The sequence below is a fragment of the Xanthomonas sp. 3058 genome (assembly GCF_014199765.1).
GTDB classification, from domain to species: domain Bacteria; phylum Pseudomonadota; class Gammaproteobacteria; order Xanthomonadales; family Xanthomonadaceae; genus Xanthomonas; species Xanthomonas campestris_B.
Map to the genome: position 1 here is coordinate 1 of NZ_JACHOF010000021.1, position 57671 is coordinate 57671.

40 protein-coding genes (1 of these 40 running past the window's edge) are annotated in these 57671 nt (G+C 65.2%); 27 read left to right on the forward strand and 13 right to left on the reverse strand.

From position 1 onward, the window contains the following. The coding region (locus tag GGR61_RS18030) for a hemagglutinin repeat-containing protein (protein WP_184623072.1) at positions 1-9257 on the reverse strand (9257 nt) is incomplete at its 3' end. Between the two features lie 21 nt (positions 9258-9278). Further along, on the reverse strand, positions 9279-11021 hold the full coding sequence (locus GGR61_RS18035; protein WP_184623074.1) for a ShlB/FhaC/HecB family hemolysin secretion/activation protein: 1743 nt from the start codon (positions 11019-11021) through the stop codon (positions 9279-9281). Between the two features lie 550 nt (positions 11022-11571). Here GGR61_RS18035 and GGR61_RS18040 point away from each other — a divergent pair. From GGR61_RS18040 to GGR61_RS18075, 8 genes are all read left to right on the forward strand, one after another. Beyond that, on the forward strand, positions 11572-11916 hold the full coding sequence (locus GGR61_RS18040) for a GNA1162 family protein (protein ID WP_184623133.1): 345 nt from the start codon (positions 11572-11574) through the stop codon (positions 11914-11916). 550 nt (positions 11917-12466) lie between these two features. Continuing rightward, positions 12467-15583: a maltotransferase domain-containing protein gene (locus GGR61_RS18045; protein WP_184623076.1), complete on the forward strand. Its 3117-nt coding sequence runs from the start codon at positions 12467-12469 to the stop codon at positions 15581-15583. Beyond that, the gene (gene treS, locus GGR61_RS18050) at positions 15580-18930 is read left to right on the forward strand and encodes a maltose alpha-D-glucosyltransferase (protein WP_184623077.1); all 3351 of its coding nucleotides are present in this window, start codon (positions 15580-15582) and stop codon (positions 18928-18930) included. Before GGR61_RS18045 ends, treS begins: the two co-directional genes overlap by 4 nt. 11 nt (positions 18931-18941) lie before the next feature. Then, complete coding sequence (gene glgB / locus GGR61_RS18055) at positions 18942-21125, forward strand: 1,4-alpha-glucan branching protein GlgB (RefSeq protein WP_221237448.1); 2184 nt, start codon at positions 18942-18944, stop codon at positions 21123-21125. Between the two features lie 178 nt (positions 21126-21303). After that, the gene (locus GGR61_RS18060; protein ID WP_184623080.1) at positions 21304-21798 is read left to right on the forward strand and encodes a metallophosphoesterase family protein; all 495 of its coding nucleotides are present in this window, start codon (positions 21304-21306) and stop codon (positions 21796-21798) included. A gap of 230 nt (positions 21799-22028) precedes the next feature. Beyond that, the gene (locus GGR61_RS18065) at positions 22029-22571 is read left to right on the forward strand and encodes a hypothetical protein (RefSeq protein WP_184409368.1); all 543 of its coding nucleotides are present in this window, start codon (positions 22029-22031) and stop codon (positions 22569-22571) included. A 346-nt stretch (positions 22572-22917) separates the two neighbouring features. Further along, positions 22918-23157 (forward strand): hypothetical protein, encoded by a 240-nt coding sequence (locus GGR61_RS18070; RefSeq protein WP_184623082.1) that lies wholly within the window; start codon positions 22918-22920, stop codon positions 23155-23157. Next, positions 23121-23435, forward strand: coding sequence for a hypothetical protein (locus GGR61_RS18075; protein ID WP_184623084.1), 315 nt, complete (start codon positions 23121-23123; stop codon positions 23433-23435). Before GGR61_RS18070 ends, GGR61_RS18075 begins: the two co-directional genes overlap by 37 nt. Before the next feature lie 31 nt (positions 23436-23466). Here GGR61_RS18075 and GGR61_RS18080 read toward each other — a convergent pair whose 3' ends face one another. Both GGR61_RS18080 and GGR61_RS18085 read right to left on the reverse strand, forming a co-directional pair. Then, complete coding sequence (locus tag GGR61_RS18080; protein WP_184623086.1) at positions 23467-25089, reverse strand: carboxylesterase family protein; 1623 nt, start codon at positions 25087-25089, stop codon at positions 23467-23469. Beyond that, positions 25086-26156 carry an alpha/beta hydrolase gene (locus GGR61_RS18085; protein WP_184623088.1) on the reverse strand — a complete coding sequence of 357 codons (1071 nt, stop codon included), beginning with the start codon at positions 26154-26156 and terminating at the stop codon, positions 25086-25088. Before GGR61_RS18085 ends, GGR61_RS18080 begins: the two co-directional genes overlap by 4 nt. Positions 26157-26296: 140 nt before the next feature. Here GGR61_RS18085 and GGR61_RS18090 point away from each other — a divergent pair, with 140 nt between their 5' ends. The 11 genes from GGR61_RS18090 (at position 26297) to GGR61_RS18140 (ending at position 38549) form a co-directional block, all read left to right on the forward strand. Beyond that, positions 26297-27118 carry a 2-keto-4-pentenoate hydratase gene (locus GGR61_RS18090; protein ID WP_184623090.1) on the forward strand — a complete coding sequence of 274 codons (822 nt, stop codon included), beginning with the start codon at positions 26297-26299 and terminating at the stop codon, positions 27116-27118. Positions 27119-27155: 37 nt separating this feature from the next. Continuing rightward, positions 27156-28154 (forward strand): TRAP transporter substrate-binding protein, encoded by a 999-nt coding sequence (locus tag GGR61_RS18095; protein ID WP_184623092.1) that lies wholly within the window; start codon positions 27156-27158, stop codon positions 28152-28154. Between the two features lie 10 nt (positions 28155-28164). Further along, positions 28165-28686, forward strand: coding sequence for a TRAP transporter small permease (locus GGR61_RS18100; RefSeq protein ID WP_184409374.1), 522 nt, complete (start codon positions 28165-28167; stop codon positions 28684-28686). Beyond that, positions 28686-29969, forward strand: a complete 1284-nt coding sequence (locus GGR61_RS18105) for a TRAP transporter large permease (protein ID WP_047695038.1) — start codon at positions 28686-28688, stop codon at positions 29967-29969. The genes GGR61_RS18100 and GGR61_RS18105 overlap by 1 nt, the downstream gene beginning before the upstream one ends. A gap of 234 nt (positions 29970-30203) precedes the next feature. Next, positions 30204-31787 carry a family 43 glycosylhydrolase gene (locus GGR61_RS18110; RefSeq protein WP_184623094.1) on the forward strand — a complete coding sequence of 528 codons (1584 nt, stop codon included), beginning with the start codon at positions 30204-30206 and terminating at the stop codon, positions 31785-31787. A gap of 141 nt (positions 31788-31928) precedes the next feature. Continuing rightward, positions 31929-32987: a LacI family DNA-binding transcriptional regulator gene (locus GGR61_RS18115; protein ID WP_184409376.1), complete on the forward strand. Its 1059-nt coding sequence runs from the start codon at positions 31929-31931 to the stop codon at positions 32985-32987. A gap of 405 nt (positions 32988-33392) precedes the next feature. Continuing rightward, the gene (kduI, locus tag GGR61_RS18120; protein WP_184623095.1) at positions 33393-34247 is read left to right on the forward strand and encodes a 5-dehydro-4-deoxy-D-glucuronate isomerase; all 855 of its coding nucleotides are present in this window, start codon (positions 33393-33395) and stop codon (positions 34245-34247) included. A 182-nt stretch (positions 34248-34429) separates the two neighbouring features. Then, a complete protein-coding gene (gene kduD / locus GGR61_RS18125; protein ID WP_184409378.1) occupies positions 34430-35185 on the forward strand; it encodes a 2-dehydro-3-deoxy-D-gluconate 5-dehydrogenase KduD in 756 nt (251 codons plus the stop codon). Positions 35186-35493: 308 nt separating this feature from the next. Beyond that, positions 35494-36150, forward strand: a complete 657-nt coding sequence (locus tag GGR61_RS18130; protein WP_184409379.1) for an RpiB/LacA/LacB family sugar-phosphate isomerase — start codon at positions 35494-35496, stop codon at positions 36148-36150. A gap of 794 nt (positions 36151-36944) precedes the next feature. Further along, the gene (locus GGR61_RS18135) at positions 36945-38063 is read left to right on the forward strand and encodes a GDSL-type esterase/lipase family protein (RefSeq protein ID WP_184623097.1); all 1119 of its coding nucleotides are present in this window, start codon (positions 36945-36947) and stop codon (positions 38061-38063) included. Positions 38064-38069: 6 nt separating this feature from the next. Next, positions 38070-38549: a hypothetical protein gene (locus GGR61_RS18140; protein WP_184623099.1), complete on the forward strand. Its 480-nt coding sequence runs from the start codon at positions 38070-38072 to the stop codon at positions 38547-38549. Here the strand turns inward: GGR61_RS18140 and GGR61_RS18145 are convergent. Further along, positions 38528-39172, reverse strand: coding sequence for a DUF4375 domain-containing protein (locus GGR61_RS18145; protein WP_184623101.1), 645 nt, complete (start codon positions 39170-39172; stop codon positions 38528-38530). The genes GGR61_RS18140 and GGR61_RS18145 overlap by 22 nt on opposite strands. Before the next feature lie 220 nt (positions 39173-39392). Further along, entirely contained in the window at positions 39393-40283 is an 891-nt protein-coding gene (phhA, locus tag GGR61_RS18150; RefSeq protein ID WP_184623103.1) for a phenylalanine 4-monooxygenase, read from the reverse strand. A gap of 127 nt (positions 40284-40410) precedes the next feature. On the opposite strand from phhA, the gene GGR61_RS18155 reads away from it, so the two are divergent. Then, entirely contained in the window at positions 40411-40893 is a 483-nt protein-coding gene (locus tag GGR61_RS18155; RefSeq protein WP_184409383.1) for an Lrp/AsnC family transcriptional regulator, read from the forward strand. A 224-nt stretch (positions 40894-41117) separates the two neighbouring features. Further along, positions 41118-43331, forward strand: a complete 2214-nt coding sequence (locus GGR61_RS18160) for a TonB-dependent siderophore receptor (RefSeq protein WP_184623105.1) — start codon at positions 41118-41120, stop codon at positions 43329-43331. A 309-nt stretch (positions 43332-43640) separates the two neighbouring features. On the opposite strand, the gene GGR61_RS18165 is transcribed toward GGR61_RS18160, so the two are convergent. The 3 genes from GGR61_RS18165 to GGR61_RS18175 all read right to left on the reverse strand — a co-directional run bounded on the left by GGR61_RS18165 (position 43641) and on the right by GGR61_RS18175 (position 47514). Further along, positions 43641-44678 carry a patatin-like phospholipase family protein gene (locus GGR61_RS18165; protein ID WP_184623107.1) on the reverse strand — a complete coding sequence of 346 codons (1038 nt, stop codon included), beginning with the start codon at positions 44676-44678 and terminating at the stop codon, positions 43641-43643. A 609-nt stretch (positions 44679-45287) separates the two neighbouring features. Next, positions 45288-46298, reverse strand: coding sequence for a TIGR00266 family protein (locus tag GGR61_RS18170; protein WP_184409386.1), 1011 nt, complete (start codon positions 46296-46298; stop codon positions 45288-45290). 370 nt (positions 46299-46668) lie between these two features. Beyond that, on the reverse strand, positions 46669-47514 hold the full coding sequence (locus GGR61_RS18175; protein WP_184623109.1) for an ATP-binding cassette domain-containing protein: 846 nt from the start codon (positions 47512-47514) through the stop codon (positions 46669-46671). 156 nt (positions 47515-47670) lie between these two features. Between GGR61_RS18175 and GGR61_RS18180 the strand changes: the two genes are divergently transcribed. Genes GGR61_RS18180 through GGR61_RS18195 form a run of 4 tightly spaced genes read left to right on the forward strand, consistent with a single transcriptional unit; the run spans position 47671 to position 51516 of the window. Continuing rightward, positions 47671-48876: a fatty acid desaturase gene (locus GGR61_RS18180; protein WP_184409388.1), complete on the forward strand. Its 1206-nt coding sequence runs from the start codon at positions 47671-47673 to the stop codon at positions 48874-48876. Between the two features lie 49 nt (positions 48877-48925). Continuing rightward, complete coding sequence (locus GGR61_RS18185) at positions 48926-49261, forward strand: calcium-dependent protein kinase 21 (protein WP_184623135.1); 336 nt, start codon at positions 48926-48928, stop codon at positions 49259-49261. Between the two features lie 48 nt (positions 49262-49309). After that, entirely contained in the window at positions 49310-50047 is a 738-nt protein-coding gene (locus GGR61_RS18190; RefSeq protein ID WP_184623111.1) for an ATP-binding cassette domain-containing protein, read from the forward strand. Further along, complete coding sequence (locus tag GGR61_RS18195; RefSeq protein ID WP_184623113.1) at positions 50044-51516, forward strand: glycine betaine ABC transporter substrate-binding protein; 1473 nt, start codon at positions 50044-50046, stop codon at positions 51514-51516. Before GGR61_RS18190 ends, GGR61_RS18195 begins: the two co-directional genes overlap by 4 nt. Before the next feature lie 206 nt (positions 51517-51722). Here the strand turns inward: GGR61_RS18195 and GGR61_RS18200 are convergent, their stop codons facing one another. Beyond that, on the reverse strand, positions 51723-52904 hold the full coding sequence (locus GGR61_RS18200; RefSeq protein ID WP_184623115.1) for an aminotransferase class V-fold PLP-dependent enzyme: 1182 nt from the start codon (positions 52902-52904) through the stop codon (positions 51723-51725). A gap of 65 nt (positions 52905-52969) precedes the next feature. Here GGR61_RS18200 and egtB point away from each other — a divergent pair, with 65 nt between their 5' ends. Both egtB and egtD read left to right on the forward strand, forming a co-directional pair. Further along, the gene (gene egtB / locus GGR61_RS18205; protein ID WP_184623117.1) at positions 52970-54259 is read left to right on the forward strand and encodes an ergothioneine biosynthesis protein EgtB; all 1290 of its coding nucleotides are present in this window, start codon (positions 52970-52972) and stop codon (positions 54257-54259) included. Beyond that, a complete protein-coding gene (gene egtD, locus GGR61_RS18210) occupies positions 54256-55242 on the forward strand; it encodes an L-histidine N(alpha)-methyltransferase (RefSeq protein ID WP_184623119.1) in 987 nt (328 codons plus the stop codon). The genes egtB and egtD overlap by 4 nt, the downstream gene beginning before the upstream one ends. Positions 55243-55289: 47 nt before the next feature. On the opposite strand, the gene GGR61_RS18215 is transcribed toward egtD, so the two are convergent. The 3 genes from GGR61_RS18215 to GGR61_RS18225 all read right to left on the reverse strand — a co-directional run. Beyond that, positions 55290-56609 (reverse strand): type II toxin-antitoxin system HipA family toxin, encoded by a 1320-nt coding sequence (locus GGR61_RS18215; RefSeq protein WP_326520642.1) that lies wholly within the window; start codon positions 56607-56609, stop codon positions 55290-55292. Between the two features lie 3 nt (positions 56610-56612). Next, positions 56613-56873: a helix-turn-helix transcriptional regulator gene (locus GGR61_RS18220; protein ID WP_184409394.1), complete on the reverse strand. Its 261-nt coding sequence runs from the start codon at positions 56871-56873 to the stop codon at positions 56613-56615. 136 nt (positions 56874-57009) lie between these two features. Further along, positions 57010-57671, reverse strand: the 3' end of a protein-coding gene (locus tag GGR61_RS18225) for an indolepyruvate ferredoxin oxidoreductase family protein (RefSeq protein ID WP_184623121.1). Its footprint extends 3046 nt past the window's final position; the window shows 662 of its 3708 coding nt (coding positions 3047-3708); the start codon falls outside the window, past its right edge — the gene reads right to left on this strand; it ends in the stop codon at positions 57010-57012.

A 57671-nucleotide genomic window follows, 5' to 3' on the forward strand; every position in this document is an offset into this window, starting at 1 on the left:
CTTTGGATGGTCAGGTCGCCTGCCGCGCGCATGCTGACATTGCCCTGCGCGGCGATATTGCTGGCCGTCAGGGTGATATCGCCTTGCGTGGTGGTCAGGCTGGCATTGCCACCCACCGACAGCTGGGTACCGGTGATGGTGTCGGTCTGGCCGTTGCCGGTGCCTTGCTGGTTGTAGTTGCCATACGGCAAACCGGCCGCGTTATTGAAACCCCAGCCCTTGCCGGCGCTGGCGTTGCCGCTGGACTGGGTGTTATGCGCAACGTCGAACACGATGTCCTTGCTGGCGAGCAGTAGCGCATTGCCCTCTGCGGACATTTGCGCGCCCTGGCTGGTGATCGAGCCATCGCTGGCCAGCAAGGTCAGGTTGCCGCCGGCGGCCAGTTGGCTGACACGTGCGTCGCTGGTGCTTTCGTTCTGCGCTGCATTGGAGCGGTGGCTGCTGGCCTGGATCACCACCGGGGTGATGGCGGCCATGGTGCCGGCCGCTGCGCCCTCGGCATCGCGGCTCATCTTGCTCATGGTCGAGCCGGTATCGACCATGTTCTTGGTGGTCGAATCGCGTGCGCTGCGGTACGACGCGCCCGGGTCGTAGGTCACGCCAATCGAGAACCCGCTCGACTTGCTGGACTGGCTCGATTGCGACTCGACCGTGTCTTGGCGTGCCACCAATGCGATGTCCTTGGCCACCAGCGTCACGTCCTTGCCGGCACCGATGTCCGAGGCTGCGATGGTCAGCTGGTTGCCTGCACTGATGACCAGGTTGCCATCGGTCGAGCCGACCGAGGAGGCGACCTGGGTGACTGAGCGCGTGGACTCCTGGCTGTCACTACTGGACTTCGCATAGCCCACGCTCGCCACACCGCCACCAGAACTGCCGGTCAAACCGGACTTCTTCTGGCGAATGCTGTGCGCTTCGCTGCTGGTGTCCTGCGCGGATTCGATGGTGACGTTGTTACCGGCTGCCAGGCGCACATTGCCGTCTGCGAGGACCGTCGAGCCCACCACGGCAAGGTCGTTGCCGGCCACCATGTTGACGGACTTGCCGCTGAGCGATGAACCCACCGCAAGACTGTCGTGCCACTCGTCGTGCGTGGTGGTCTTCTCATTGGAGAAGGTGCTCTTCTTCCGGGTTTCCTTGTCTATCACTGCATCATGCTGCTCCTGCGTAGCCAGCAACTTGATGTCGTTGCCGGCGGCCAAGGCGATGCCGCCCTTTTCGCTGGCGACCGCAGTCGAGGCCAGGGTGAGGTCGCGGCCGGCCTGCATGACGATGTTGTCGCCAGCACCGAGCTGGGTGCCGCGTACGGTTTCGTCGTAGCTTGACGTTGCCAGCGAGTTGCTCTTGGTGACGGTGCTGCGGTCGCTGGAGTTGCTGTCCACTGCAGCCTGGCTGTTGATGTCGCGGCCGGCCTTCAAGGCCATGGCCTTGCCTGCGCCCACCTGCGCCGCCGTTAGATTGATGTCGTTGACCGCTGCCAGCACCACGTTGCCAGCGCCCTGGATGGTCGTGCCGGCGTGGGTGGTCTCGCTGTTGCGCTGGAAGTTGCGCTCGTTGGCGGTGGTGTCGGTGCTGTGCGAGAGCGTCTGCGTGCCGAGGTTGAGGTTGTTGCCTGCCACCAGTTGGGTCACGCCATCGGTGCCGGCGTTACGAATCTGCGCGGCCTGCAAGTTAACGTCGCGGCCAGCCACCACCGACAACACGCCATTGCCATTGGTGCCGGTGACATACAAGCCGGCGACGCGCTCGAGCTGGGTGGTGCTGTATTGGTGGTAGCCGCCGCCTTGCAGGGTTTCCACGGTGGAGGCAACGGTGATGTTGCCGACCGCCTGCACGCTCAGCGCATCGACGGCGGTGACGCTGGCGCCTTCGATACGAATGTCGCTGGCCGAGCGCAGCCCGACCTGATCGCCGCTGATGCTGCCGCCCAGATGCTCGATGCGGCCGGCGTCGATGGACACCAGCTGGCGACCGGCGATGGTGCCGGTGTTCTTCAGGCCGCCGGCCAGGGCGATGTCGACATTGGCACCGGCGAGTAGCGCACCGTTGCTGTCCAGGTCGCCGGGACGCAGACGCAGATACACCTGCGGCACCAGCGCGGTGGTGGTGCTGCCGTCGGGCAAGGTGACGGTCTGCTCCACCAACCACACGATGTCGCTGGTGAGCTGGGCCATCTGCGCGTCGGTCAGCGCTACGCCCGGACGCAGGTTCCAGGCTTTGCCGATGGTGGCGCCGGCATCGAGCAGCGCCTGGTACTGCGCCTCGTCGCTCCCGTAGCCGTCGAGGAAGCGCCGGCCGGTGAGCTGGCCGATCTGCTCGCGCACCAGCTTCTGCTCGTAATAGCCATCGCCCAGGCGCTTTTGCAGCGCGTCGGCCGAGTAACCCATCTGACTGAGCAGATAGTCCGAGCCCAGCCAGCTGCGGTAGTCGGTGAACTGCGGGTCGGTCTCCACCAGGTAATTGCCGGCAGACCGCCGCACCGTGAACAGGCTGCCGGTCGGCGCGCGCGTATCGGGCGTGCCCATGGCGATGCGGTCCGGCGAGCCGCCGGCGGCAGTGACCACGCGCGCGCCGCTGACCGGGCCGCTGTTGCCGACGCCGCCGACAGTGCCGGTATTGCCACCGCTGGCTGCTTGCGTGCCCGCTGCAATCGCGCGACCGGCGGCAGTTGCCGATGTGCTTCCCGGGCCACGCACGCTGCCTGTGCCGGAGCCTGCCGGTGTGGTCTGTGGCCCATGCAGGTTGAGGTTGGCGACCGCTGCGCCATCGCGCACGTTGGGTGCGTCGCGGCCCTGATTGAGGTTGCTCAGGTCGCCGACGTCGATACTCAGGGTGCCGCCACTGGTGATGGCGCCGCCCACCTGGCCGATCTGCTCGGAGATCGGCGCATTGCTCCAGCTGCGCGTGGTGCCGTTGTAGGCGGTGGTCACGTTGCTGAAACTGTGGGTCCTGAACAGCGTATAGGCGAGGTTGGTGACGCTGGCGGTGCGGGTGAGGCCGCTGATGGCCAGGTCGCCACCGGCGGCAATGCGCGCGTATTCGTTGCGCAGGGTGTCGGTGCCGATGCGCATCGCGCCGCCCGCACGGATGACCGCGTCCGGCCCGGCCCCCGGCTGCAGCACGTCTTCGACCACCGTGCGCGTGGCCATGCGATAACGCTCGTTGTCGCCCAGTTTGCCGCCGCCGGTGCCCTGCGGATTCAACAGGATGTGATCGGGATCGGTATAGGCGAACTGCGCCCACAGCTGCACGCAGTCGGTGCTGCAGGTGCCGTAGGCGTTGGAGTATTTCAGCGTGTCGCTGGTGTAGCGGAAGGCGGGCGAGCCGGGCTGGTTCTGCGCCAGCTCGCGGAACGGATCGTCCGCGCCCGCCGAGACCTGGTCCGGATTGACCTGGTTGTCCTGACGGCCGGTGTAGTAAATGGTCAGCGTGCCCGATTGAGGATCCATGCGCGATCGCTCGCCCGTGGCCTGATACATGCCGCCGCGCGCGAAGAAGTAGGCGCTGGTTTGCGGGGTCACGCGGATGACCGCGCGTCGCACCATGTAGCCATCGGGGGTGATGTACGGAGTGTCTTCCAGAATGTCCTGCGGGCTGAGGTAATACACCTCGGAGGCGCCGTAGTTGCTGGTCGAGCGGATATTGGACGTATCGTTCTCGCCGTTGTTGCGCCAGGTCGGTTGATCCAGACGCACGGGCGCCAAGGTGGTGGTGGTCTGGGTGACCACCACGTTCTGGCGGATGTTGTTGATCGTGGTGGCTTGCAGGTCGAGATCGCCGGCAACGTCGATGGTGGAGCCGAGATTGTCGATCTGGCGTGCGACGCCGGTGGCCAGGCGATTGCCATCCAGCGTGCCGCCGATGGCGGCATCGCCATCGCTGTAGATCAAGCCGCGATCGGTGTTGGTCAGCTGACCCACGCCCAGGTCCAGACGCTCGCGCGCCGCCACGGTGCCGACACGGGTGGCGCCGGCGATGGTCTCGGCACGGTTTTGCAACGTGCCGGCAGCGATGGCGACATGGTCGCCGTAGATGCGCCCGGTGCCCACGTTGTCCAGCGTTGCCGCTTGCAGATGGGTGACCGCGCCATCGATCAGGCCGCGGTTGACCAACTGGCCGCCGGTGCTGATGTGGGTCACGCCCTGACTGGTGATCTGCCCGCTGGCGGCGTTGTCGACATTGCGTGCACTGAGGTCGATATTGCCCGCACGCAGGATGCCCTGGTTGCCAAGGTCGCCGTCGGTGTGGATGGCCAGGGTGCCGTTGGCGATCATCTCGCCGGTATTGGTCAGGCCATCGCGCAGGGTCAGGGTGAGGTTGCTCTGCGAGTGCACCTGGCCGTCGCCACTCAGATTGCGTGCGGTGAGGCTCTGGCTACCGTCCGAGCGCAGCAGGCCGGCGCTGTTGGCGACCGCGTCGGCGCGCATGTCCAGGCTGCCGCCCGAGGAGACCTGGCCGCCGGCATTGTCGAACCCCGAAACCAGCTGCAAGTTGCTCGCGCCGTCGGTGACGACCTGTCCCTGGCGGTTGTCCAGCGACTGGGCCTGCAGTTGTAGTTGCCCTGCCTGCAGGCCGAGCGCGTTGCCGCTGCGCGTGTTGCGGTTATCCACGCTGGACGCGTTCAAGGTCAGCAGGCCGCCTGCGGCGACCAGGCCGGACTGGTTGTCGAGCGCGCCACTGAGAGCGAGGTCGAGTTTCTGTCCGCCCTGCAGCCGGCCACCGGCGTTGTTCATCGTCGTCGCCGTCAAGGCAAGGTTGCCCGCCGCGCTCAACGCACCCGATGCGCTGTTGTCGACACCGGCCACCGTCACGCGCGCATCGCCTTGGGCGAACAGTGCGCCGCCGCGGTTATCCAGCGCGCCACCGTCCACCTGCAGGCGGCCGCCTGCCAGGATGCCGCCGTTGGCGCCCGAGCCGGTGTTGGTGATGGATTGACCATTGGTCTGCAGCAGCAGCTCGGCCTGCGACTGCAGACGACCGCCTGCGTTGTTGAGCGCACCGCTGCGAATGTCGAGCGTGCCGACCTGGCTGCCGATGGTGCCGCCGGTATTGTCTAGCGACTGGGCGCGGGTATCGACCACGACGTTGCCAGCGACGACCGTGCCGGCGCGGTTGGAAAGGCCTGCGCCTTCCAGCCGCAATGCGTTGGTGGACTGGATGGTGCCGCCGTCGTTGCCGATCGCGTGATCGGTGACGACGCTGAGGTCGGTGCTGGCAACCACGGTACCCATTCCGTTGTCGAGCGTGCCGGCGTCCAGCGTGAGCCGGCCTGCGCTGGACACCACACCTTTTGCGCGGTTGTCGAGCAAGCCGGTGACGTCCAACTGCAAGGCACTGCCGGCCGCGTGCAAGGTGCCGGCCTGGTTGTCGATGCTGGCGGCATCGATGCGGCCGTCACCGCCGAGCAGGATCTTGCCTTGCCGGTTTTGCAGCGCCTGCGTGATGGTGAGCGCCGAATGCCCGTTACCGGCGGCTTGCATGGTGCCCTGGGTGTTGATCAGGTTTTGCGCACGCAACGCCAGCAGGCCGTTGCCGCCGATGGTGCCGCTGCTGTTGTCCAGCGTTCCGGTGGCAGTGAGTGTCAACAGTTGATTGCCACTGGCTGCCAACGTGCCGCCAGCGGTGGTGAGATTGCCGGTGTCGACCGTGATGGTGTGTGCCGAGGTGGTGGCATTGCGCAGATCGGTGTTCTGACCGGTCACACGCAGCGTGCCGTTGCTGATCAACTTGCCGCCGTTGCCGGCGAGCGTCTGTGCGTCGATCTGCAGTTGCCCGTTTCCGGCGTGCTGGATCGTGCCTTGGGTGTTGTCCAGAAGGGTACTGTCCAGCGACAGATCGCCATTGCCGGCCAGGGTGCCACCGGCGTTGTTCACCACGTTGGCGTGGATGGTGCTGGCGCCGGTGCCGCTGGCGACGATACGCCCGCCGCGGTTGTCCAGGGTCTGCAGCTGCAGGTCCACGCTGTCGGCGCCGATGGTCGCCTCGCGGTGGTCGACACTGGTTGCTGTCAACGACAACGCACCGGTGGTGGCGATGGTGCCATTGTTGCCGTCCACACGGCCGGCCACGATCTCCAGCCCCTGCACGCCGGAGTGACTGAGCGTTCCGTGCTCGTTGACGAGGTGGTCTGCGCCGATATGCAGCGTGTTGCCGTTGCTGGCGATACGGCCAATGGAATTGTCCAGTTTTCCGGCGATATCCAGGCGACTATCGGCGCTGCCGGCGGCGGTGAGCGTGCCGCCGCGGTTGAAGAGTGCGCCTGCCTGCAGCGTGAGCGCGCCATTGCCGGCGATGCTGCCACCGTCGTTGTTGAGCTCATCGCTCAAGCGCAAGTTCAGTGCATCGTTGCCGGTCGCGCTCAGGCTGCCGCCTGCAGTGCGCAAGCTGCCAGCGATCACGTTGATGCGCTGTGCCTGTGTCATGCCGCCCGTGCCAAGATCGAGGGCACCGCCACTCAACTGCAACGTACCGAGGCTGAGCAGTTTGCCGCCTGCCCCCTGCAGGGCATCGACGGCAATGGTCAACGTTCCGCTGCCGGCGTGCTCGATCGCTCCGGCACGGTTATTCAATGTGGACGCACGCAAGGTGATCTCGCCGCTGGTCGCCAGACGACCGCCTTGGCTGTTATCGAGCAGCGACGCTGCGCCGAGCTGCAACGCCGCGCCATTGGCCGCGAGGACATTGCCGCCGCGATTGATGATGCTGCCGGCTTGCAGCGACACTGCACCGTTGCCGGAGATCGTACCGGCGCTGTTATCCAGGCTGCCGGCAACTGTAACGGTAGTCTCTTCGGTGCCTGACGCCAGGATCGCGCCGCGTTGGTTGTCGAGTTCGCCCGCCTCGACACGCACGCCGGCATTGCTGGCGATGCTGCCGTCGCGGTTGTCCAGACGATCGCGCACCGTCAGCTGCACCGCCTGATTTCCCAGCGAGACGAGGTTGCCGCCAGCGGTGCTGAGTGTGTCGGCTTGAATCTGGATCCGCTGCGCGGAGGTGGTGCCCTCGGCAAGATCGATGCGCCCGCCGCTCACGGTCAAACCACCATTGCTGAGCAGACGACCACCGCGCCCTTCAAGCGCGTCGGCAGTGATGGTCAGCAGGCCGGTACCTGCTTGCTGGATCTGACCGCCGGCATTGCCGAGCGTGCCGGCGCGCAGACTCAGATCGCCATTGCTGGCAATGGTGCCGTTATCGCCGTTGTCGAGACGCCCCCCGACCTGCAGTGTGGCCGCCTGCGGTCCGGTCGACAGCAACGCGCCGCCACGGTTGTCGAAAGTATCGGCCTGCAAGGTCAAGTGTGTGGTACTCAACGCGGCGTTGCGATGATCGACCGTACCTGCGCGCCAGGCCAGTGCACCCAGGGTAGCAATGCTTCCGCCGGCACCGGACCAGTCCTGCGCGGACAGCACCAGCCCCTGCGCACCTGCGTGTTCGATACGGCCATCTGCATTGACGACAGACTGCGCATCCAGCTGCAGTGCCGCCGCATTGCTGGAGAGGACGCCGCGCGTGTTGTCCAGCAGCCCACGTACCTGCCAGGACGCCGCACCAATACCGCCATGGCGCAATTCGCCGCCGCGATTGCTCAGCGATTGCGTGTCCAGGCGCAGCGTGTTCGACACCTCGAGGCGGCCTGCATCGTTCGCCAGCGCCGCCAGCTGCAAGTCCGCATCGCCATAGACATTGAGTGTGCCGGCACGGTTGAGCAGATCGCCACGTGCGCTCAGCGCAGCCACGCCAAGCCGTCCGTCGCTGTTGTCCAGGCCATTGGTCACCGACAAGGACACATCGCCACCGCCGCCGATGCGACCGCCATCGTTGTCCAGCAGGCCTGCGATGTTCAGTACGCCAGCCGCCAGCGGAGCAACGGCTGGAGCTTGGCCGCTTCCAGGAGGCGTCACGGTGCCGCCACCTCCATTGCTGCCGCTATCACCCGGAGTCGCGTTGCCGTTATTGCCGCCGGTTCCGGGCGTCGTCCCCACACTGGTCGAACCAGTGCTTACCGCGCCGATGCTGCCAGCTGCGCGATTACGCGCGCTGCCTGCGGTCAGCCCAAGCGCCTGTACGCCGGTCTGCTCGATGCTGCCGCGCTGGTTGCGCAGCGCTGCCGCATCGATCTGCAGCCGCTGGGCATTCAAGCTGCCGCCACGGTTGTCCAGATCGGCCGCTGTGGCGACGTGCAGCTCGCGCGTGGCGCTGAGCGTGCCAGCATTGGCGATGCCACCACCGGCGGTGATGCGGGTGTCCTGCCGCGACTGCAACGTGCCGGTATTCTCAAGCCGGCCGTCGACAGTGACGACGAGTTCGCCAGCCTGTGCGCCGATATTGCCCGCGTTACGTACGCCGACGCCATTTTCGTTGCCGACCAGCCAGATCTTGTTGGCGAACATGCCGCCCAGCGCGCCGACATCCAGTGCAAAGGTCGGCGCGGGGCCGCTAGCCGCCTGCGGTGTGACCTGCGCGTGATCGGCGCTGACCACGTTGTTACCCAGGCTGGCCTGCAACTGATTGGCCCAGAGACCGGCATTGACCTGCAGCGAGCGGGTAATCAGGTCCGTGTAGTCCGCACCGCTGGTATCCAGGCCGGCACCGCCAATCTGGATGGCGCCACCGCTCACCCGATAACCTTCCAGGGCGCCGTTGGACAGGATCGGCGTACCAGTGGTCAGCGTCACCCGGCTGGCATTGAGAAAGCCGCCGCCGTCCACCTGGATGCCGGCAGGATTGGCGATGACCACTTCGGCACGCTGCCCGGCGACCTCCACATACCCGTTGAGTCGGCTGGCCGGTCCATTGACCTCGTTGAGGATCACCTTGGCGCTGCCGGTGGCCAGCCATGGATTGCCTTGCACCCAACCACCCAATTGGGTCTGGGTCTGAGCGCGGGCATTGTTGAGGATCGCGCCTTCGCGGCCGACATCGAACTGCGAGTAGCGGTTGCGCGACACGCCGGCCGCAGACGGTGTGGTGATGTTGACCAGCGGCACGCCGTTGGGTGCGGTCAAGACTGTCGGACGCTCGCCACCGGGCGCGGCGGGATCGCCGACGATGCGGCCAGCCGACTGTGCCTGCACGGTATCGACCAGGCTGACACAGCCAAGCGCACATAACAGCGCAAACCGCAGTGGAGCAACGGTAACGTGGCGCGCACCTACGGCGCTGACACCTGTACGACCACCCGGTGCACGCACCAGTTCCGAAGCCACTTGCCAGACGCGCAAAGCGCGATTGAATACCAGGCGATAGACGCGATTCATCTCACTGATCCTTGTGTAGGTTTAATAGCGCCAGGACAGGCTGAAGCCGAAGGTGGTGTAGTCGGTCGGAAAATTGGCCGGCTTTTCCAGTGCGGAACCTACGAAGGTGTCCAGCGAAAAATGCTGCCAGCCACCGCGCACGCCCAGGCTCATGCCGGCCAGGTGGTCGCCGGCCTGAAAGCGTGTGGACTGGCCACCGATGTGACCGTAATCGGCACCGAGATAGGCCTCCAGTCCACCGCCCACTGCCAGGCCGATATCGTTGCGTAGCGACCAGCCGCGATCGCCGCTGAGGGTGAGCTCGCCATCGAAACCGCGCACCGTGAAACGCCCACCGATCGCGAAGCGGTCCTGCGGCGCCAACGGCGTGCGGTTCCATTGCGCGCGCCAGGATGCGGTGTAGCGCACGCGTTGCGCACCCAGCTGGAACGGCACGACCAACTGCGCATCGGCAATGATGACCTTCATGCGCGATGTCCCTTCCAGTGGAATCGATGGATCGAAGGCGTTTGCGAGTTCTTCCGGCGCGCGCAGGGCATCGAACGCCCCGGTGCCGCGTCGGTACGCAACGCTGGCATCCAGCGTGACCTTGCCGAGGAAGTGGCGATGGTTAAGGCCGAACTCCCACCCGGCGGTACGGCGCCGTTGCACTTCGATTTCGGTGTCATCGATCGCGCTGGTCGATTGCCGCCACCAACCGCGGCCGTAGGCGCCGAACTTGATCGCCGCATTGCGAAACAGCAGATGATCGATGCGCGCTTCGGCGTTGCGGCTACGCCCACTGTAGTCGTAGGTCTCGACGGCACCGGCAACCGCCTGGCTGTAGTCATAAGAACTTGCAGTCGCGCCGAACAGCCAATAGCCGTAGGGAATGTCGTAGTGCACGGTCCAGCTGTCGGTGTCCTTGCCGGCACCGTTGAATACGCCCTTGCCCAGGCTGACGTAGAACAATTCGTTGAGGCCGAGCGGATTGTCCAGCGACAGCGTGCCGTTGGCCTGCAGCTTGCCGGTGGCGTCGCTGCCGGCATCGTCCAGGCTCAGGCTGGCGCGCACAGGCGAGCGCTGCTGCCAGGCGATTGCCAGGTCGCTTTCGCCCGGCCCGGCACCCTGGCCATCTGCCGGTGCAATCTGGATATCTGCAGTCACCGTCGGCACGCGCTGGAAGTTCTCCAGGCCTTGCTCGATGTCGCGCAGGTTGAGCAGCTCACCGCTACGTACAGGGACTGCATTGGCAATCGCCGCACGTGCCGATGCCGGCTCGCTGAAGCGTGCCGCGTGCACACGACCGGGCACCAGAGATAGCGTCAAGGTGCCGCTGGTGAGGTCCTGCGGTGCCGCCAGCACGCGCGTGGTTACGTAGCCGCGTGCGATCACCGCGTTCTGCGTACGCTTCATCACCAGGTTGACGCCATCGGTACCGAGACAACGGCCGGTCGCAGGATCCTGCTTCGGATCGGCCGATTTCAAGGCCCAGCGAAAGTCATCCGCTCCAGGGCCGTCGAGCACGATGCGCTGGATCTGGAAACACGGCGATTCGTTCTTGGGCAGGCGCTCGACGCCATCGGCAGGCGCGCGCTCCAGGCGCACATCCGGCCGCGCCTCCTGCTGTTCGCGTAACACGCGCTCACGCTCTTGCTGCCGCAATAACTCCTGTGCCGCCGGATCGACCACTTGCTGCGCGGAAACCTGACTTGCCGTTCCCGCCAAAAACGCAATGCACCACGTGGCGCGCATGCGCACCGTCCCTCTCGTGCCACTATCCATATGCAGATGACCGCCCGGCCCAATTACGATTTCAATCGACGCATCGCGCCGCCCCTAACAATATTTTAAGGGATGAGGTCGCTCCTGCCTGTAGGAAAAATCCTGATGCGCTATCGGGGGCCGCACTACGCGCCGGATGCGTATGCAGTAAAAAAGATCCGAAGGGATACGGTGGAAAGTGGCGCGGCGCTTGACTGATCGTGCGTTCCGATGCGGTGACTTGGCTAAGTTTTCCCGGTATATATTTTTCTCAGCGGAGGTATGAATAATTTAGATATTTTAGTATAAATTTCATTTTTGGCGTTGCGCTATTGCTTGCGTTTCGATTCGCTGCAGATAAATCGGGTCGGGACCTTTGGAAGGCAAAGTCGGTGAGCAGTAGTAAACATGATGGTAGTTGAAATTTCGTTTAAAGTTTTTTGATCTGATGCCGATAACCGCGCGTCAAAATGAATTCCTAGCCGGTGGTGCCGGTGTACGAAACGTTAAAGCAGAACGGCATCGCCGTGGCCGACGACACGCAGAAGGCATCGGTCGAGAATTGCGTTAGATCCTCGGTGCCGATGTTGCGCTCTATATCGCCTTCGATAAGTATGGTTTGGTGTATCAGGTGATCAACAGCATAGTGATCGTGTCCGCAAAGGTGACGCTGCTCGATCTGCGCACCGGAACCACTGTGTGGCAAGGTCAGGCGCAGGCATCGAGTAGTGAGAAGCAGAACAACGTTGGCGGTCTGGTCAGCATGCTGGTCACTACGGCCGTCAACCAGGTGATCAATCAGATCACTGGCCGAAGCCATCAGATCGGCAACGTGGCAAGTCAGCACCTGCTCTCGACCGGGCAGGCCGGTGGACGGGTGTACGGCCCGTATCACCCAAAGTACGGCACGGATTGATATCGACAAAGGCGCTGGCGTGTGAATGCGGCGTCGTCAACTGGTAAGAACGTGAGGTGAGCCGCGTTCACCTGACGATCGATATTCCGGTCATGTGCATGCACCCGAGTGCGCCGTCACGTGTAAGCAACACACGTCCGCCGCTGCCCGATGTGGGTGCGACCAATCCAGCGGATGCGATCGTCGAGTGACATCTGGCTGCTGTGCACGCAGTGGCGGGGCTTGTCACACATCAGCTGATCTTATGGCGCGCATCGTCGCGCGGCCGCTTCACACAGCCGCGCTTGTTTGATTTTCGTCAATTCCACCGACACATGAAATTCGCAGTGGGGGTGCTTGACTGCATCGGTCAAGAATCGTTGCGGAGTTGCGCATGAGTGCAGTCACGGTAGGAAAGGTCGGCCAGGCATCGGGTAGGCATGGGTCGGTCTGGACGGAAGTTGGACTGGTGTGTCGTGACCGAGCGCCCGCAGGTCTGCGGGATGGTTCGGCCCGGGTTGCTTCCATTGTCACGGCGCATGTTCGCGCCGTCGTCTGCTGAGGAGGCGCCATGCGGATCTGTGTGTTGAATGAAGCAACGCCTGCGCCCATAGGGCTTGACCAGCGTTGTAGCGCTGCGCGTGAGGCGGGTTGCGATTACGTGGTGATGGCTGCGCCGTTCGAGCGCGATGCCCAGGGGCGGTTGCTCGAACCGTCTGCCGAGGCACACGCGCAGGATGCAGGCCTGCGGGATGCCGTTCAGGCCGCCCACCGGGCCGGCGTGAAGTTGCTGATCGATCTGCGCCTGGATGAAGTGGGTGGCGCGAGCGCGGTGGTGCGCGAGAACCCGCAGTGGTTTCGCGCGCGCAGCACGGCGGTGCCGGACCCGCGTCAGCCGCGCGCTACCCCGGAAGTGGCCGAAGCCCGCTTCAGCTACGCGCAGGAAGGTGCGGCGCTGGTGGAGTGGTGGAGCGCGCGCTTGCTGGCATGGGTGGAGCAGGGTGTTGGCGGCTTTCGCCTGTTGCAGCCGCAGCACGTGCCGGTGCAGCGCTGGCGCGAGTTGATTGCACGCGTGCATGCGCAGGCGCCGGAGGCGGTATTTGCGGCGTGGACGCCGGGCCTGGGGCTGGAGGCGTTGCAACAGTTGAGCGGTGCCGGTTTCGATGCGGCGTTTTCTTCGCTTGCGTGGTGGGATGGCCGTGGGAGCTGGTTCTTCGACGAAGACACTGCGCTGCGGGCGATGGCATCGCAGATCGTGGCGGTGCTGGATGCGCCCGATGGCAAGCGCGCGGCAGCCCCGGAGCAGCACTGGCAGTTGGCCTTGGCATTGGGCGGCGCCTGGTTGCTGGACGAGGCGCATCTGCACGCGTTGCCGTTGTCGATCCGCGCACCCGCTGGGGTGCCGGCCAGTAACGCCGGTCTGCGGTTGCGTCCGCTACTGCGTGAAGCCACCGGCCTGACGGCAGTGGCAGTGGAACCGCTGGGCGGGTTGCCGTCGTTGCTGCTGCTTAATGGCGATGCCAACCACGTGGTGCCGGTGCCTGCGTCGGATTTGTTGCGCTTGCTTGGCGATGCCGAAGCGCTGGTGGGCGGAGATGGCAGCACGCTCTCCGGCACGACGCTGGAAGCATTGGAGCCGGGCGAGGTGCGGGTGTATCGCAGTGTGCCGGCCCGGCATGTGCTGGCAGTGCCGCGCATGCGCCCGCGTGCGCAGACCGCCGCGGCCTGGCCGCGGGTGTGCATCGAGTCGGTGACGCCGTCGGTCGATAACGGCCGTTTCCCCGTCAAGCGCACGGTGGGCGACCGCATCTGCGTGGAAGCCGATGCGTTCTGCGATGGGCACGATCGCATCGCAGTCGCAGTGCTGTGGCGCCCGGCCGATGCCAAGAGTTGGGCCAGCGCGCCGATGCGTGCGCTCGGCAACGACCGCTGGCGTGCAGAGTTCCCGCTCGAGCGCATCGGCACCTATGAGTTCCGTGTGGAAGGCTGGCGCGATGTCTTCGCCACCTTGCATGCGGATCTTGAAAAGAAGCGCGCCGCCGACACGGTGTTGCCGGTGGACGTGCAGGAAGCAGTGGCCGTGGTGCAAGCCGCACATGCGCGCAGCGACGGGGCGTTGGCCGAGCGGCTGCAGGCCATCCTGACCCGCATCGGCGCGCAGAGCGAGCCGTTGCAGCAGTTGGCGATCGTGCTGGAGCCGGACACCGCGCAGGCAATGGCATTGGCCGACGACAAGCCGTTCCGCTCCGAAACTCCGGTGACGTTCCGGGTGGAGTCGGAGCGGCGCGCGGCACATTTCGCCAGCTGGTACGAGTTGTTCCCGCGCTCGCAAAGCGGCGATGTGCAGCGCCACGGTACCTTCGACGATGTGATCGGGCGGCTGGCGCATATCCGCGCGATGCACTTCGACGTGCTGTACATGCCGCCGATCCACCCGATCGGCGCGAAGAACCGCAAGGGCCGCAACAACTCGGTCACTGCGGTCGATGGCGAGCCAGGCAGCCCGTATGCGATCGGTGCGGACGATGGCGGGCACACCGATGTGCATGCCGAGCTCGGTGGACTCGACGGTTTCCGCCGGCTGATCCAGGCCGCGCGCGCGCACGGGTTGGAAGTGGCGCTGGATTTCGCCATCCAGTGCGCGCCGGATCACCCGTGGTTGCGCGAGCACAAGGACTGGTTCACCTGGCGCGCGGATGGCTCGATCCCGTATGCGGAGAATCCGCCGAAGAAATACCAGGACATCGTCAATGTCGACTTCTACGCCAGCGGCGCGGTGCCGGAGTTGTGGAACACGCTGCGCGACGCGGTGCTGTTCTGGGTCAACGAGGGCGTCACGCTGTTCCGCGTGGACAACCCGCATACCAAGCCGTTCCCGTTCTGGGAATGGTTGATTGCCGATATCCGTGGGCGTCGGCCGGACGTGGTGTTCCTGTCCGAGGCGTTTACCCGGCCGAAGATGATGTATCGCCTGGCCAAGTGCGGCTTTTCGCAGTCGTACACCTACTTCACCTGGCGCAACCACAAGCACGAGCTGCGGGAGTACCTGGAAGAGTTGAACCAGGGCGTGCCGCGCGACTGTTTCCGCCCGCATTTCTTCGTCAATACGCCGGACATCAACCCATTGTTCCTGCAGACCGGTGGGCGGAACGGGCATCTGATCCGTGCTGCGTTGGCGACGACGCTGTCGGGCCTATGGGGCATGTACCAGGGCTTCGAGCTGTGCGAAGCCACGCCGCTGGCGCCGGGCAAGGAAGAGTATCTGGACTCGGAGAAATTCCAGCTGCGTGCCTGGCCCGAGCGCGCGCCCGGCGACATCGTCGATGAGATCACCCGCTTCAACCAGCTGCGCCGCATGCATCCGGAATTGCAGTCGCATCTGGGTACGCGCTTCTATCAGGCGCACAACGATCAGGTGCTGTACTTCGGCAAGTTCCTGGATGCCGGATATCTGTCGCGCAGCCGCAGCATGGTATTGGTGGCCATCAATCTGGACCCCCACGCGGCGCAGGATGCCGCCATCGAAATTCCGCTGTGGGAGTTGGGCCTGCCCGATCACGCCAGTGTCGCGGTGGACGACCTGTGGGACGGCCATCGCTTCACATGGCATGGAAAACAGCAACACATCCGCTTAGAGGCGACGCGGCCGTTCGCGTTATGGCGCATCCGCGCAGGAGAGGTCGCATGAATGCAGTCCCATCGTTACAAGCCGACGCGGAACAGTCCGCGGTGGTCGCAGATCAGCTCTGGTACAAGGACGCGATCATTTATCAGGTGCACGTCAAGTCGTTCTTCGACTCCAACGACGATGGCATCGGTGATTTTCCGGGGCTGATCTCCAAGCTGGATTACATTGCCGAACTCGGCGTGGACACCATCTGGCTGCTGCCGTTCTACCCCAGCCCGCGCCGCGACGACGGCTACGACATCGCCGAGTACATGGCGGTGCACCCGGACTACGGCACCATCGCCGACTTCGAGCAGTTGGTCGCGCAAGCGCATGCGCGCGGCATCCGCGTGGTCACCGAGCTGGTGATCAACCACACCTCCGATCAGCATGCATGGTTCCAGCGTGCGCGCAATGCGCCGGCCGGTTCGCCGGAGCGCGACTTCTACGTGTGGTCGGACACCGACCAGGAATACGAAGGCACGCGGATCATCTTCTGCGATACCGAAAAGTCCAACTGGACGTGGGATCCGGTGGCCGGGCAGTACTTCTGGCACCGCTTCTATTCGCATCAGCCGGACCTCAACTTCGACAACCCCGCCGTGCTGGAAGCGGTGCTGGAAGTGATGCGCTTCTGGCTGGATCGCGGCGTGGACGGCCTGCGTCTGGATGCGGTGCCGTACCTGATCGAGCGCTCCGGCACCTCCAACGAAAACCTGCCCGAGACCCACGCGATCCTGCGCAAGATCCGCGCCACGCTGGATGCCGAATACCCTGACCGCATGCTGCTGGCCGAAGCCAACATGTGGCCGGAAGACACCCAGCAGTACTTCGGCCAGAATGCCGACGAATGCCATATGGCGTTCCACTTCCCGCTGATGCCGCGCATGTACATGGCGATCGCGCGCGAAGACCGCTTCCCCATCACCGACATCATGCGCCAGACCCCGGAGATTCCGGAAAGCTGCCAGTGGGCGATTTTCCTGCGTAACCACGATGAATTGACGCTGGAAATGGTCACCGATTCGGAACGCGATTATCTGTGGCAGACCTATGCCTCCGATCGCCGTGCGCGCATCAACCTGGGCATCCGTCGCCGTCTGGCGCCGCTGCTGGAGCGCGACCGCCGCCGGATCGAATTGATGACCTCCTTGTTGCTGACCATGCCCGGCACACCGGTGCTGTATTACGGCGATGAGATCGGCATGGGCGACAACATCCATCTGGGTGACCGCGATGGCGTGCGCACCCCGATGCAGTGGTCGATCGACCGCAATGGCGGCTTCTCGCGTGCCGATCCCGCGCAGTTGGTGCTGCCGCCAGTGATGGACCCGCTGTACGGCTTTCAGGCGGTGAATGTGGAAGCGCAGATCCGCGACCAGCATTCGCTGCTGACCTGGACCCGCCGCGTGCTCAGCGTGCGCAAGCGCTACCAGGCGTTCGGCCGCGGCACGCTGCGCTTCTTGTACCCGGGCAATCGCCGCATGCTGGCGTACCTGCGCTGCTATCAGGACGAAACCGTGCTGTGCGTGGCGAACCTGTCGCACACGCTGCAGGCGGTGGAGCTGGATCTGTCCGAGTTCGATGGCCGCGTGCCGGTGGACATCATCGGCGGCGGCAGCTTCCCGCCGATCGGCCGGCTGACCTATCTGCTCACGGTGCCGCCGTTCGGGTTCTACGCGTTCCAGCTGGTCAGCGAAGGCACCTTGCCGGACTGGCACGTGCCCAGCCCGGTGCCATTGCCGGATTACCGCACGCTGGTATTGCGCAGCGATACCGACGAGGCCAACGCGCTGCTGCCGCATCTGCCCACGCTGGAAGCGGAAATCCTGCCGGCCTGGTTGTCGGCACGGCGCTGGTTCTCGGCCAAGGATCAGGCGCTGAAGCACGTGCGTATCTCGCGTCGCACCCCGTTGCCGGGCGATGAGCCGATGAGCCTGCTGGAGCTGGAAGTGGAGCTGGAAGATGGCCGCCACGAGAGCTACATGCTGCCGATCGGCATCGTGTGGGAGCGCGACCAGCCCAGCACCCTGGCCGAGCAGTTGGCACTGGCGCGGGTGCGTCAGGGCCGCGAGGTGGGCTATCTCACCGATGCGTTCGCGCTCAAGCCGATGGTGTGCGGGGTGATCGATGCGTTGCGCAACAACGCATCGCTGGAATTCCGCGATGGCGACGATGCCTCGCAACAGGGCCAGGTGCGCTTCGAAGCGACCCCGGCGCTGGCCACGCTGGAGATTCCGCAAGACCCGGAGATCCGCTGGTTGTCGGCCGAACAAAGCAATAGCTCGCTGGTGGTCGCCGACAAGGCGGTGTTCAAGCTGCTGCGGCATGTGGCCAACGGCGCCAACCCGGAGATCGAGATCGGGCGTCGCTTGACCGAGATGGGCTACGCCAACGCCGCGCCGTTGCTGGGCAGCGTCAGCCGCATCGACGCGCAGGGCACCATCACCACCATTGCGCTGCTGCAGGGCTTCATCCGCAATCAGGGTGATGCGTGGCGCTGGACGCTGGACCATCTGGCACGCAGTTTCGACGAGTACGCCACCGCGCAGACCGACGAATCGCGCGCCGAAGTCATTGCCGGTTACGACCCATTCGCTGCGGTGGTCGGCAAGCGCCTGGCCGAGCTGCATGACGCCTTGTCGCGCGAGACCGACGAGGCCGACTTCGCCCCGCAGCGCATCGACCCGACCGCCGCCAACGATGTGGTGGCCGGTGTCGCGCGTCAGGTCGAACAGATGTGGGAGACGGTCAATGCGCGTCTGGCCAGCAGCGACGATCCGGTCGAACGCGAAGCGCTGGACGCGTTACTGGCGCAACGCCCGCAGCTGGAGGCCTTGCTCGCCCAGGCACCGGGCGTGCTGGCCGATTCGTTGCTGACGCGGGTGCACGGCGACTTCCACCTGGGCCAGATCCTGGTGGCCTTCGACGATGTGGTGTTGATCGACTTCGAAGGCGAGCCGGCCAGACCCTTGTCCGAACGCCGCGCCAAGGCCAGCCCGTTGCGCGATGTGGCCGGTTTCCTGCGTTCGCTCGACTACGCCAGCGAAGTGTCGGCACGCGGCGAAGAGGGGACGGCCGCGCGCGCGGGTGTGGGTGTGGATACGCATCTGGACGAATTTCTGGCCCAGTTCCGCCGTCGCTCCACGCAAGCCTTCCTGGACGCCTACCATGCCGTGCTCGATGCCAGTGCGCATCCATGGATTGCGCCGGCCGCGTTCAATGCCGCCACCTTGTTGTTCCTGGTGGAGAAGGCCTGTTACGAAGTGCGCTACGAAGCCGCCAACCGCCCTGGCTGGTTGATGGTGCCGGTGGAAGGGTTGCGCCGTATCCTGCACCGCGCGCGCGCTGGTGCGGGAGACACATGATGAGTGGAGTGATGACAGCAGTGAGCAATCGATGGGATCCCGGCGCGACCCGCGCCCTGGCCGAGGCACGCCATGGCGATGCATTCGCCCTCCTGGGCGCGCACCCGACCGACAGCGGTCGGGTGTTGCGGACCTATCAACCAGGCGCCGACTACGTCAACGCAGTGCTCGACGATGGCCAGGTCATCGCACTGGACGCCGGCCCGGAACCGGGCCTGTTTGCCGGCGACTTGCCGGCCCAGGGCGGGTATCGGCTGCGTATCGGCTGGCCCGGTGGCGAGCAGGACACCGCAGATGCCTACGCTTTCGGACCGCAGCTGAGCGATTTCGATCTGCACCTGATCAGTGAAGGCCATCACCTGCAATTGGCCGATGCCCTCGGCGCCAATGTGATCGACATCGATGGCGTGCGCGGCACGCGTTTTGCGGTGTGGGCGCCCAATGCCACACGCGTGGCGGTGGTCGGCGACTTCAATAGCTGGGACGCGCGCCGCCACCCGATGCGGCTGCGGCATCAGTCCGGCGTATGGGAACTGTTCGTGCCCGATGTCGGTCCCGGAGCGCATTACAAGTATCAGCTGCGCGGCCCGCACGGACAGGAGCTGCCGGCCAAGGCCGACCCGGTGGCGCGCCGCGCAGAGCTGGCGCCGGGTACCGCCTCGATCGTGGCCGACCCTACGCCGCATCAATGGAGCGATGACGGCTGGATGGCCACGCGTGCGCGACGCCAGGCGCACGACGCACCAATGAGCATCTACGAAATCCACGCCGGCTCCTGGCTACGCGAGGAAGGGGTGGACCTGGATTGGGATGGCCTGGCCGATCGCCTGATTCCGTACGTGGCCGATATGGGCTTCACCCATGTCGAGCTGATGCCGGTGACCGAGCATCCGTTCGGTGGCTCATGGGGCTATCAGCCGCTGGGCCTGTTCGCACCGACCGCGCGCTTCGGCTCGCCGGATGGCTTCGCCCGCTTCGTCGATCGTTGCCACCGCGAAGGTATCGGCGTGATCGTCGATTGGGTGCCGGCGCATTTCCCCACCGACGCGCACGGGTTGGCGCATTTCGATGGCACCGCGTTGTACGAACATGCCGACCCGCGCGAAGGCTTCCACCGCGACTGGAATACCTTGATCTACAACCACGGGCGGCGTGAAGTGTCCGGGTTCCTGATTGCCAGCGCGCTGGAGTTCCTGCAGCGTTTCCATGTCGATGGCCTGCGCGTGGATGCGGTGGCCTCGATGCTGTACCGCGACTACAGCCGCAATGCCGGCGAGTGGGTGCCCAATATCCACGGCGGACGCGAGAACTACGAAACCATCGCCTTCCTGCGCCGGCTCAACGAAGTGGTGCGCGAGCACACGCCGGGCGCCGTGATGATTGCCGAGGAATCCACCGCATTCCCCGGTGTCACCGCCGATGTGGCGCATGGCGGCCTGGGCTTCCACTACAAGTGGAACATGGGCTGGATGCACGACACCCTGCATTACGCCGCGCTGGATCCGATCTATCGCCGTTACCACCACGGCGAGCTGACCTTCAGCATGGTCTACGCGTATTCGGAGCGCTTCGTGCTGCCGATCTCGCATGACGAGGTGGTGCACGGCAAGGGCTCGTTGCTGGGCCGCATGCCCGGCGACGATTGGCAGCGCTTCGCCAATCTGCGTGCCTATCTGGGTTTCATGTTTACCCATCCGGGACGCAAGTTGCTGTTCATGGGCTGCGAATTCGGCCAACCCACTGAGTGGAATCACGATGGCGGCATTCCCTGGCATCTGCTCGACGATGCGCGCCATCGCGGTGTGCAGACGCTGGTGCGCGACTTGAATCGCTTGTACGTCGAGTATCCCGCACTGCATGCCTACGACGACGATCCGTCCGGGTTCGCCTGGGTGGTAGGCGATGATGCCGGCAATAGCGTGCTGGCGTTCCTGCGCAAGGGCAAACGTGGCGATGCACCGGTGCTGGTGGTGATCAATTTCACCCCGGTCGTGCAGCATGGGTATCGCATCGGCGTGCCACAGAGCGGGCAGTGGCGCGAAGTGTTCAACAGCGATGCCGGCATCTACGGCGGTGCCAATCTTGGTAACGGCGGTGTGGTGACCGCCGAGCATCAATCCATGCATGGGCATGCGCAGTCGTTGCCGCTGTTGTTGCCGCCGCTGGGCGTCATCGTGCTCACCCCGCACGGGTGACGCGTCCTGCGCATACCACCGGGCAGCTGGCCCGGTGGTATGCCGCAGCTAAAGTCATGCATCACGCCATCGTTGACAAGGTGGGTCATGCGCCAGCCTCCGTTGCATCCCGGTACCCCGACTCGACCGGGACCAGGTTGAATTCTCCAGGTCGAGACTATCGCAGTGGGCCATCCAGGTGCTCGTGCGCAAACGAGGTAATGGCGAGATGGGCACTGGCACGCGTATCGGTGTGATCTCCGACACGCACGGGCTGTTGCGGCCCGAGGCGCTTGCCGCGCTCGATGGCTGCAACCACATCATCCATGCCGGCGATGTGGGCAAGCCGGAGGTGCTTGAGGCGTTGCGGGCACTGGCATCGCTGCATGTCATCGCAGGCAATATCGACGACAAGCCGTGGGCCGCGGGTTTGCCGCAGACGCTGGATCTGCTGATCGATGGCGTGCGCCTCCATGTGCTACACGATCTGAAAACGCTGGCACCGGGCGTGGCGGCAGATATCGTCATCAGCGGGCATTCGCACAAGCCCTCGATCCAGACGCGCGATGGCGTGCTGTATATCAATCCGGGCAGTGCCGGTCCGCGTCGTTTCAGGTTGCCGATCAGTGTGGCAACGGTGTGGTTGGGCAATGGACCGCCGCGCGCGGCATTGCAGGTGTTCGAACCGCATTGATTCCATGGGCGACTGCAACAAGTGGCGGATTGGCGAGCCATGGCAGCACGCGCACGCTGCGCCGGTCTGCTGCTGTGCTATCCGAAGATGATGCGCTTGCGCAAGCGCAAACAGTGGTCTGCGACGCAAGCGCAACCGCGCCAGCCAATTCGACTCCGCTCAAAAGCCCGGCCGCTAGCGTGGCGAGCGCGGCCATGCGATGGTAATGCCATCGCATGGAGGGGTGATCGATGCACAGTCTGATCAAGCTATTGAAGCGTCTTGTGCTGGTATGTGGGATCGTCGCAGCAGCGGGTGTGAATCTGTGGATGGTCTTAGGACTACAGCAACGCCTTGATGCCATCGTCAGCATGCACGAACAGTTGCAGCGCAGTGGGCTCGGGCAGGTCACGTCCTTGCGCGGGATACCGCAAGTCTGCGGGAAAACCGATTACTTTTTCGGAGACATGTACTACTTGTACGCTGTCGATGTGGCGAGGATTCCAGACACGTTCTGGGAAAGTCGTGCGGCGCGCGGGATCTGGTACCGAGGTCCTGACAGGTATGATGAATTTCATGTATTTAAATTCGAAATGCCGCCAGATGACCTACAGGCGTGTCCTGTCTCCCCTGGAATAAATTCCTCGCGCTTTTTCTTCGCCTTGGTGTCGAACCCAGCGGATGATCTTGGTCCGAACACTCCATCTTCTTTAAAGGCAATCAACGTCATGGCGTACGACACCGAGACGTCAAGGCTTTACTGGGTGTACCAGCGTTTCTCCGGTTTTCCGTAGCATTGCAGGTTTGGGATCCATTCCCTAGTCGGGACGGGGTGACGGCGAAGATGGATTTTCCTAACAAGAAAAGCATCGGTCTCCGGCGTGAAACCCTAGCAGGCGCCGCGAGCAGGAATCTTTGCCATCGACTTGCTGACAACTTGATGGAGATTGTCTCGGTTGTCGGTTGAACGCTCGCGGGGCGTTGCTCAGCTCCTTCCTGGAGCGTGTTCTGAAGGTGTCAGCCGCCAGCGGCGCAGCTGCACCAGGCAACGCGACGCTGACCGACGACACCGGCCGCTAACGTGGCCGGCGCCATCATGCGATGGTAATGCAGGTGACTCTCGTCTGGCCGAGGTGATCAATGCGCGGTCTGGTCAAGCTGTTGAACCGTCTGCTGCTGGTGTGTGTGATTGCGACATTGGCGCTGTTGCATCTGCAGATGGCATTCAAAATAGAGCGGATTCTTTATGCCTTCGGCAGTATGCGTGAACAACTGAAGCGCAGTGGATTGGAGCATGTCACCGCTGTGCGCGGGATACCCCAATCTTGCCGGGAAGAGGGGTTTTGGGGTGGGTTTACTACGCCTACGCCGTCGATGTAGCGAAGATTCCCGATGCGGGTTGGGTCAGCGAAGATGCATGGCGACGACACTGGCACCATGCTCGATTCGATGCCTCGCAGAGTGAAAAGTTCGAGTGGTTTATCGAGAAAAGCCAGCGTCTGGGATGCCCGGAACTTCCTGTGCTGGGATCCCCGCGCTTCGTGGCCACCGTCCTGTACAGCGAAGCGGGCGATCTTGGTCGGAAAACCCTCTCCTCCAATGGAGAGGGCTTCATGGCCTACGATACCCAGACGTCCAGGCTCTACTCCGGCAACTGAGGTGTCGCGCGCTGCGGCTGGCTGCGCCGCCTCAGAATGTCCCGCGCTGCACGAACGGCACCTGCTGATAGAGACGCCGTTCGCCGCCGCGCGGATCGTGCGCCAACCGACTGGTCGCGTCGAACAGCATGGTCTGGCGCTCGGCGAGCGAATACGGTTCCCAGCGCGGCAGTCCGGCGTGGTTGGGATCGCCGTGGCGGGCAAAGGTGAGCAGCGCCTGGCTCATCGCATCGGCCACGCGCTGCGCATCGGCGCCCTCGCCGGTACGTGAACCCGGCTGGCGGATGTTGTCGAACACCAGCGGGATGTCCAGGGTGTGGAAGGCGCCGAACTTGCCGCCGTCCAGTGGCGAGCCCCAGTCCAGCTGATAGGCCCAGGTCGGGGCACCCTGCCGCGCGCGCGCCTCGGCTTCCTCGATCGCACCGCGCCACGAACGCCCGGCAGTGGTCGCGGCGAAGAACACCTCGCTCGGCGAATAATGCGGATACAGCCGCCGGTATTCGGCGATCACCACCTGCGGCAGCAGATCCACGTATTGCTCCTGCTCCAGCCTGGCCGGCAGGGTGTCCCAGGTCAGCGCGAAGTTGGCCGGATCGTTGCCAAGGAAGGCGCGGGTTTCGTCGTGGGTGTTGCCGATCACCATCGGGATCTGCGCCGACTGCGGCGGCGCGTCCGGCCAGAACGGATGCCGGTGCAGCACCTGTGCGTCCAGCACCGGCCCCAGGTACAGCCCGGTATTTTCCACCCGCGATGGGTCGCGGGTGCGGGTGGCGTCGACCAGGCGCTGCAGCGGTAGCATCCGCAGCGCCGGCAGCTGTGCGGCGTCCAGCTGCAAGGCCTGCAGCAGCACGTGCGCGCGCTGGGTGGCCGCGCGTGGCCCGGCGGCGGTGACCTGCTGGCCGCTCATGGTCCAGGCGCGATGGAACAGGCCGCGTGCGGCCGGCATCGCCATCAACGTGGCGATCTTGGCGCCGCCGCCGGACTGGCCGAACACGGTGACATTGCCGGCATCACCGCCGAACTCGGCCGCGTGCGCGCGGACCCACTGCAGCGCCTGCACCAGATCGAGCTGGCCGACATTGCCGGAGGCGGCGAATTCGGCGCCGCCGAGTTGCGCCAGATACAGATAGCCGAAGGCATTGAGGCGGTGGTTGACGCTGACCACCACCACGTCGCCGCGCCGGCACAGGCGCACGCCGTCGTACAGCGGATCGCTGCCGGAGCCGGTGGTGTAGCCGCCGCCGTGGATATAGAACAGGATCGGGCGCCTGCCGCCATCGCGCAGGCCGGGCGTCCACACGTTGAGGAACAGGCAGTCCTCGCTGGTGGGTTCGCTGGCCTTGGGTTGCGGCGCAGCGGCGCCGACGCTGACGGCATCGCGCACGCCGGTCCACGCTCTCTCCTGCACGGGCGCCTGAAAGCGCCGCGCGGCGGTGTCGCCGCCGTAGGGAATGCCCTTGAACACGCAGATGCCCTGCTCGCGATAGCCGCGCAATGCACCGCTGCGTACGGTGGCCAGCGGTGCGGCCGCATCGCGCGGTGGCGGTGGCGTGGTCGCCGTGGCAGTACCCGGCAAGACGGCGGCGACGGTAGCGAGCAGGCCGCCGCGCAACAGCGTGCGGCGGCGTGCGTCGGGCGTGGACGGTGGTGTCATCGCGCCACGTCCCGCGCCGCGACAGGTGCAGATGCCGGCGTCTGCGCCTTGGTGACATGCGCGATCCAGGCCTGCGCCAGCTGCGGCCACGCAGCCACGGTCAGCCCGGTGGCACTGGCGGTGCCGAAACCGTGCCCGCCCTGCGGAAAGACATGCAGCTCGCTCGGCACGCCTGCGCGCAGCAATGCGTCGTGCATCAGCAGGCTGTTACGCACCGACACCACGGTGTCGTCCTGTGCGTGCAGCAAAAATGTCGGCGGGGTGTGCGCATCCACGTGCAACTGCGGGGAATACGCGCTGACCTGCGCCGCGCTGGGTGTCTTGCCGAGCAGGCGTTCGCGCGAGCCCATGTGCGCATTGGCGCTGTCCATGTCGATCACCGGGTAGATCAGCAACGCGAAGTCCGGCCGCGCGCTCAGCGCATCGGCGGCATCCTGCGCCGGGTACACCTGCGCGGCATAGCGCGTGTCCAGGCTGGCGGCGACGTGGCCGCCAGCCGAAAATCCCATCACCCCGACCCGCTGCGGGTCGATGCCATAGCGGGCGGCATTGGCGCGGATCAGTCGCAGCGCGCGTTGTGCATCGGCCAGCGGCACGTCGGCGCCATCGGGGTGGCCTTCGCCGGGCAGCCGGTAACGCAGCACGAACAGGGTGATGCCGGCCGGGTCGACGAAACTGGGCACCAGTGCGCTGCCTTCGTTGTCCAGCACGATGCGCTGGTAACCGCCGCCGGGCGTGACCAGCAAGGCGGTGCCGTTGGGCCGCTTGGGGCGGTAGACCACCAGGTAGGGTGCGCTGATCTGCTGGATGTAGCGGTCGGGGTCGGCAGGGTCGTTGCTGCGGTCGACGATCCGCTGCGGCGCTTTCAGGCGCGAGTCCCCCGGGGCGATGCCCTTGGGCCACAGCTGGATCCTGCTGGCCTGTTCGGCGGCAGTGTCGGCGCTGGGCAACTCGGCGGCGGCCACTGGCGCGCCCACCAGCGAGAGGGCGATCAACAGCGCCGGCAGGCACCGGCGCACGGCATGCGAAAACGCAGCAAGAACCCGCGTCTGGCTTGTCTGTTTCATCCACCCCTCCCAGGGTTACTTCGCTTTGTAGACCAACTTTGCCGCACTGCACATTGCCAATGACACCGGTTTACCATATACAGCACACCGTGCCACTGTCGATTGGCAGTGCAACAAAAACATCTATCAGGGAGACACCCTTGAGCAACGACGCCGCCGCACCACCCTCGTCCACGTCCACGCTGTCGCAGATCGCTCAGCGCTTTGTGGAGGCACGCCGTGCCGGGGCATCGCTGCCCGACTTTCCCGGGCAGATCCCCGACGATCTGGTCACCGCCTATCAGGTGCAGGACATCGCCATCAGCCAGTGGGACGATCAGGTGGTGGGCTGGAAGGTGGGCTATATCGCCGCCGAGCGCCGCGACCTCTCCGGCGACGAGCGTCTGCTCGGTCCGATCTTCGCGGGCAAGCTGTGGAATGCTACCGGTGGAACAACCGAGTTCCCGATCTACCAAGGCGGCTTCGGCGCGGTCGAAGCCGAGTATGTGCTGCGTCTGGACGCGGACGCGCCGGCCGGGCAGACCCACTTCACCCCGGACGAGGCGGCGCAGCTGCCGGCCACACTGTATATCGGCGTGGAAATCGCCAGCAGTCCGCTGGCGACCATCAACCAGCTGGGCCCGCGTGTGGTGATCTCCGACTTCGGCAACAACAACGGCCTGATTCTGGGGCTGGAAGTGACCGATTGGCTGGCACGCGACGAGTCCGCACTGACGGTCGAGACCCTGATCGACGATCAGCTGATCGGCACCGGCGGTGCGACCACGTTGCCCGGTGGCTTGCGCGCTGCCTACGCTTTTGCGCTCAGCCGTTCGGCGCAGCGCGGGCGTCCGCTCAAGCGCGGTGATCTCATCGCTACGGGCAATGCCACCGGTATCCATGACATCGAGGTGGGGCAGCGTGCGCTGATTCGCTTCGCCGGCATCGGTGCCATTTCCTGCAAGGCTGTGTCCGCCAACTAACACGCGGGCCGGTGACCAGACGCTTGGGAGGGCGCCAATGATCACACGCAGACATTTCCTCGGTGCCGGGCTCGGCGCCGCCGCCGCCAGCCCGTGGTTGGGTGCGGGCGCCATCACGCCGATCCCCGGCGGGCAGTTGCTGACCGCCACCGACGTGCACGTTGGCGACTACCCCACCGTGGAAGCGGTGCGGTGGTTCGGCAAGCAGCTCGAAGCGCGCACCCATGGCCGGCTCAAGCTGCGCCAGTACCACTCCGGCCAGCTGGGCCGCGAGTCGGAGGCGATCGACATGGCGCGCTTTGGCGCCATTGACATCACCCGCGTGTATTCGGGGGCGTTGAACAACACCTTTCCGCTGACCCAGGCGTTGTGCCTGCCGTACGTGTTCGACTCGGTGCCGCATCTGCGCCGCACCATCGACGGCCATGTCGGCGACAGCATCCTGCGCAGCTTCGAGCAACGCGATCTGGTCGGCCTGGCGATCTACGATTCGGGCGCGCGCTGCTTCTACAACACCAAGCACCCGCTGCATCGCCCGGAAGATCTCAAGGGCCTGAAACTGCGCGTGGCCTCGTCGGACATCTTCCTCAAGCTGATGCGCATGCTGGGTGCCAACCCCACCCCGATGTCGCTGGGCGAGACGTTTTCGGCGATGGAAACGCACATGATCGACGGTGCGGAAAACAACATGCGCAGCTTCCAGTCCAGCCGTCATTTCGAGGCCGCGCACTACTGGTCGCAGAGCGAGCATTCCTATGCGCCGGACATCCTGGTGATGTCGCGCAAGAGTTTCGAAGCGCTGACCCCGGCCGATCGTGCACTGGTGGTGGAACTGGCGCGCGCCTCGGTGCCGGTGATGCGCAACCTGTGGGATGCCTCGGAGGTGATCGCGCGCAAGCAGGTGATCGACTACGGCGTGAAGCTCAACCAGGTCGACATGCCGGCGTTCCGCGCCGCCGCCGCTCCGCTGCTGGCCGAATACCGCAAGCAGCCGGAGATCGAAGCGTTGTACCGCCGCATCCGCGATTTCGCATAGAGGTATCCCGATGACCGAACCCGAGACCGTCGCCGTCCCGGTCGCGCCGTTGCAACGCGCGCTGGACCGCGTTTCCGATGTTGCCGTTGGCGTGGCATCGCTGGCACTGCTGGGCCTGGTGGTCGTGCAGGGCTGGCAGGTGTTCACCCGCTACGTGCTCAACGACTCGCCCAGCTGGACCGAGCCGGTGACGCTGCTGCTGCTCAGCACGGCGTTGAGTCTGGGCGCGGCCGCCGGGGTGCACACCAACCGCCACTTCGGCTTCTACCTGCTCGGCGAACACGTGCCGCCGCTGGTGCGCAAAGTGTTCGACCTGATCCGCCCGTTGATGATCATGGCCATCGGTGCGGTGCTGGCGTGGTGGAGCGCGGCGCTGCTGGTCGACGGCCTGGACATCAAGATGGCCGGCGCGCAGATGCCGCAGAGCATCAACTACCTGCCGCTGTCGATCGGCGGCGCGCTGATGGTGCTGTTCGCCTTGTACAAGTTGTGGCGTGTGCTGCGCCCGATCCACACCGGAGGAGTGCGCTGATGGGCATCGCCATGTTGTTGGGAACCTTCGTGGTGCTGCTGCTGATCGGCGTGCCGGTGGCGTATGCGCTGGGCGCGGCCGCACTGGCCACGCTGCTGTACCTGGACCTGCCCACGGTGGTGCTGGTGCAGCAGATTTCCGCAGGCAGCGGCTCGGCGTCGTTGATTGCGATTCCGCTGTTTATCTTTGCCGGTGAGCTGATGTTGCGCGGTGGTATTTCCGAACGCTTGATCGCGCTGGCGTCATCGTTGGTCGGGCGCGTGCGTGGCGGCCTGGGCCAGGTCAGCGTGCTGTCGTCGCTGTTCTTCGGCGGCGTGTCCGGCTCGGCGATCGCCGACGTGTCGGCGGTCGGCGGCACCATGATTCCGCAGATGATCAAGCGCGGCTATGACCGCGATTACGCGGTGAACGTGAGCATGACCGCCGCGCTGGTGGCGCTGCTGGTGCCGCCCTCGCATAACCTGATCCTGTTTTCGGCTGCGGCCGGTGGCGGCTTGTCGATCGCCGATCTGTTTGCGGCCGGCATCTTCCCCGCGCTGCTGATGACTGCGGCGATGATGGTCACCGGTTATGCGGTCGCACGCCATCGCGGCTACGGCACCGAGCCGTTCCCGGGCTGGCGTGCGGTGGCGCTGCGCTTGTTCGGCGCGCTGCCGGGCCTGGGCCTGGTGGCGTTGATCTTCATCGGTATCCGCGCCGGCATCTTCACTGCGGTGGAGAGCGCCGCGATTGCGGTGGTCTACGCCTTGATCGTCACCGCATTGCTGTATCGGCAGTTGCGCTGGGCCGAGTTCTTCGCCGCAGTCACCCATGCGGCGCGCACCACCGGCGTGATCCTGTTCGTGATCGCCACCGCTGCGGTATTCGGCTGGTTGCTGGCATACCTGCAGGTGCCGGCGGCGGCGGTGAAGTTCCTGCAGGCCATCGCCGACAGCAAGAACATGGTGCTGTTGATGATCGTGGTGATGCTGCTGTTGCTGGGCATGTTCATGGACCTGGCGCCGAAGATCCTGATCTGTACGCCGATCTTCCTGCCGGTGGTCAAGGCCTACGGCATCGACCCGATCCACTTCGGTCTGGTGATGGTGCTGGCCGGCGGTATCGGCCTGATTACTCCGCCGATCGGCTCGGTGTTGTTCATCGGCACCTCGATCGGGCAGATCACCATCGCCCAGAGCATGCGCACCATCTGGCCATTCTGGTTGGCGGCCTTGTGCGTGCTGCTGATCGTGGCGTTCTTCCCGGAACTGTCGCTGTGGTTGCCACGGGCGTTGCGCGCGTAAGCGACCAATCCCGACGGCGTCTGTCAGGCGGGCGCCGTCGGTGCGCTCGGTCGGCCTGCACCCCGGGTGGCAGGGGCGATGGCCTCGTGCGGACCGTCGCCTGATCGCTGTTTGCACCGCTACATGAGTGTTTCCGGCGCCGCTGCTGGCGGATGTTTTCGCCGTCATTCAAACGGCCGACGCTGCAGGCGCCGGCCGCCGCACTGCCCCGCATCGCGGGGACTAGGAGAGGGCATGGGTGTGCGTATCGCTTCAACCCGTTGGCGCTGGCTACTGGCCGGCAGCCTGCTGCTGTGCGCCGGGCTGAGCGCTGCGGCCGACTGGAAGCGTGGCATCGAACACCAGCGCATCGCCGACCAGGGCAACGGCACCTTCCTCAACCCGGTACTGGCCGGCGATCACCCCGATCCATCGGTGCTCAAGGACGGCGACGATTACTACCTCACGCTGTCTTCGTTCGATGCCTATCCGGGCCTGCCGATCTGGCATTCGCGCGATCTGGTCAACTGGCAGCCGCTGGGCCACGCCATCAGCCAGAACGTCGGCGCGATCTGGGCACCGGACCTGATCAAGCACGGCAAGCGCTATTACATCTACTTCCCGGCCCGTCGCGGCGACCAGGGCGAGCGCAGCAACTTCGTGGTCTGGGCCGATGACATCAACGGCCCGTGGAGCGCGCCGATCGACATCGGTCTTGGCAAGTACATCGACCCCGGCCATGCAGTGGGCGAAGACGGCAAGCGGTATCTGTTTCTGAGCGGCGGCGATTATGTGCAGCTGTCCGACGACGGCCTGAAGGTGGTCGGCACGCCCAAGCATGTCTACGACGGCTGGAAATACCCGGAAAGCTGGGACGTGGAAGGCTACGCCCAGGAAGGCCCCAAGATCACCCGCCACCACGGCTGGTACTACATGACCACCGCCGTCGGCGGCACCGCCGGCCCGCCGACCGGGCACATGGTGATCACCGCGCGCTCGCGCTCGATCCACGGCCCCTGGCAGAACGCGCCCAACAACCCGATCACCCGCACCAAGAGCGCCGACGAGCCGTGGTGGTCGCGCGGCCACGCCACCCTGGTGGAAGGCACCGACCAGCGCTGGTGGATGCTGTACCACGGCTACGAACACGGCTACTGGACGCTGGGCCGGCAGGCGCTGCTGGACCCGATCGAATGGACCGCCGACGGCTGGTTCGTGGCCAAGGGCGGCGACCTCGGCACGCCGCTGAAAAAGCCCAGCGGGCAGGCCGTGCCGCATGGCCTGAGGTTGTCGGACGACTTCCGCGCCAACACGCTCGGCCCGCAGTGGGCGTTCTTCAACCCGGCTGCCGACGAAGCCAAGCGTCTGCAAGTAGGCGATGGCGTGTTGCGCCTGCAGGGCAAGGGCAGCGCACCGCGCGATGCCTCGCCGCTGACCCTGATCGCGCCCGACCAGGCCTATCAGTTCGAGGTGCAGATGACCGTTGCACCGGGCGGGCAGGGCGGGGCGCTGCTGTTCTACAGCGACAGGCTCTATGCCGGGGTGGGGAGCAACGGCGAGAACTTCGTCATGCACCGCTATGGCGAAGAACGGCCGGCCAAGCTGGCGCCCAGCGGCAAGGGCGGCGGGCTATGGCTGCGCGTCACCAACAACCGCCATATCGTCACCATTCACAGCAGCACCGACGGCACCACCTGGACCAAGTACCCGGTGCAGATGGAAGTGTCCGGCTATCACCACAACGTGGCCGGCAAGTTCCTGGCACTGAAACCGGCGCTGTATGCAGCCGGTAACGGCCAGGTGGAGTTCCGCAACTTCCGCTACCGCGCCCTGGACTGACCGCTCTGCACTGCCGGACAGACTGCGGCACACCGTGCCGTCGTCTGTCCCGACGGTGCGGATGCGGGACATCGGCAGGCCTGAGAGGGCTTGTCGGCCCACTGGCCGGTAGAATCCATTCAATTCGAACGGTTGACCGCTATGCCCGCCCGCAAGATGCCCGAAGAGGGAATGCCCGGCCTGCCGAAGGGCAAGGTAGCCACGATCAACGACATCGCCCGGATGTCCGGGGTCTCCAAGAAGACCGTCTCGCGGATCATCAATAATTCGCCACTGGTGCGGCAGGACACCCGCGAGAAGGTCGAGGCGCTGATGCGCGAGGTCGGCTACGCGCCCGATCCGCTGGCGCGCGGGCTGGCGTTCCGGCGCTCGTTCCTGATCGGCATGGTCTACGACAACCCCACCGCGCAATACATCGTGGACATGCAGTACGGCGCGCTGGACGCGCTGCGCGGCTCCAGTTTCGAGCTGGTGGTGCACCCCTGCGACAGCCGCAGCCCCGGTTACATCGAAGGCGTGCGCCGCTTCGCCCAGGCGCAGAAGCTGCACGGGGTGATCCTGGTGCCGCGTGCCTCCGAGGACCAGGCGCTGGCCGACATGCTGGCCGAGATCGGCTGCCGCTACACCCGCATCGCCTCGGTCGCCCTGGATGCCACCTCGCAGACGGTCATCACCCACGACCGCGACGGCGCCGCCGAAGCGGCCGATTACCTGCTCTCGCTCGGCCACCGCGACATCGCCCTGGTCACCGGCCCCAGCGCCTACCGCTCCTCGATCGAGCGCACCTCCGGCTTTGCCGATGCGCTGACCCGGCGCGGCATCGAATTGCCGCCCGAGCGCATCGTCGAAGCCGGCTATACCTTCGAATCGGGCGTGGCCGCCGCCGAAAAGCTGTTGCTCGGCAAGAAGCGCCCCACCGCCATCTTCACCGGTAACGACGAAATGGCGGCCGGTATCTACAAGGTCGCCTTGCGCGCCGGCATCAGCATCCCGCGCCAGCTGTCGGTGATCGGCTACGACGACAGCTCGCTGGCCTCGCGCCTGTGGCCACCGCTGACCTCGGTGCGCCGCCACACCCGCGACACCGGCCGCACCGCTGCCGCGATGCTGATCCAGCCCGACAACGCCCCCCAACTGCCCACCGCCAGCGTGCGCCCGCACCTGATCGTGCGCGACTCCTGCCAACCGCCGGAAGATTGAGCCACTGCTAGCTGCGGCCCCATGCGGCGCGGGCCTTCCGCTCCACCTTGCAGGACGTTGTGCCGGTCAAGGTGAGAACAGCTGCCTTGATCGGCCAACGGCTGGCTCCATCCGCCCGTCGCTGCTGTGAAGCCCTCTCCCGCCTGCGGGAGAGGGGTTGGGGTGAGGGCACGGCGGAAGACGCACCACTCACCACTCAAGCCGTGCACCGCGACACTGCGCGTGGCCTTGCACCCTCATCCAGCGCTTGCGCGCCACCTTCTGCCGGTGGGAAAAAGACGCAGGCAACTGCCACCCCCACCCACCGACCACTATCGTGCACTGCGCAATGACACCGGTTAACCAGAGCCGGTAGAATGTCCCGGTGCAAGCCAATCCCCCCGCGCTTGGCCCCGGAGATCGCGCATGTCCCTGTACTGCAAGACCCACTACGCCACCCACCCGGATGCCATCAAGGGCGCCAGCAACGACGACCTGCGCGAGCTCTATTTGCTCGACGGCCTGTTCGTCGACGAGGCAGTGACCCTCAAGTACACCCACTACGAGCGCTTCGTGCTTGGCGGCGCAGCGCCCGTCGGCAAGACGCTGGAACTGCCCAGGCAGACCGAGCCGGCCGCGGCCGCCGGTCACCCGTTCCTGGAGCGCCGCGAGCTGGGCGTCATCAACGTCGGCGCCGGCAGCGGCACCGTGACCGTGGATGGCACCGCCTACACGCTCGGCCCCAAGGACGGCCTGTACGTGGCGATGGGCAGCACCGATGTCGGCTTCGCCTCGGACGATGCCGCCAACCCGGCCAAGTTCTACCTGGCCTCGACACCGGCGCATGCGCGCTTCGAGACCAAGCAGCTGTCGATCAAGGACGCGGTGGCACTGGAGCGTGGCGCGCTGGAAACCAGCAACGCGCGCACCATCTACCAGTACATCGTGCCGGCCACTTGCCAGTCCTCGCAGCTGCTGCTGGGCCTGACCGTGCTCAAGCCAGGCAGCGTCTGGAACACCATGCCACCGCACCTGCACGACCGTCGCAGCGAGGTGTATTTCTATTTCGACCTCGGCACCAACGACCGCGTGTATCACTTCATGGGCGAGCCCGACGCACAGCGCCACATCGTGATCCAGAACAACGACGCGGTGGTATCGCCGCCGTGGTCCATCCATATGGGTGCAGGTACCAGCAACTACGCCTTCATCTGGGCGATGGGCGGGGAAAACCTGGATTACACCGACATGCACGTGCTGGATATCTGCCAGCTCAAGTAAGCCCGGTTTCTCTCCACCGTTCGCTGCGGTGACGCCTGCGACCCAGGCCGTCACCGGCAACGTCGGCGCGCTCCACCTCAGGCGTTGGCGACGCAGCAGTCCAAACCCTATCAACGCACTCTGCCGCGCGCTGCGCGGCTCCCTCATCACAACGTGGCACACCCAGCAGGAGCGATAAGGTAATGAGCAATCCGTTCAGTCTCGAAGGCAAGGTCGCACTGGTCACCGGTGCCAACACCGGCTTGGGCCAGGGTATTGCGCTGGCATTGGCGCAGGCCGGCGCCGACATCGCCGCCGCCGGCATCCAGGCGCCCACCGAGACCGAAGAAAAGGTCAAGGCGCTGGGCCGCCGCTTCCTGGCCATCGAAGCCAACCTGATCAGCATCGAACCGGTGCAGCGCATCGTCGACGCCACCATCGCCGGCCTGGGCGGGCTGGACATCCTGGTCAACAACGCTGGCCTGATCCGTCGCACCGACGCGGTCGATTTCAGCGAGCAGGATTGGGACGACGTGATGAACGTCAACCTGAAATCGGCCTTCTTCATGGCGCAGGCCGCCGGCCGCCATTTCATCGCCCAGGGCCGCGGCAAGATCATCAACATCGCCTCGATGCTGTCGTTCCAGGGCGGCATCCGCGTGCCCTCGTACACCGCCAGCAAGTCGGGCATCGCCGGCATCACCCGCCTGCTCGCCAACGAATGGGCCAGCAAGGGCGTGACCACCAACGCCATCGCACCGGGCTACATGGCCACCGACAACACCGCGCAGCTGCGTGCCGATGCAGACCGCAACAAGTCGATCCTGGACCGCATCCCGGCCGCGCGCTGGGGTGTGCCGGCCGACCTCGGCGGCACCGCGGTGTTCCTGGCCAGCAGCGCTTCGGACTACGTCAACGGCGCGATCATCCCGGTCGACGGCGGCTGGCTGGCACGCTGATCCAGATCGCACGGCGATTGCGTGCACCGTCCGACGCGTGCAGCCGCCCCTGGTATCTCGCGATGCCACGTCCTTCTCCCGCGCGCGGGAGAAGGTGCCCGAAGGGCGGATGAGGGTCGGTCAACACGCACATCGATCAGACGCATGCTGCCTGCCGAGTCATCTGCTTTCCGTCCTGCATCAGCGCGTTGGTCGTATCAACGAACAACGCGCTCGCACTGGAAAAGATCGTCAACCAAGCACACGCTGTTCACCGCTATTTAGAAAGTACTTCTTAAACAACTTCCCCAACCAATTGGAGCATTCCCATGAAAATTGCACTCATGAATGAGTTTAGTCAGGCCGCCAAGAACCCGGTGATCCTGCAGCAGCTCAACGACGTGGCCGGCGAACAGGGCCACAGCGTGTTCAACGTCGGCATGGACGGCGACAACGACCACCGCCTGACCTACATCCACCTGGGCATCGCCGCCAGCCTGCTGCTGAACGCCAAGGCCGTGGACTTCGTCGTCGCCGGCTGCGGCACTGGCCAGGGTGCGATGATGTCGCTCAACGCACATCCGGGCGTGTTCTGCGGCTACTGCATCGAGCCGACCGACGCCTACCTGTTCGCCCAGGTCAACAACGGCAATGCGCTGGCGCTGGCCTTTGCCAAAGGCTACGGCTGGGGCGCGGAAATCAACGTGCGCTACATCTTCGAAAAGGCCTTCAGCGGCGAGCGCGGCCTGGGCTACCCGGCCGAGCGTCGCGAATCGCAGGCCGCCAACGCCGGCATCCTGACCCAGGTCAAGCAGGCCACCGCCAAGTCCTACCTCGACGGCCTGCGTGCCATCGACCCGGAGCTGATCAAGCAGGCGGTTGGTGGAGAGCGTTTCCAGCAGTGCTTCTTCGACAACGCCCAGGACGCCGAGATCCGCGCCTTTGTCGCTGGCGTGCTGGGCAAGCCGGAAGCGGCAGCTGCCTAATGGCCAAAACCCTTCTCCCGCACGCGGGAGAAGGCACGTTTCATGCGGGAGAAGGGATATCTCACGCTGGAGCAGTGATATGGATTGAACGCCCACTAGCCCCTCTCCCGCGTGCGGGAGAGGGGTTGGGGTGAGGGCCACAGGCGATGCAGTCGATACGTTCCTTCTGAGGGCGCACGGCGGCGCGTTTGGCATTGCGGGTAGTTACAGATTGCTGAGGCGCACCCTCATCCGCCCTTCGGGCACCTTCTCCCGCATGCGGGAGAAGGGATATCTCACGCTGGAGCAGTGATGTGGATTGAACGCGCACTAGCCCCTCTCCCGCGTGCGGGAGAGGGGTTGGGGTGAGGGCCGCAGGCGATGCGGTCGATACGTTCCTTCAGAAGGCGCGCGGCGGCGCGTTTGTCATAACGGGCAGTTGCAGATTGCTGAGGCGCACCCTCATCCGCTCTTCGGGCACCTTCTCCCGCATGCGGGAGACGGGATGTTTTTCATGCGCGAGACGGGACGTGGATTGAACGCGCACTAGCCCCTCTCCCGCGTGCGGGAGAGGGGTTGGGGTGAGGGCAGGAAGCGACGCAGCCGATGGGTTCTAAGCGATGGTCTCCTTAAATCGAGAGGTCTGTGGCAAGAGCGGACTACGGCCAACTTGAATGCAGAGCACTCAGTCAGGTGCCAACACGATCTATAGCACTGCGTGCCGGCCTCACCGCGACGCGCAACCGCACTGCGGTCAGGCGTGTCTTTTCTACGCAACAGTAACACCGCAAAACACACATTCCCCGGAGCCCACCATGCGTCCACTGCTCTTCGCATTGCTGCTGCTCCTCGCAAACCTCGCCAACGCCGCCCCACAGCGCATCTTCATCGCCGGTGATTCCACCGCCGCCGAATACGACGCCACGCGTGCGCCGCAAGCCGGCTGGGGCCAGATGCTGCAAGACTGGTTCGACCCCACGCAATGGCAGGTCCGCAACCACGCCAAAGGCGGGCGCAGCACCCGCAGTTTCATCGCAGAAGGGCGCCTGGACGCCATCGCCAAGGAACTGCAGCGCGGCGACATCCTGCTGATCCAGTTCGGTCACAACGATGCCAAGCGCGAAGACCCCACGCGCTATACCGACCCGCAAGGCGACTACGTGCAGTTCCTGCGCCGCTTTATTGCCACCGCGCGCGACATCGGCGCCACGCCGATCCTGGTCACGCCTGCCGCACGTCTGCTCTACGACTTCGGCGCACTGCTCGACACCCACGGCCGCTACACGCTGGCCATGCAGCAACTTGCCGCGCAAGAACACGTCGGCCTGATCGATCTCAATGCCAGTTCCAGCGACTGGATCCGCGCACTCGGCGAACAGGCGGCCCAACCGTACTTCCTGTTCGTGCCCGAACAAGGCAAAGCCGACGGCACCCACTTCAGCCGCGCCGGTGCCACCGCCATCGCCTGCCTGGTCGTCAACGGCTGGGTACGCCTGCAGCCGGAATTGAAACCGCAGCTGCGCCGCGACGCCGACTGCGGTGCGGCACCCGACACCGCCATCCAACGCCACGCGCAGGCGCACCCGTCGCTGGTGGCGCACGAACGCGATCTCGCACGCGATCAACCCGGCCCACACGGCGGTGCCGGTCCTACCACCGCGTATCCGTTCTTCGCAGACGCCCCTGATCTGAAATTCGTGCTGCGCAAGCGCGTGTTGCACAAAGGCGCAGGCATCGGCCTGCACCTGCACGACAAGGACGAGATCTATTACATCGTCAGTGGTCGCGGCTTGTATGCATTGGATGGAAAGCAGTTCGAGGTGAGCGCAGGCGATGCATTATTGACGCGGCCGGGCAGTACGCATGCGTTGCAGCAAACCGGCGAAGAGCCGCTGGTGCTGCTGCTGGCCTACACGGTGGCGCCGAAGATGTAGGCATGCGTGAAACGCAGGAAGCAATGCTTCTCCTGCGATTCAACGATGTGCTTTGGATACTGGTGGGCGAAAAGCAGCGGTACGCATCTGCTGCGGCGATCAACCAAGAGTCCGCAAGAAAATGGTGACGCCCACAACGCAACGCAGCTCTGGAGTGATATCGCGCTGCCAGCGGGCAAACCGATTCTCGCGGTCGCCCAACCCATTGGGCGGATCGCCGCCGTTGATCGCAACGCCTGCCGCATGCGCGTCCTGCGGCGACACGACGATTCTTGCGAGCTCACTGCATCCCACGATTCGGGAGCCATTGATTACCAGGACTCCATTGCCGATTGCATCGCTGGCGTCGTCCCCAACCGCTCGTTGCCGCCCTCCTGCAGCCGTAGCACGCAGGTCTTCCCGGTGCCGATCGCCTGTGCAGGCAAACGCACCTGCACCGCCGCGCACCGAGCGCCACGGCAATCTCAGGCCTTATCCACGCCGTAATGAGTCAACCCCAAGCGCGCCAATTCACCCGCGCGGCGGTAATACACCTCCTCCCAGCCTTCCACGCGTTGGCGATCGGTGTCGTTCATCGCGTCGAGGATGTCTTCGATGCTGAGCAGGTTCGGGTCTTCTTCCAAATGCTCGAACACCGCGCCCAGGCCTTCGATCGCCTGCCGTGACTGTGCGGCGCCCATCGCGGCCAGGGCGGCCAGTGCGTCCCTGCGGGTGGTGGCATCCCAATGGTCGAAATAGCGAGCGTAGCCACTTTCGTTCATGTCTGCGTCCAGCCGCGCCAGCGCGATCAGCTCGCGCTCGCCCGGCGACAAGGCATCCAGGCGTCCACGCAGCGTGGCCAGCTTCGCCTGCACGCGTGCGAGGCGGCGCTGCCACAGCAGTGCGGGCATGTTGAGCAGGCCTTCGGCGACGGGCGGCGCCACGGCGGGCCAGTTCACGCCAAAACCGTCTTCGGTGAGTTGCCACTGCGCGCGCTGCGTTGGCGATGCCTTGATCAACAAGCGTTGTGTCTGAATGGGCTCGTCGATGCGCATGCCGTTGGCCAGGGTGAACAGCAGGCGTGTGTCGTCCAGCTCCAGGCGCCGGATGCGCAGATGCGTCAGGTCCATTGAACGAAGGCGTGATGGAGAGGCTTGACCTTAGTCCGCGTGAGCGGCGGTGTCGAGTCGGTGTCGCCTCACCTCACCGCCGGGATGCTCTACCTGGCAGTGCGACGACCGTCATTGCCCAGGTCGGAGTCGTGACGGCAGGCCCGTAGCGTGGCGGACCAGTGTGGCGGCCGCGCACGCTGCGCATGAATGAGGCGATTCATCGCCGCGCCATGCCCAGTCACACATCGCCCTCGCAACTCCAACCTTCGCCGGTGCCGCGCTGGAGCACCCGATCGGTGGTCAGCACATCGCCGGCCGGCACCTGCGGCTGCTGCGCAAGATCGGCATAGATCGGGGTGAAGTCCGGCGCGGTGGCATCCATCAACTGCGCAAAGCTGTCGATGACGAAATAGGTCTTTTGAAAGCTGTCGATGCGGTAGCGCGTGCGCATGATGCGTTGCAGGTCGAAGCCGATTCGATTGGGCGCCGGCGATTCCAGTGAGTAGAGCGACTCGCCCTTCGAGGACACGATGCCGGCCCCAAAGATGCGCAGCCCGTGCGGCGTTGCGATCAGGCCGAATTCCACCGTGTACCAATACAGGCGGGTGAGGTTCTGCAGCGCGTCCGCCCCGATGCCATGCGCCTTCACCCCGCCACGGCCGTAGGCCTGCATGAAGTCGGCAAACAGCGGGTTCATCAGCAGCGGCACGTGCCCGAACAGGTCGTGGAACAGGTCCGGTTCGGCGATGTAGTCGATCTGATCCGGGCGACGGATCCACCAGGTCACCGGGAAACGCTTGTTGGCCAGGTGCTCGAAGAAATCCAGCTCCGGCAGCAGGCCCTGCACGCCGACCAGGGTCCAGCCGGTGGCCGCCTGCAGCACCGTATTGAGCGCATCGAAGCGTGGAATGTGCGTGTCGCCCATGCCCATCGCGTCTTGCGCCTGCAGGAATTCATCGCAGGCGCGCCCCACCAGCAGCTCGCGCTGGCGGCGGTACAAGCTGCCCCAGGTGGCATGGTCGTCGGCGCTGTAGCCGTCCCACGGCTGCTCGACCACGGCGGTGGTGTAGACCGGCACATAGCCCTTGTCGGTGAGCTGATTCTCGACGCGTTGCGGTGCGATGTTCATGCGGCGGCACTTCCCGATGATTAGCGCCCACCTTAGCCCGAGCGCCACGCAACGGGATTGCGAATCTTGCGCAGCCAATGTCCAATGGCGCAAGATTGTTGCGTCTTACACTGCTGCTGCGCAACATATGGACCAGCCAATCGCTTTGGACCGCACCGATCTGCGCTTGCTCGCCTTGTTGCAGACGCAGGGGCGCAGCAGCAATGCGGAGTTGGCCGTGCAGGTCAATCTGTCGGCCTCGGCCTGCCTGCGCCGCACCCAGCGGCTGGAGGCCGCCGGCATCATCGCCGGCTACGGCGCGCGCCTGGACGCCCGCGCGCTGGGATTGGGACTGCAGGCCTTCGTGCGGGTGCAGCTTGAGCAACACGGCCAGGCCGATATCGAACATTTTGCCGACGGCGTGCGCGGCTGGGACGAGGTCGTGGCTTGCTGGGCGCTCACCGGCGACATGGATTACCTGCTGCAGGTGCAGGTGCGCGACCTGGAGCATTTTTCGCGCTTTCTGCTCGATCGCCTGCTCAACGCCACCGGCGTGTCCGACGTCAATTCCAGTTTCGTGCTGCGCACGGTCAAGGCGCCGGAAGGTTTGCCGTTGTCGCATCTGGGGTAAGGCGGCGAGCTACAAGAGAACCACGCGTGCAACGTGGCTTGCCTCCCAAACGGTAACGATTTACATTTGCATGACGTCCGGCTGCGTCCGGCATGTCTTCTCGTCGATCCGCCAGCCCGGCAGGGCCAGCCAGCTCGTCGCCAGAGTGGGACGCGCCGCGCATGCCTGCGCTTTCCTGCCCCGTGACGCCAAGCGTCCCGCACCGATCGATGAGAAATCCTCCAATGCCCCCCATCTCCGTTCCTCTGGCCACGTTGTCCGCTGCCTTGTTGTGCGCATTGGCGCTGACGCCCTGCGCCGCCCGCGCTGATGCGGCCGCCGATGCGGGCAATGCCAAGACGCTGGATCAGGTCAACGTCAACGGCGCGGTGAGCCGCGCGCAGCCGGCCACCACCACGCGCCTGCCGCTGACCCTGCAGGAAACGCCGCAATCGGTGAGCGTGATCGGGCTGCAGCGGCTGGAAGAGCAATCGCTGTTCAGCATCGACGATGTGATGCGCAACGTCACTGGCGTCAACGTGTCGTTCTACGACACCCAGCGCCCGCTGTATTTCGCGCGCGGCTTCCAGATCACCGACTTCCAGGTCGATGGCTTGCCCACCTACAGCGGCGCGACCAATCAGGAATACGACACGGTCTTCTACGATCGCATCGAAGTGATTCGCGGCGCCAACGGTCTGCTCACCGGCGCAGGCATTCCCTCGGCCACGGTCAACCTGCTGCGCAAGCGTCCGGGCAAGGACTTCGATGCCTCGTTTGCGGTGAGTGCGGGTACCTGGGATTTTCGCCGCATGCAGGCCGACGTCAATGCGCCGCTGACCGACGACGGGCGTTGGCGCAGCCGTGTAGTGGCGGCCTGGCAGGATCGCGATTATTACTACGACCGTTACCACGACAACAAGATGTCGGGCATGGCAGTGCTGGAAGGCGACCTGACCGACAGCACCACGCTCACCGTCGGCTATCAGCGCCAGGACAACACCCCCGTCGGCTCGACCTGGGGCACGGTGCCGTTCTTCGCCGCCGATGGTTCGCCGGCCAATCTGCCGCGCTCGACCAACATGGCGCCCAAGTGGAGCCGCTGGCAGCGCGAAACCAGCACCGCCTTCGCCAACCTCGAACAGCGCTTCGGCGAGGACTGGTTGCTGCGCGTCAACTACGCGCACACCAAGGGCGATGTGCAGAGCCTGCGCGTCTACGGCACCGGCTATCCGGCCGCCGACGGCAGCGGCATCTTTCTGCGCACCGGCGTTGGCGAAACGCAGGACAGCCGCGATGGTGTGGACGTGTACCTGTCCGGCGGTTTCTCCTTGTTCGGCCGCCAGCACGATGTGGTGGTCGGCGGCAGCTGGCAGGATCTGCAGTCGACCTCCTACGGTGTCGCGCAGACCTATCCCGATGACTGGGCGACCTGCCCCAACCCCTTTGGTCCACCTGAGCGCTGCTATTTCATCCCCAACATCCGCAACTGGGATGGCAATGCGTCCGAAGTGACCTATGCGCGCACCGGCTCCCGCAGCGAAGGGCGCACCACCCAGCGCGGCGTGTATGCCTCCACGCGGTTGCGTCTGGCCGACCCGCTGTCGCTGATCGCCGGCGCGCGCCTGAGCTCCTGGGAAACCCGCACCCAGGCCTTCGATGCCAGCGGCGCCTACACCGGCACCAGCGGCCGGTATGAGGTGAGCGACGAAGTCACCCCGTATGTGGGACTGGTCTACGACATCGTGCCGGACGTGTCGCTCTACGCCAGCTATACCGAAATCTTCAACCCACAGGATTACCGCGACAAGGACAACAACCTGCTCGCCCCGGTGGAAGGCTCCAACCTGGAAGCCGGCATCAAGGCGCAGTTGTTCGACGGCCACGCCATGGCGACTGCCGCCGTGTTCGAGGCCAAGCAGGACAACTTCGCCGTACGCGACATGACCCAACCGGAATTCTCGCTGCCGGACCGCAATTCGGCCTACATCGGCATCAACGGCACCAAGAGCCGTGGCTGGGAAATGGATGTCAACGGCGAACTCCTGCCCGGCTGGACCGTCAATGCCGGCGTTACCCATGTCAAGGTGACGCGCCCGCCCACCGATGCGATCTACGCCAATCTGCCCGAGGATTATCTGCAGCTGTCCACGCAGCTGCGCCTGCGCGGTGCCTGGGAGCGCCTGAGCATCGGCGGTGGCGTCAGCTGGCAGAGCGCGGTACGCGGTTTCAACATCGAGCGCCCCACCGGCGACGGAACCGGTGCCACCTCACCAGTGACCGTGGTGCAGAACCCGTACGCCTTGGTGCACTTCAACGCCAACTACCGCATCAGCAATCAGTGGACCGCCACGCTGGCGGTGCGCAACGCCTTCGACAAGACCTACTGGGCAAACCTGGATTACCAGAACTACGGAGAGCCGCGCTTTGTCAGCGTGTCGTTGCGTTGGCGCTATTGAGGCGCTGCCGATGAAGTCCGGGATCGAGGCGTTGCCCGTGAAGTCCAGGCGTTACTACGGGTAAGGCCTCGCGGCCAGGGCCGCTCCTACAAGAGCGGTGCTGGCCGTGCCGACGTTGGCCAATGCACCCGAAGACCACCCCGCCTCGTAGCAGCGGCCCCGGCCGCGACCCGTCCGGCACACGCGCGGTGTATCAACACAAGGCATCAACAACGCAGTCGCCCTACACATCGGCTTTAAAAAAGCGCGCGCCTCGAAACAGACGCGCCGCACCTGCTCAGCTCCGCATGGTCTCGCACTGCATCCGCATCACGGCGCCACGCAGGCCTCGTCCTTGCCGCGCAGTTTCTGCCAACGCGAGCGCTCTTCCAGGCAGCGCCGATAGGCCTCTGCCTTGGCGGCGGCAGCCTGATCGGCTGCGGTGCGGATGGCGCTGCTGCGTTGTGCCTGCAACTGCGCGATCCTGGCGCGGATCTGCGGCATCGCCGCCATGGCGGCGCGCTCGCCTTCCAGGATGGCGGCGGCACGCTGGTTGAAATCGGCCGAGCCGATGTCGCTGACCTTGGGCCGGATCACCACGTCGGCACGCTTGAGTTCGGCCTCGCCCAGGCGCTGGCCCATGATCGAGATCGACTGGTTGACGGTGCCGAGCAGATCGCCAGGATTCTTGCCGCTGGCCTTGCTGGAAATATCCACCGCCACCACGAACTCGGCGCCGAGCTGGCGCGCAGCGTCCACCGGCACCGGGCTGACCACGCCGCCATCGACGTAGTGATACTGGCCAATGGTCACCGGCTCGAACACGCCGGGAATGCTGCTGGACGCGCGTACCGCCTGGCCGGCATTGCCGCGCACGAACACGGTGCGCTCGCCGTCTTCCAGCCGCGTGGCGACCGCCGCAAACGGCTTGCGCAGTTTGTCGATCGGCTTGCCGCCGAGCTGTTCGTTGACGTAGTCCTGCAGCTTCTGGCCCTGCACCAGTCCGCCGGAAAACAGCCGCACGTCGCGGATGCTGGTTTGATCGAGCGCGACGGCTTTTTCCTGCATCTGGAACGCATCCATGCCGCTGGCATACAACGCGCCGACCACACTGCCGGCGCTGGTGCCGGACACCACCACCGGCGCAAAGCCGTTGGCTTCCAGCATCTTGATTACGCCGATATGCGCAAAGCCCTTGGCCGCACCGCCACCGAGCGCCACGCCGATCTTCACCGGCTTGGCCGCGCTCGCAGAAGGCGCCTGCACGAGCGGCGCCGGGGTGGCGGGGCGCGGTTCGCCCCCGCAGGCGCAGAGCAGACCGAGCAACGACAGCAGGGCGAGGAAACGTGGGCGACGGAGCGCGGTCATGGCGACGGAATGTTGGATGGACGGCGAGGGAGAATACACGCGTGCTGTCACGGTCGCTGCCGCGACGGTGGCTGGTCGATGGTGGAGGTGATCGAGAACTTGCACAGGCTGTTGGTGCTACAAGTTGCTGCTGCTCTTTCTCCCGGTGGGGAAAGCTGGTGCGCAGTGCCGGATGAGGGTGCGCGAAGCTTGGATTCATGCCATTCCAGGTGTGGCTTCGCGCCGTCCCCTCACCCCAACCCCTCTCCCGCACGCGGGAGAGGGGCTAGTACGCGTGCGCTGGCGACGTTCCTACGCCGGAGTGCGACATCCCGATTCCCCGGAGCAACGTCCCGACTTCCGTGCGCGACATCCCTTCTCCCAAGTACGGGGGAGGTTGCCGGCAGGACGGATTTCCCCCGTAGCAACGTCCGGACTTCCGCGCGCGACCTCCCTTCTCCCGCGTGCGGGGGAAGGTGCCCGCAGGGCGGATGGGGGAGGGGCGCCGGCAGTCGATCAGGACAGGTGTTCCTCCGAAGCGAACCGAACCCGGTTGCCGCTGGCGGATGTTCATCGCATGGATCCTGCGCCCCCTACCGGCCGCCGGACGCGGCCAGACCGCGTCCACCATCAGAACCGGTTATCCCCATCCAGCAATCGCCCCAATCCGCCCAGTACCGAGCCTTCGCCGCGTTGCTGACCACCGGCTTGCGGGGCGGCCTGCAGCATGCGGCCGGCCATGCGCGAAAACGGCAGCGATTGCAGCCAGACCTTGCCGGGCCCGGTGAGGGTGGCCAGGAACACGCCTTCGCCGCCGAAGAACATGCTCTTCAGGCCGGCGACGCGGCGCACGTCCATGTCCACGCCCGCGTGATAGGCGACCACGCAGCCGGTGTCCACGTCGATGCGTTCGCCGGGCCCAAGCTCGCGTTCCACCACGGTGCCGCCGGCATGCACGAACACCCAGCCGTCGCCTTCGAGTTTCTGCATGATGAAGCCCTCGCCGCCGAACAGGCCGGTGAGGATTTTCTTCTGGAACGCAATGCCCAGCGACACCCCGCGCGCGCCGGCCAGAAAGCTGTCCTTCTGGCAGATCAGCTGCCCGCCGTGCTCGGACAGGCGCAGCGCCAGCACCGTGCCCGGATACGGCGCGGCAAACGCCACCTTGGCCTTGCCGCTGCCGGCATGGGTGAACACGGTGGTGAACATGCTCTCGCCGGTGACCACGCGTTTGCCAGCCGACAACAGCTTGCCCATCAGCCCGCCGCCGCCCGATTGCCCCGTGTGCGAGCCGTCGCCGAACACGGTGTCCATCTGCACCGCGGCGTCCTTGTACATCAGCGCGCCGGCCTCGGCGATGGCGCTTTCGCCCGGATCCAGCTCGACCTCGACGAACTGCATGTCGTTGCCGACGATGCGGTAGTCGATCTCATCGGCGCGCCCGGCCGCACCGGTCAGCGGCGGCGGCAGGCTGCTGCCGCCCTGCAACTCGGCCAACTGGCGGGCCGGCGTCCAGCCGTCGAGTCCGTCGCGCCAGGCCAGCGCATCGGGCTGGCGCTGGGCGTGTGCGCGGGCGCTGGCGTCGTCGAGTGGGCCGATGCGCTCGGCCTGTCCGGGAACATGGAAATACCATTGGGCCATCGGGACGACTCCTGTCTGTGCGTGGGTCGAGTCTAAGCCGAGTGCCCACGCCGACGTCCCGTGTCCAAGGTCATGCGCCGCTGCGCGAGTCTGGCGCGGCGGCAGCGTGGCGTTGCGGCACTGCGCCGCGCACCTGCATCGCGGCGGTGTGATGGCCGGCGAGTGCGGCCGACGCCCGGCGGCGTCTGGGCATGTCACCGCGAGGATGCCGCCCTGCCTGCGGTGCATGATGCGGCCGGCATCGCGCAGGTGGCGGGTGGCGGCGGTGTTGCGTGGCCGGCGCGGGTGCTGCAACGTGAACAAGCAGCGCTTCCAGTGCTGTCTGCATCCTGACGAAAACGCACGGTGTGCAGACGACCGCTCTTCCGGCTCACTCGCCGACGGTTGCCCAATAGCGTTCGCCATCGCGTTGCACCCGCACCGGGCCGCCGAACACGTCCGACAGGCTGGCGTCGGTGAGCAGTGCATCGCGCGGGCCGTCTGCCACGACGGTGCCGGCGCGCAGCAGGATCACCCGCGCGATCTCCGGCACGATCTCCTCGATGTGGTGGGTCACCAGCACCAGCGTGATGCCTTGCTGGGCCAGGTGACGCATGCTGTCGAGCAGGTGCTGCCGCGCCACCAGGTCCAGGCCGGTGGAGGGCTCGTCCAGCAGCAGCGCCTGCGGGCGGTTGACCAGTGCGCGCGCGATCAGCACGCGGCGGCTTTCGCCGGCCGACAGTTCGGCAAATTGGCGGTCCAGCAACGGCAAGGCGCGCGCCAGTGCCAATGCCTCACGTGCCCGCGCGCGCATCTCGTCGCTGATCTCGCGGTGCGGTGGCACCACATAGCTGGCGAAGAAACCGGACAGCACCGCACTTTCCACATCCAGCCCCGGCATGTCGGCCAGGTTCACGCTGAGATCGCTGGTGACGATGCCCAACTGCGCGCGCAGGCGATCCACCTGCCAGCGCGTCTGCCCAAGCACTTTCACCGCCGCCTGGCCATCGGCACGCACCAGCGGATACAGCTCGCGCGTGATCAACTTGATGAAGGAAGACTTGCCGCAGCCATTGGGCCCGAGGATGGCGGTGTGCTGTCCCAGCGCAATGCGCAGGCTGAGCGCATGCAGCACGCGCACCTGGCCGCGCATCACGCTGGCCTGGTCGAGTTCGATCAACGGGGTGGCGTTCGCAACAGCGACACGCGTTTCAGCAGAATCGGCAGCAGCAGTCATACGGGTGACATCAAGCGCAGTCTAAGGAAAGGGAGCGAGTGAACCGCTTTAGAAATGTAGAGCGCACCCTACGCATCCGAAGGGTGAAGTTTGCCGCCATCGCCCCCATCATGTCTCTACCTACCAAAAACAAATGGCGCTGCTGTGGAAATGCCGATGTTGTCCGAACCGATCATCGACCTGCTGACCTCCGGCGTGGCCGGGCTGGGCGTATGGGGCATGCTGGCGGTGCTGCTGGTGTTCACCCAGCTGACCATCTTTGCGGTGACCTTGTACCTGCATCGCAGCCAGGCCCATCGCGGTGTGGATTTCCATCCGGTGGTGGCGCATTTCTTCCGCTTCTGGACCTGGCTCACCACCTCGATGATCACCCGCGAATGGGTGGCCATCCACCGCAAGCATCACGCCAAGGTCGAGACCGAGGAAGACCCGCACAGCCCGCAGACCAAGGGCATCCGCCAGGTGTTCTGGCGCGGCGTGGAGCTGTACCGCGAAGCGCGCGCGCAGCGCGCCGACATCGAGCAGTACGGCAAGGGCACACCGACCGACTGGATCGAACGCAAGCTCTACACCCCGCATGCCAACGCCGGCCCGGTCGTGTTGTTGATCGTCAACGCGGTGGTGTTCGGATTGCCCGGCATCGCGCTGTGGGCGATCCAGATGGCGTGGATTCCGTTCTGGGCGGCCGGCGTGGTCAACGGCCTGGGCCACTGGTGGGGCTATCGCAATTTCGAATCGGCCGACACCTCCACCAACCTCACGCCGTGGGCGCTGTGGATCGGTGGCGAAGAACTGCACAACAACCATCACGCCTTTCCCAGCTCGGCACGGTTTTCGATGCGGCGCTGGGAGCTGGATATCGGCTGGATCGCCATTCGCGGGCTGCAGGCGATTGGTCTGGCCAAGGTGCTGCGCGTGGCGCCGTCGCTGGATATCCGCCCCAACATCGCCGTACCCGATGCCGACACGCTCAAGGCCTTGCTCTCGCATCGTTTCCAGGCGATGACCGACTACCAGCGCAATGTGTTCACCCCGGCACTGCGCGAAGAAGCCGCAGCCACCGGTGCCAAGTTGCGCCAATTGCTGCCGCGCCGCCTGCGCAAGGGCCTGGTCGATGACGGGCGCTGGCTCAAGCCCGATGCGCGCGCGCAGTTGCAGCGCTGGGTGGCCGAGCGCCCGCGCATGCGCACGCTGGTGGACTACCGCGCGCGATTGACCGCAGTGCTGGAAGCGCGCAGCCACGATGCATCCGAACGGCTCAAGCAGCTGCAGCAGTGGTGCCACGAAGCCGAGGCCAGCGGCAATGCCGCGTTGCAGGCCTATGCGGCACGCCTCAAGGGTTATGCGCTGAGTGGGGCGTAAGCGCGGCGGCGCGCGTGCGCTCGTGCCGACGAACAACGTACGTGGCGTGATGATGCGCGGGGTGCTGATCGCATGCAGTGCATGCGCCCCGCTGCTTTCCGCGCAGGCTCAGGTGCAGGACAGCCAGCAGTATCTGCAACGCATGGACACCGATGGCGATGGCCGGGTCAGTCGCGACGAATATCTGGCCTGGATGAGTTACGCCTTCGATCAGCGCGATCTGGATCACGATGGCGTGCTGCAGGGCGACGAACTCCCCGGTCGTCGCGGCAAGCCGATCACCCGCGCCGCGCATCGCGCCACGCTGAGCGGACGCTTCGCGCGCCAGGACGCCAATGGCGACGGCTATCTGAGCGCACGCGAATTACTGGCGCCGCCGCGCTGATGCGCGCCTTCGCGCTCATCTGACGCGGCGTTCGGCAAGCTCGAGCGCATGTTCACTCTCGACCAGGTCAGCCGTCGCTACGGCCAGGCCATCGCCCTCGACGCGGTTTCGCTGGACTTCGCCAGCGGCATTACGACCGCGTTGATCGGCCCCAGCGGCGCCGGCAAGTCCACCGTGCTGCGCATGCTGGTCGGGCTGGAATGGCCCGATACCGGCGTGGTCGCCTTCGATGGCGCGCCGCTGCAACGCGCCAGCCTGCTGGCGCAGCGCCAGCGTATCGGGTACGTGATCCAGGAAGGCGGGCTGTTTCCGCATCTGGATGCGCGCAGCAATGTGGTGTTGCTGGCGCAGACGCTGGGCTGGACGCGGCCACGTATCGATCAACGTCTGGAGGCCTTGTGCGCACTGTGTCAGTTGCCGCCGGCGCTGCTGGCGCGTTATCCGGCCGAGCTCTCCGGTGGTCAACGCCAGCGGGTGGGATTGATCCGGGCGCTGATGCTGGATCCACCGGCCCTGCTGCTGGACGAGCCGCTGGGCGCGCTCGACCCGATCGTGCGTTACGACCTGCAGGCGCAGATGCGCGAACTGTTCGCCCAGCTCGGCAAGACCGTGGTGCTGGTGACGCACGACGTTGCCGAAGCGGCCTACCTGGCTGACACCTTGGTGCTGATGCGCGCAGGCCGCGTTGTGCAGCAGGGCAGTGCGCGCAACTTGCTGGAACAACCGGCAGATCCGTTCGTCCGGCGCTTTCTCACCGCGCAGCGCAGCATCGGCGACGCCGCATGATCGCGCGCCTGCTGTGCGCAGTGGCAGTGCTGATCTGCAGCGTCGGCACGCAGGCCGCGCAGGTGACGATCGGTTCGAAGAACTTCACCGAAGCCGTCCTGCTGGGCGAGATCGCCACCGCCGCAGGTCAACGTGACGGCGTGGATGTGCAACATCGCGCGCAGCTCGGTGGCACGCGCATCCTGTGGCGCGCGCTGGAGACCGGCCAGATCGATGCGTACGCCGAATACACCGGCACGCTGGCGCAGGAACTGCTGCAGTTACCCAAGGCCAGTCAAGCCGAACTGCGCGCCGCACTGGACGCGCGCGGCCTGGCGATGACCGACTCGCTCGGCTTCCAGAACACCTATGCCTTCGGCATGCGTGCCGAACGTGCGCAGGCTCTTGGCATCGCAACGCTGTCGGATCTGGCACGGCATCCGTCGCTCACCATCGGCCTGAGCAACGAATTCATGCAGCGCGCCGATGGTTGGCCGGGCGTGCGCGCCGCCTATGCATTGCCGCAGACCGCGACCGGGCTGGATCACGATCTGGCCTATCGCGCGCTGCAGAGCGGGGCGATCGAGGTCACCGATCTGTACAGCACCGATGCGGAAATTCCGTATTACCAGCTGCAGGTGCTGCGCGACGACCGCCGGTATTTTCCCGAGTATCAGGCAGTGTTTCTGTATCGCAAGGACCTGGCGCAACGTTCGCCAGCGATGCTCAAGGCACTGCAGGGGCTGCAAGGCCGCATCGACGAGGCGACCATGCAGCGGCTCAATGCCCAGGTGAAGCTGGAGCGTCAGTCCGAGGCGGCCGTGGCTGCGCAATGGCTGGGCGTTGCACCCGCTTCCGCAGCCGACACGCGTTTCGCGCGTTTGCTGCGGCATACGCGCGAGCATCTGGCGCTGGTCGGCATCTCGTTGGGGTTTGCGTTGTTGATCGCATTGCCGCTGGGCGTGCTGGCGGCACGGCGGCCACGGCTCGGGCAGGTGGTGCTGTCGTTGACCGGCGTGCTGCAGACCTTGCCCTCGTTGGCGGTGTTCGTCTTTATGATTCCGTTGTTCGGTATCGGCGCCAAACCGGCGATTGCCGCGTTGTTTCTCTACAGTTTGCTGCCGATCGTGCGCAATACGCATGCGGGCCTGACCTCGATCCCGCGCGAGTTGCGCCAGACCGCCGAAGCGATCGGGCTGCCGGCGTGGACGCGCTTGTGGCGGGTGGAGTTGCCGCTGGCACGTCGCACGATCGTGGCCGGCATCCAGACCGCAGCGGTGATCAACGTGGGCACCGCCACGCTGGGCGCCTTGATCGGCGCCGGTGGCTACGGCCAACCGATTCTCACCGGCATTCGCCTGGATGACATCGGCTTGATTCTGGAAGGCGCGATTCCTGCAGCGGTGCTTGCACTGATCGTGCAGGCGGTGTTCGAAGGGGTGGAACGCTGGGTGACGCCGCGCGGGTTGCGGCTCAGCCAGCGCGGCTGATGCGCTGCTGCAGGTGTGTGGTGCGCGCGCACTCAAGCCGGATGCGATGAGTCATCCGCGTGCCATCACCCGCATGCCCACCACGCAACGCGTGCCATGAACCGTAGCAGCGCTGGCGCGCGATGAGGCCTTGAAAGCTCAATGGCCGGCCATCGCCGCAACGGATGCTGGGCGACACCGCGAGCGAGCGGCGGTGCCGCTCAGCATCACCCACCCGGCAGCGCTGCAATCAAGCCGGCGAGCGCCTGCTCGGTGACCGTCAGGTGCGGTGCGATGCGTAGACGTCCGTGCCGCTGCGTGCAGATCGCCGCATGTTTGCCAAACGTCGCCGCCACAGCATCCAGTTGGGCTGCTGGCGGCTGCAAGGCTGTCAGATGCGCTGCGTGACCGGGCGTACACCAGCTGCCCAATCCACGTGCATGCAGGGCCGCGTCCCAACGCGAGGTGAGCGCCCCCAACGCAGCGGCAATGCGCGATGGCTGCCATGCAGTGACTTGTTGCAACGCGGCGGTCGCCATCGCTATCCGCAACGGATCCGCAACGCCGCCCGCATCGAACCGCCGTGCACCGCTGCGGTAGGGCGGTGCGTTGGTGGCCGGAAAGTCCCAGCTGCTGCCGGCATCGCGGCCGATCCAGTGTTCTTCGATCGGCACGCCGTGCGCACGCCACTGCGGCGCCACCCACAGCCAGGCCAATCCCATCGGCCCCAGCAACCATTTATGGCCGACGCTGACCACAAAGTCCGGCTGCCAGCGCGGCAGGTCGGTCGGCAGCACGCCCAGACTCTGGCTCAGATCCAGCACCAGCGCCGCGCCGCGTGCATGCACCGCTGCGCTGATGCGGTCCAGGTCGAGCTGTCGCCCGTCGAGCCAGTACGCATGCGGCAAGGTCACGATGCGCAATGCCGGCGTGTCGGCGATGGCCTGCAGCACCGTCTCGGTCAACGCCGGGCTCGCTGTCGTCGGCACTGCCACGATGCGCGCATCCATCTCGGCGCAGCGGCGTTGCCAGATCAACAGGTTGGACGGGAACTGGCCTTCCAGCAGCAGCACCGCCTCGCCGCGTTGCAACGGCAGATTGCGTGCGGCGGTGGCCAGACCATGCGCTGCCGAGGGCAGCATCGCCACGCCGTCGGCATCGTTGTCGAACAGGCCTGCGGCCAGCGCGCGCAATCCTTCGATGTCCTGTAGCCAGGTATCGAACGGCAGTTGCCACGGCGTGGCCAGCGCATCCACCGCTTGATGCGCGATCGTTTGCACCGCGCGTAGCAGCGGACCGCGCGAGGCAGCATCCAGATACGTGATACCGATAGGCAATGCGAATGCCTGATGGCGTTGCTCCCATTCGATGGGCAATGCAAGCAGGCTGGACAAAGTAAAAGATGACATGCCAACAGCTTACCGCTGGCTGCCACGCTGCCGACACGGCGCGTTCACGGGCGCTCCTCAAGCATATGGGAATGTCTGCACTCTCCCCTCTGCTGGGCCACCTCCAGCAACAGCAGTTGACGCTGCTGGAACGCTACGCGCAGACCCGCGCGCTGAGCGATCGCCTTGCCGCACCCTTGAGCGCCGAAGACGCCATGGTGCAGAGCATGCCCGATGCCAGCCCGAGCAAATGGCATCTGGCGCACACCACCTGGTTTTTCGAACGCTTCGTGCTGCAGACCGATCCGGCCTACCGCGTGTTCGATCCGTCCTGGGATTTTCTGTTCAACAGCTATTACCAGAGCGTGGGACCGATGCATGCGCGCGCGCGTCGCGGCGTGTTGTCGCGCCCGTCGTTGCAGCAGGTGCGCGACTACCGTGCGGCGGTCGATACGCAGATGCGGCAGCGTTTGCGCGATGGGTCGCTGGATGCCCAAGCCTGCACCATCGTGCAACTCGGCATCCAGCACGAACAGCAGCACCAGGAACTGCTGTTGACCGATATCAAACACGCGCTGTGGAGCAATCCGCTGCAGCCGGCGTATCGCGATGCGCCGGCACCGCCTGCTGCCATCGCCAGCACGCTGCGCTGGCATGCGCGTGACGAGCAGATCGTGGAAATCGGTGCTGCGGCCTGGCCGCAGTCCGATGCGTTTGCCTACGACAACGAATCGCCGCGTCACCGTGTCTTGGTCGGTGCACATGCGTTGGCGCATCGCGTGGTCACCAATGCCGAATTCCAGGAATTCATCGACGCTGGCGGCTACCGCAGTGCCGGTGCCTGGCTCAGCGACGGCTGGGCGATGGTGCAGGCGCAAGGCTGGCAGCGCCCGTTGTATTGGGATGCACAGGGGCGCGAGTTCACCCTCGACGGCTGGCGCACGCGCGATGCGCACGCGCCGGTATGCCATCTGAGCCTGTTCGAAGCCGATGCCTTCGCACGGTGGGCCGGCGCGCGCCTGCCCACCGAAGCCGAATGGGAGCAAGCCGCCACCGGCGTGACAGTGCAGGGCAATCTTGTCGATGCCGATGCGCTGCATCCACGCGGCGCCGAAGCGGTGGATACCGGCTTGCAACAGCTGTTCGGCGATGTCTGGGAGTGGACCGGCAGCGCCTATCTGCCGTATCCCGGCTTTGCGCCGTGGCCCGGCTCGTTGGGCGAATACAACGGCAAATTCATGAATGCGCAATGGGTGCTGCGCGGTGGCAGCTGTGCCACGCCGGCCAGCCACATCCGCGCCAGTTACCGCAACTTTTTCCCCTCCGATGCGCGCTGGCAGTTTGCCGGCGTGCGCCTTGCCAAGGATCTGTCTTGAACGCCGCCGCCCATGCCACCCAACGCGCGCATGCCGCGCTGACCGATCTACGCCCGCAGCCGGACGACATCACCGCCGATGCGTTGGCTGGTCTGTCGCAGACGCCCAAGACCCTGCCGTCGAAGTATTTCTACGATGCACGCGGTTCGCAGCTGTTCGAAGCGATCACCCAGCAGCCGGAGTACTACCTCACCGGCACCGAACTGGCATTGCTGGAGGCCAGCATGGCTTCGATCGCGCAGGCGATCGGGGCCGGCGTGCATGTGGTCGAATACGGCAGCGGCAGCGGGCGCAAGACCGAGTTGCTGCTGCAGGGCCTGCGCGATGTGGTGGCCTACACGCCGCTGGAAATTTCGCGCACTGCCTTGCTCGAGAGCACTGCGCGGCTGGCGCAGCAGTTCCCGCAGATCCAGATGCTGCCGGTCTGCACCGACTTCACCAAGCCGCTGCGGTTGCCCGATGCGCAGCGCCCGGCGCGCCGGCATCTGGTGTTCTTCCCCGGTTCGACGCTGGGTAACTTCACCGATGCTGCCGCCATCGAGTTGATGGATGCGATGCGCCAGACCATGGGCAGCGATGGCTGCGCGTTGATCGGGATTGATCTCGACAAGGATGCCGCGCTGATCGAGGCCGCCTATAACGATGCGGCTGGTGTCACTGCCGAATTCACCTTGAACCTGCTGGCGCGGCTGAACCGCGAAATCGGCAGCGATTTCGATCTTGAGGGCTTCCGCCACCACGCGGTGTATGCGCGCGAGCGCGGTCGCATCGAAACCTTTCTGATCAGCCAACGCGCGCAGCGCGTGCGCGTGGGCGGCAAGGCGTTCGACTTTACCGAAGGCGAAGCGATGCAGGTCGAATACAGCTACAAATACACCGACGCCCGCTTCGCCGAACTTGCTGCGGCTGCCGGGCTAAAAGTTACCCACGGTTGGAACGATGCGAAGGACTGGTTTGGTCTGCGCTTGTTGCGTCCGTTGTAAGGTTGCAGCGCAGAGTCCGAACAGCCAAAAGGTGTGTTCGGCTGCGCTTAGCGATCAGCTGGCATCTCACGCAGATGCTTGGCCGCTTCTCTCATGCCGCTGAAGACAGTCTCTGCCAGGGACATCGGAAACTCTGCCGGTAGCGTGTTTGCAACAAGATCCAATGCGCTTTCCAGCTGTTCCAATAGTTCTTCGATCCAGGGTTCGGCACCAGCACGCACCCCACAGGCACGTGCAGTGTCGTTCCAATGGCGACGGCGGATATCTTTCAAGCGACGATGCCGGTTTTTGCCAGCCACGGCCATCGCCAATGCCGCGCGATGTGGATCCAGCTGCTGTGCGCCGCGTCCAAGGATGGGATAAACGGATAAAACGTCGTAGAGCGGCGTCATGCGGAAACGTCCGCCTGACTCGATCATCAGACTGAAATTCTTGGCATGTCCGTCGGTGGCTGCCATCAGCCAGAACAGGATCTGCGTCTTGAAGAAGATTTCACGGTCGGAAGGCTGACTCGACTGCCGGAGTAACTCCATGATCGCCACGATGCCGGGGCCGCCGTCGCTCTCGTACTTCTTCGACGAAGACACACCGAATGCCTGGCACAGGTCTTCCTGGGGAAGGCGCATCCACCACTGTCCGTCCGGCGATAGACGCCGGTCGAAACGTTCAACAATCAGGGCGCGCTGTTCCTGGAATCTTCCCATCGTGGTGACAGCCACGGGAATACCAAATGCGGCGAGCAGTTGCGCGCACAGCCATTCGTTTTCGACTGAGGCCTGCATGTCCGTGCGCATGTTGCCGACCAGCCCCAGCGGTAGCTTGAAGATATGCGTACTCGGTGTGCTTCCCAGGGGCACGCACCACTGATGCTGATGATGTAATAGCGCGGTTTTTTCCTGGGCGCCTGCCAATGACAGCCGGAAGTCGTCGTTATCGCCATGCTGGCCCGGTAGCAGGGGCGCGGTGACGCCGCGCAGCACAGCGGCAACCTCGGTATCGGTCAGTGCTCTGTTCTGGATGCTGCGCATATGCTCGGGTTCGGCATCAATTGCAAGCAACTGGATTGCGCCGACACAATCGCTGCCGACAGCCTGCAGCAGGTCAAATGTGCTGGCCGAGTCGGTTTTGAAACGTTCCCGCATACGACGACGGATGTCCGTGCTATCGGGCAGCAGATTGTCGAAATAACGGGTGACTACATCGCCGCGATGCGATTGCCCTTCGGGCAACAATGGAAGTGATAGGGACAGTGGCCGTGCCTGGGGCGAGTGGAGCCATTCGGAGAGGTAGGTCAGCCGCGCTCCCTGCACATCCTCTCGCCAACGCGCGACGCGCAATCCATTCATCCATACGCACAGTTCGGCCACGGCTTACCAAGCCTCTTCGGAAGGATTCGAGGTGCTGTCGTTGCGCGGGTTCAGCGAAACCTCCACGTTTAGAATCGCCCATACGCGCATCAGGCGTTCGAATGTGGCGGCCTCAGGCTTGCGCTCCAGTGCGCTGACTGCTTGCCGGGTGATACCCAACTGTTCGGCCAACTGATCCTGGGTCAGGCCTTGCTGCTTGCGCAGCGCCCTGAGCACAGGACCCAGTTGCTGCGCTTTCTGGATGGGGAAAGCGGTGATAGCCATCGTTGCTGGCGCATGATCGTCGGATTAAGCAAGCTATAGCTTTCCTTATCGAAGTGCAAGCTATAAGTTGCTTTTTATAGAAGCAACCTATAAGTTGCCTATCTGGAGAGGTAACCGACCATGCTTTACGTCTTGATCAAGCTGCCTGCACCACATGCAACGCCTTGGGATTGCGCCACTGCGCCAGCAGCGCGGCTTCGCGCGCCTTTGCTTCGCGCAGATGCGCTTCCTTGATATGGCCATAGCCGCGGATATGTTCGGGAATGCTGGCGATCTGCGCGGCCAGGCCGACGTTGTCGATATCCAGGCGTTCCAGCAGGGTGTCCACTGTCGCCAGGTAGTCGGCAATCAGCTGGCGCTCGCCACGCCGTTCGGCGCTGTAGCCGAACACATCCAGCTTGCCGCCGCGCAGGAATTTCAGCCGCGCCAGCAACTTGAACGCAGTGAACATCCACGGCCCGTATTCGCGCTTGATGGCATGGCCATGCGCATCCTTCTTGGCCAGTAATGGCGGCGCCAGATGGAAGCGCAGGGTGTAGTCGCCCTCGAACTGTTGCTGCAGACGGCGCTGGAAGTCGCCGCGCGTGTACAGCCGCGCCACTTCGTATTCGTCCTTGTAGGCCATCAGCTTGAACGCATAGCGCGCCACGGCTTCGGTCAACGCGCTGCTGCCGGGCGCGCGCTGCGTTTCCTGCGTGCGCACGCGCTCGACCAGCGCGCGATAACACTGCGCGTAGGCGGCATCCTGATAGTCAGTGAGGAAGGCGACGCGGCGCGCGGTGGCGTCGTCCGGCGACT

Coding starts and splice junctions, on each gene's coding strand:
- GGR61_RS18035 (WP_184623074.1), bottom strand. CDS start 11,021: ATGGATAGTGGCACGAGAGGGACGGTGCGCATGCGCGCCACGTGGTGC.
- GGR61_RS18045 (WP_184623076.1), top strand. CDS start 12,467: ATGCGGATCTGTGTGTTGAATGAAGCAACGCCTGCGCCCATAGGGCTT.
- treS (WP_184623077.1), top strand. CDS start 15,580: ATGAATGCAGTCCCATCGTTACAAGCCGACGCGGAACAGTCCGCGGTG.
- glgB (WP_221237448.1), top strand. CDS start 18,942: ATGACAGCAGTGAGCAATCGATGGGATCCCGGCGCGACCCGCGCCCTG.
- GGR61_RS18065 (WP_184409368.1), top strand. CDS start 22,029: ATGCACAGTCTGATCAAGCTATTGAAGCGTCTTGTGCTGGTATGTGGG.
- GGR61_RS18070 (WP_184623082.1), top strand. CDS start 22,918: ATGCGCGGTCTGGTCAAGCTGTTGAACCGTCTGCTGCTGGTGTGTGTG.
- GGR61_RS18080 (WP_184623086.1), bottom strand. CDS start 25,089: ATGACACCACCGTCCACGCCCGACGCACGCCGCCGCACGCTGTTGCGC.
- GGR61_RS18085 (WP_184623088.1), bottom strand. CDS start 26,156: ATGAAACAGACAAGCCAGACGCGGGTTCTTGCTGCGTTTTCGCATGCC.
- GGR61_RS18095 (WP_184623092.1), top strand. CDS start 27,156: ATGATCACACGCAGACATTTCCTCGGTGCCGGGCTCGGCGCCGCCGCC.
- GGR61_RS18100 (WP_184409374.1), top strand. CDS start 28,165: ATGACCGAACCCGAGACCGTCGCCGTCCCGGTCGCGCCGTTGCAACGC.
- GGR61_RS18105 (WP_047695038.1), top strand. CDS start 28,686: ATGGGCATCGCCATGTTGTTGGGAACCTTCGTGGTGCTGCTGCTGATC.
- GGR61_RS18110 (WP_184623094.1), top strand. CDS start 30,204: ATGGGTGTGCGTATCGCTTCAACCCGTTGGCGCTGGCTACTGGCCGGC.
- GGR61_RS18115 (WP_184409376.1), top strand. CDS start 31,929: ATGCCCGCCCGCAAGATGCCCGAAGAGGGAATGCCCGGCCTGCCGAAG.
- kduI (WP_184623095.1), top strand. CDS start 33,393: ATGTCCCTGTACTGCAAGACCCACTACGCCACCCACCCGGATGCCATC.
- kduD (WP_184409378.1), top strand. CDS start 34,430: ATGAGCAATCCGTTCAGTCTCGAAGGCAAGGTCGCACTGGTCACCGGT.
- GGR61_RS18130 (WP_184409379.1), top strand. CDS start 35,494: ATGAAAATTGCACTCATGAATGAGTTTAGTCAGGCCGCCAAGAACCCG.
- GGR61_RS18135 (WP_184623097.1), top strand. CDS start 36,945: ATGCGTCCACTGCTCTTCGCATTGCTGCTGCTCCTCGCAAACCTCGCC.
- GGR61_RS18145 (WP_184623101.1), bottom strand. CDS start 39,172: ATGGACCTGACGCATCTGCGCATCCGGCGCCTGGAGCTGGACGACACA.
- phhA (WP_184623103.1), bottom strand. CDS start 40,283: ATGAACATCGCACCGCAACGCGTCGAGAATCAGCTCACCGACAAGGGC.
- GGR61_RS18155 (WP_184409383.1), top strand. CDS start 40,411: ATGGACCAGCCAATCGCTTTGGACCGCACCGATCTGCGCTTGCTCGCC.
- GGR61_RS18160 (WP_184623105.1), top strand. CDS start 41,118: ATGCCCCCCATCTCCGTTCCTCTGGCCACGTTGTCCGCTGCCTTGTTG.
- GGR61_RS18165 (WP_184623107.1), bottom strand. CDS start 44,678: ATGACCGCGCTCCGTCGCCCACGTTTCCTCGCCCTGCTGTCGTTGCTC.
- GGR61_RS18170 (WP_184409386.1), bottom strand. CDS start 46,298: ATGGCCCAATGGTATTTCCATGTTCCCGGACAGGCCGAGCGCATCGGC.
- GGR61_RS18175 (WP_184623109.1), bottom strand. CDS start 47,514: ATGACTGCTGCTGCCGATTCTGCTGAAACGCGTGTCGCTGTTGCGAAC.
- GGR61_RS18180 (WP_184409388.1), top strand. CDS start 47,671: ATGTTGTCCGAACCGATCATCGACCTGCTGACCTCCGGCGTGGCCGGG.
- GGR61_RS18185 (WP_184623135.1), top strand. CDS start 48,926: ATGATGCGCGGGGTGCTGATCGCATGCAGTGCATGCGCCCCGCTGCTT.
- GGR61_RS18190 (WP_184623111.1), top strand. CDS start 49,310: ATGTTCACTCTCGACCAGGTCAGCCGTCGCTACGGCCAGGCCATCGCC.
- GGR61_RS18195 (WP_184623113.1), top strand. CDS start 50,044: ATGATCGCGCGCCTGCTGTGCGCAGTGGCAGTGCTGATCTGCAGCGTC.
- GGR61_RS18200 (WP_184623115.1), bottom strand. CDS start 52,904: ATGTCATCTTTTACTTTGTCCAGCCTGCTTGCATTGCCCATCGAATGG.
- egtB (WP_184623117.1), top strand. CDS start 52,970: ATGGGAATGTCTGCACTCTCCCCTCTGCTGGGCCACCTCCAGCAACAG.
- GGR61_RS18220 (WP_184409394.1), bottom strand. CDS start 56,873: ATGGCTATCACCGCTTTCCCCATCCAGAAAGCGCAGCAACTGGGTCCT.